Source organism: Spirilliplanes yamanashiensis (genome assembly GCF_016863475.1).
Taxonomy (GTDB): Bacteria; Actinomycetota; Actinomycetes; order Mycobacteriales; family Micromonosporaceae; genus Spirilliplanes; species Spirilliplanes yamanashiensis.
In genome coordinates, this window is record NZ_BOOY01000036.1 from 279,227 (window position 1) to 334,497 (window position 55,271).

Annotated in this window: 55 protein-coding genes, 1 tRNA gene and 3 pseudogenes (1 of these 59 cut by a window edge); 33 read left to right on the forward strand and 26 right to left on the reverse strand. The window is 74.7% G+C overall.

The window, feature by feature from the left end; translation table 11 throughout:
- Positions 1 to 206 precede the first annotated feature (206 nt).
- On the reverse strand, positions 207 to 2,675 hold the full coding sequence (locus tag Sya03_RS26245; protein ID WP_203941069.1) for a putative bifunctional diguanylate cyclase/phosphodiesterase: 2,469 nt from the start codon (positions 2,673 to 2,675) through the stop codon (positions 207 to 209).
- A 604-nt stretch (positions 2,676 to 3,279) separates the two neighbouring features.
- On the opposite strand from Sya03_RS26245, the gene Sya03_RS26250 reads away from it, so the two are divergent.
- Entirely contained in the window at positions 3,280 to 4,581 is a 1,302-nt protein-coding gene (locus Sya03_RS26250) for an aminotransferase class I/II-fold pyridoxal phosphate-dependent enzyme (RefSeq protein WP_203941070.1), read from the forward strand.
- A gap of 53 nt (positions 4,582 to 4,634) precedes the next feature.
- Complete coding sequence (locus Sya03_RS26255; RefSeq protein WP_203941071.1) at positions 4,635 to 6,890, forward strand: putative bifunctional diguanylate cyclase/phosphodiesterase; 2,256 nt, start codon at positions 4,635 to 4,637, stop codon at positions 6,888 to 6,890.
- A gap of 12 nt (positions 6,891 to 6,902) precedes the next feature.
- Here Sya03_RS26255 and Sya03_RS26260 read toward each other — a convergent pair whose 3' ends face one another.
- The 3 genes from Sya03_RS26260 to Sya03_RS26270 all read right to left on the reverse strand — a co-directional run bounded on the left by Sya03_RS26260 (position 6,903) and on the right by Sya03_RS26270 (position 8,510).
- Positions 6,903 to 7,151 carry a hypothetical protein gene (locus Sya03_RS26260; RefSeq protein WP_203941072.1) on the reverse strand — a complete coding sequence of 83 codons (249 nt, stop codon included), beginning with the start codon at positions 7,149 to 7,151 and terminating at the stop codon, positions 6,903 to 6,905.
- Between the two features lie 165 nt (positions 7,152 to 7,316).
- Positions 7,317 to 7,389 (reverse strand) — tRNA-Arg (locus Sya03_RS26265).
- 113 nt (positions 7,390 to 7,502) lie between these two features.
- Positions 7,503 to 8,510 (reverse strand): alpha/beta hydrolase, encoded by a 1,008-nt coding sequence (locus Sya03_RS26270; RefSeq protein ID WP_203941073.1) that lies wholly within the window; start codon positions 8,508 to 8,510, stop codon positions 7,503 to 7,505.
- Positions 8,511 to 8,636: 126 nt separating this feature from the next.
- Here Sya03_RS26270 and Sya03_RS26275 point away from each other — a divergent pair, with 126 nt between their 5' ends.
- The 6 genes from Sya03_RS26275 (at position 8,637) to Sya03_RS26300 (ending at position 15,836) form a co-directional block, all read left to right on the forward strand.
- Positions 8,637 to 9,344, forward strand: a complete 708-nt coding sequence (locus Sya03_RS26275) for a single-stranded DNA-binding protein (RefSeq protein ID WP_203941074.1) — start codon at positions 8,637 to 8,639, stop codon at positions 9,342 to 9,344.
- A gap of 116 nt (positions 9,345 to 9,460) precedes the next feature.
- Positions 9,461 to 10,456, forward strand: a complete 996-nt coding sequence (locus tag Sya03_RS26280; protein ID WP_370871977.1) for a cobalamin biosynthesis protein — start codon at positions 9,461 to 9,463, stop codon at positions 10,454 to 10,456.
- Positions 10,453 to 11,982 carry a cobyric acid synthase gene (locus Sya03_RS26285; RefSeq protein ID WP_203941076.1) on the forward strand — a complete coding sequence of 510 codons (1,530 nt, stop codon included), beginning with the start codon at positions 10,453 to 10,455 and terminating at the stop codon, positions 11,980 to 11,982. Before Sya03_RS26280 ends, Sya03_RS26285 begins: the two co-directional genes overlap by 4 nt.
- Complete coding sequence (locus Sya03_RS26290; protein ID WP_239107851.1) at positions 11,979 to 12,653, forward strand: uridine kinase family protein; 675 nt, start codon at positions 11,979 to 11,981, stop codon at positions 12,651 to 12,653. Before Sya03_RS26285 ends, Sya03_RS26290 begins: the two co-directional genes overlap by 4 nt.
- A 275-nt stretch (positions 12,654 to 12,928) precedes the next feature.
- Positions 12,929 to 14,269: a dipeptidase gene (locus Sya03_RS26295; protein WP_203941077.1), complete on the forward strand. Its 1,341-nt coding sequence runs from the start codon at positions 12,929 to 12,931 to the stop codon at positions 14,267 to 14,269.
- Positions 14,270 to 14,279: 10 nt separating this feature from the next.
- Positions 14,280 to 15,836 (forward strand): ATP-dependent DNA ligase, encoded by a 1,557-nt coding sequence (locus Sya03_RS26300; RefSeq protein WP_203941078.1) that lies wholly within the window; start codon positions 14,280 to 14,282, stop codon positions 15,834 to 15,836.
- Here the strand turns inward: Sya03_RS26300 and Sya03_RS26305 are convergent.
- Both Sya03_RS26305 and Sya03_RS26310 read right to left on the reverse strand, forming a co-directional pair.
- Positions 15,809 to 16,300 (reverse strand): hypothetical protein, encoded by a 492-nt coding sequence (locus Sya03_RS26305; protein WP_239107852.1) that lies wholly within the window; start codon positions 16,298 to 16,300, stop codon positions 15,809 to 15,811. The two genes, Sya03_RS26300 and Sya03_RS26305, sit on opposite strands and share 28 nt — an antisense overlap.
- Positions 16,301 to 16,310: 10 nt before the next feature.
- Positions 16,311 to 17,090 (reverse strand): SURF1 family cytochrome oxidase biogenesis protein, encoded by a 780-nt coding sequence (locus Sya03_RS26310; RefSeq protein WP_203941079.1) that lies wholly within the window; start codon positions 17,088 to 17,090, stop codon positions 16,311 to 16,313.
- 79 nt (positions 17,091 to 17,169) lie between these two features.
- Here Sya03_RS26310 and Sya03_RS26315 point away from each other — a divergent pair, with 79 nt between their 5' ends.
- A complete protein-coding gene (locus Sya03_RS26315; protein ID WP_203941080.1) occupies positions 17,170 to 18,546 on the forward strand; it encodes a cobyrinic acid a,c-diamide synthase CobB in 1,377 nt (458 codons plus the stop codon).
- Between the two features lie 24 nt (positions 18,547 to 18,570).
- On the opposite strand, the gene Sya03_RS26320 is transcribed toward Sya03_RS26315, so the two are convergent.
- Entirely contained in the window at positions 18,571 to 20,715 is a 2,145-nt protein-coding gene (locus Sya03_RS26320; protein ID WP_203941081.1) for a transglycosylase domain-containing protein, read from the reverse strand.
- A 99-nt stretch (positions 20,716 to 20,814) separates the two neighbouring features.
- Between Sya03_RS26320 and cobC the strand changes: the two genes are divergently transcribed.
- The 5 genes from cobC to Sya03_RS26345 are packed head-to-tail and all read left to right on the forward strand — an operon-like array spanning position 20,815 to position 25,826.
- A complete protein-coding gene (gene cobC / locus Sya03_RS26325) occupies positions 20,815 to 21,915 on the forward strand; it encodes an Rv2231c family histidinol phosphate aminotransferase CobC (protein WP_203941082.1) in 1,101 nt (366 codons plus the stop codon).
- The gene (gene cobT, locus Sya03_RS26330) at positions 21,912 to 22,976 is read left to right on the forward strand and encodes a nicotinate-nucleotide--dimethylbenzimidazole phosphoribosyltransferase (protein ID WP_203941083.1); all 1,065 of its coding nucleotides are present in this window, start codon (positions 21,912 to 21,914) and stop codon (positions 22,974 to 22,976) included. The genes cobC and cobT overlap by 4 nt, the downstream gene beginning before the upstream one ends.
- Positions 22,977 to 22,978: 2 nt before the next feature.
- Entirely contained in the window at positions 22,979 to 24,202 is a 1,224-nt protein-coding gene (gene cobA, locus Sya03_RS26335) for a uroporphyrinogen-III C-methyltransferase (RefSeq protein WP_203941084.1), read from the forward strand.
- A 47-nt stretch (positions 24,203 to 24,249) separates the two neighbouring features.
- Positions 24,250 to 24,633 (forward strand): YciI family protein, encoded by a 384-nt coding sequence (locus Sya03_RS26340; RefSeq protein WP_203941085.1) that lies wholly within the window; start codon positions 24,250 to 24,252, stop codon positions 24,631 to 24,633.
- Positions 24,630 to 25,826, forward strand: a complete 1,197-nt coding sequence (locus tag Sya03_RS26345; protein WP_203941086.1) for an RNA polymerase sigma factor — start codon at positions 24,630 to 24,632, stop codon at positions 25,824 to 25,826. Before Sya03_RS26340 ends, Sya03_RS26345 begins: the two co-directional genes overlap by 4 nt.
- Here Sya03_RS26345 and Sya03_RS26350 read toward each other — a convergent pair whose 3' ends face one another.
- From Sya03_RS26350 to Sya03_RS26360, 3 genes and pseudogenes are all read right to left on the reverse strand, one after another.
- Positions 25,827 to 26,528 carry a hypothetical protein gene (locus Sya03_RS26350; RefSeq protein WP_203941087.1) on the reverse strand — a complete coding sequence of 234 codons (702 nt, stop codon included), beginning with the start codon at positions 26,526 to 26,528 and terminating at the stop codon, positions 25,827 to 25,829.
- Positions 26,525 to 27,022 carry a SigE family RNA polymerase sigma factor gene (locus Sya03_RS26355; protein WP_203941088.1) on the reverse strand — a complete coding sequence of 166 codons (498 nt, stop codon included), beginning with the start codon at positions 27,020 to 27,022 and terminating at the stop codon, positions 26,525 to 26,527. Before Sya03_RS26355 ends, Sya03_RS26350 begins: the two co-directional genes overlap by 4 nt.
- A gap of 58 nt (positions 27,023 to 27,080) precedes the next feature.
- A pseudogene (locus tag Sya03_RS26360) lies at positions 27,081 to 28,478 on the reverse strand (alpha,alpha-trehalose-phosphate synthase (UDP-forming)).
- Between the two features lie 130 nt (positions 28,479 to 28,608).
- Between Sya03_RS26360 and Sya03_RS26365 the strand changes: the two are divergent.
- The 5 genes from Sya03_RS26365 (at position 28,609) to Sya03_RS26385 (ending at position 32,879) form a co-directional block, all read left to right on the forward strand.
- A complete protein-coding gene (locus Sya03_RS26365; RefSeq protein WP_203941089.1) occupies positions 28,609 to 29,256 on the forward strand; it encodes a hypothetical protein in 648 nt (215 codons plus the stop codon).
- A 138-nt stretch (positions 29,257 to 29,394) separates the two neighbouring features.
- Positions 29,395 to 31,071: an energy-dependent translational throttle protein EttA gene (gene ettA, locus Sya03_RS26370; RefSeq protein WP_203941090.1), complete on the forward strand. Its 1,677-nt coding sequence runs from the start codon at positions 29,395 to 29,397 to the stop codon at positions 31,069 to 31,071.
- Positions 31,064 to 31,486, forward strand: a complete 423-nt coding sequence (locus Sya03_RS26375; RefSeq protein ID WP_343948706.1) for an acyl-CoA thioesterase — start codon at positions 31,064 to 31,066, stop codon at positions 31,484 to 31,486. Before ettA ends, Sya03_RS26375 begins: the two co-directional genes overlap by 8 nt.
- A complete protein-coding gene (locus tag Sya03_RS26380; RefSeq protein ID WP_203941091.1) occupies positions 31,483 to 32,163 on the forward strand; it encodes a DUF8185 domain-containing protein in 681 nt (226 codons plus the stop codon). The genes Sya03_RS26375 and Sya03_RS26380 overlap by 4 nt, the downstream gene beginning before the upstream one ends.
- Positions 32,164 to 32,387: 224 nt before the next feature.
- Positions 32,388 to 32,879 (forward strand): type III secretion system chaperone family protein, encoded by a 492-nt coding sequence (locus Sya03_RS26385; protein WP_239107854.1) that lies wholly within the window; start codon positions 32,388 to 32,390, stop codon positions 32,877 to 32,879.
- Between the two features lie 38 nt (positions 32,880 to 32,917).
- Here Sya03_RS26385 and Sya03_RS26390 read toward each other — a convergent pair whose 3' ends face one another.
- The 3 genes from Sya03_RS26390 to Sya03_RS26400 form a co-directional block, all read right to left on the reverse strand.
- Complete coding sequence (locus tag Sya03_RS26390) at positions 32,918 to 34,177, reverse strand: PKD domain containing protein (protein WP_203941093.1); 1,260 nt, start codon at positions 34,175 to 34,177, stop codon at positions 32,918 to 32,920.
- Positions 34,178 to 34,246: 69 nt separating this feature from the next.
- Positions 34,247 to 34,702, reverse strand: coding sequence for a globin (locus Sya03_RS26395; RefSeq protein ID WP_203941094.1), 456 nt, complete (start codon positions 34,700 to 34,702; stop codon positions 34,247 to 34,249).
- Between the two features lie 31 nt (positions 34,703 to 34,733).
- On the reverse strand, positions 34,734 to 36,230 hold the full coding sequence (locus tag Sya03_RS26400; RefSeq protein ID WP_370871978.1) for an MFS transporter: 1,497 nt from the start codon (positions 36,228 to 36,230) through the stop codon (positions 34,734 to 34,736).
- A 236-nt stretch (positions 36,231 to 36,466) separates the two neighbouring features.
- On the opposite strand from Sya03_RS26400, the gene Sya03_RS26405 reads away from it, so the two are divergent.
- Positions 36,467 to 36,859, forward strand: a complete 393-nt coding sequence (locus Sya03_RS26405; RefSeq protein ID WP_203941095.1) for a thiol-disulfide oxidoreductase DCC family protein — start codon at positions 36,467 to 36,469, stop codon at positions 36,857 to 36,859.
- Here the strand turns inward: Sya03_RS26405 and Sya03_RS26410 are convergent.
- Genes Sya03_RS26410 through Sya03_RS26420 form a run of 3 tightly spaced genes read right to left on the reverse strand, consistent with a single transcriptional unit; the run spans position 36,852 to position 39,233 of the window.
- Positions 36,852 to 37,706: an MFS transporter permease gene (locus tag Sya03_RS26410; RefSeq protein ID WP_203941096.1), complete on the reverse strand. Its 855-nt coding sequence runs from the start codon at positions 37,704 to 37,706 to the stop codon at positions 36,852 to 36,854. The genes Sya03_RS26405 and Sya03_RS26410 overlap by 8 nt on opposite strands.
- Complete coding sequence (locus Sya03_RS26415) at positions 37,691 to 38,128, reverse strand: hypothetical protein (RefSeq protein WP_203941097.1); 438 nt, start codon at positions 38,126 to 38,128, stop codon at positions 37,691 to 37,693. The genes Sya03_RS26410 and Sya03_RS26415 overlap by 16 nt, the downstream gene beginning before the upstream one ends.
- A 46-nt stretch (positions 38,129 to 38,174) precedes the next feature.
- Positions 38,175 to 39,233, reverse strand: a complete 1,059-nt coding sequence (locus tag Sya03_RS26420) for a mechanosensitive ion channel family protein (protein WP_370871980.1) — start codon at positions 39,231 to 39,233, stop codon at positions 38,175 to 38,177.
- A 241-nt stretch (positions 39,234 to 39,474) separates the two neighbouring features.
- Between Sya03_RS26420 and Sya03_RS26425 the strand changes: the two genes are divergently transcribed.
- The 4 genes and pseudogenes from Sya03_RS26425 (at position 39,475) to Sya03_RS31315 (ending at position 41,168) form a co-directional block, all read left to right on the forward strand.
- On the forward strand, positions 39,475 to 40,017 hold the full coding sequence (locus Sya03_RS26425) for an HNH endonuclease (RefSeq protein ID WP_203941098.1): 543 nt from the start codon (positions 39,475 to 39,477) through the stop codon (positions 40,015 to 40,017).
- Positions 39,930 to 40,115: pseudogene (locus tag Sya03_RS31910) on the forward strand (NAD(P)-binding protein); the annotation flags it as partial. The gene Sya03_RS26425 and the pseudogene Sya03_RS31910, both read left to right, overlap by 88 nt.
- A gap of 169 nt (positions 40,116 to 40,284) precedes the next feature.
- Positions 40,285 to 40,839: an FAD-dependent oxidoreductase gene (locus Sya03_RS31310; RefSeq protein ID WP_239107855.1), complete on the forward strand. Its 555-nt coding sequence runs from the start codon at positions 40,285 to 40,287 to the stop codon at positions 40,837 to 40,839.
- Positions 40,840 to 40,865: 26 nt separating this feature from the next.
- Positions 40,866 to 41,168 carry a hypothetical protein gene (locus tag Sya03_RS31315; RefSeq protein ID WP_503167690.1) on the forward strand — a complete coding sequence of 101 codons (303 nt, stop codon included), beginning with the start codon at positions 40,866 to 40,868 and terminating at the stop codon, positions 41,166 to 41,168.
- On the opposite strand, the gene Sya03_RS26435 is transcribed toward Sya03_RS31315, so the two are convergent.
- Both Sya03_RS26435 and Sya03_RS26440 read right to left on the reverse strand, forming a co-directional pair.
- Entirely contained in the window at positions 41,114 to 41,974 is an 861-nt protein-coding gene (locus tag Sya03_RS26435; RefSeq protein ID WP_239107857.1) for a class F sortase, read from the reverse strand. The two genes, Sya03_RS31315 and Sya03_RS26435, sit on opposite strands and share 55 nt — an antisense overlap.
- A gap of 1 nt (position 41,975) precedes the next feature.
- The gene (locus tag Sya03_RS26440) at positions 41,976 to 42,479 is read right to left on the reverse strand and encodes a hypothetical protein (protein WP_203941100.1); all 504 of its coding nucleotides are present in this window, start codon (positions 42,477 to 42,479) and stop codon (positions 41,976 to 41,978) included.
- Between the two features lie 218 nt (positions 42,480 to 42,697).
- On the opposite strand from Sya03_RS26440, the gene ctaJ reads away from it, so the two are divergent.
- Together ctaJ and Sya03_RS26450 are read left to right on the forward strand one after the other, a co-directional pair.
- Positions 42,698 to 42,991: an aa3-type cytochrome oxidase subunit CtaJ gene (ctaJ, locus tag Sya03_RS26445; protein WP_442475964.1), complete on the forward strand. Its 294-nt coding sequence runs from the start codon at positions 42,698 to 42,700 to the stop codon at positions 42,989 to 42,991.
- Positions 42,992 to 43,109: 118 nt separating this feature from the next.
- Entirely contained in the window at positions 43,110 to 43,469 is a 360-nt protein-coding gene (locus tag Sya03_RS26450; protein WP_239107875.1) for a DUF5130 family protein, read from the forward strand.
- 27 nt (positions 43,470 to 43,496) lie between these two features.
- Here the strand turns inward: Sya03_RS26450 and Sya03_RS26455 are convergent, their stop codons facing one another.
- A complete protein-coding gene (locus Sya03_RS26455) occupies positions 43,497 to 44,060 on the reverse strand; it encodes a Uma2 family endonuclease (protein WP_203941102.1) in 564 nt (187 codons plus the stop codon).
- Between the two features lie 80 nt (positions 44,061 to 44,140).
- The gene (gene pepN / locus Sya03_RS26460) at positions 44,141 to 46,675 is read right to left on the reverse strand and encodes an aminopeptidase N (RefSeq protein WP_203941168.1); all 2,535 of its coding nucleotides are present in this window, start codon (positions 46,673 to 46,675) and stop codon (positions 44,141 to 44,143) included.
- A 178-nt stretch (positions 46,676 to 46,853) separates the two neighbouring features.
- Here pepN and Sya03_RS26465 point away from each other — a divergent pair, with 178 nt between their 5' ends.
- The 5 genes from Sya03_RS26465 (at position 46,854) to Sya03_RS26485 (ending at position 50,481) form a co-directional block, all read left to right on the forward strand.
- The gene (locus Sya03_RS26465) at positions 46,854 to 47,480 is read left to right on the forward strand and encodes a mycothiol-dependent nitroreductase Rv2466c family protein (protein ID WP_203941103.1); all 627 of its coding nucleotides are present in this window, start codon (positions 46,854 to 46,856) and stop codon (positions 47,478 to 47,480) included.
- A gap of 99 nt (positions 47,481 to 47,579) precedes the next feature.
- Positions 47,580 to 47,807: a hypothetical protein gene (locus Sya03_RS26470; RefSeq protein ID WP_203941104.1), complete on the forward strand. Its 228-nt coding sequence runs from the start codon at positions 47,580 to 47,582 to the stop codon at positions 47,805 to 47,807.
- Between the two features lie 50 nt (positions 47,808 to 47,857).
- Positions 47,858 to 49,057, forward strand: coding sequence for a DUF1015 family protein (locus tag Sya03_RS26475; RefSeq protein ID WP_203941105.1), 1,200 nt, complete (start codon positions 47,858 to 47,860; stop codon positions 49,055 to 49,057).
- Between the two features lie 2 nt (positions 49,058 to 49,059).
- Positions 49,060 to 49,974: an alpha/beta hydrolase gene (locus Sya03_RS26480; RefSeq protein ID WP_203941106.1), complete on the forward strand. Its 915-nt coding sequence runs from the start codon at positions 49,060 to 49,062 to the stop codon at positions 49,972 to 49,974.
- 24 nt (positions 49,975 to 49,998) lie between these two features.
- Complete coding sequence (locus tag Sya03_RS26485; RefSeq protein WP_203941107.1) at positions 49,999 to 50,481, forward strand: ribose-5-phosphate isomerase; 483 nt, start codon at positions 49,999 to 50,001, stop codon at positions 50,479 to 50,481.
- Here the strand turns inward: Sya03_RS26485 and Sya03_RS31915 are convergent.
- The 4 genes and pseudogenes from Sya03_RS31915 to Sya03_RS31335 all read right to left on the reverse strand — a co-directional run bounded on the left by Sya03_RS31915 (position 50,478) and on the right by Sya03_RS31335 (position 52,018).
- Positions 50,478 to 50,987, reverse strand: coding sequence for a hypothetical protein (locus Sya03_RS31915; protein ID WP_239107876.1), 510 nt, complete (start codon positions 50,985 to 50,987; stop codon positions 50,478 to 50,480). The two genes, Sya03_RS26485 and Sya03_RS31915, sit on opposite strands and share 4 nt — an antisense overlap.
- 24 nt (positions 50,988 to 51,011) lie before the next feature.
- Positions 51,012 to 51,194, reverse strand: a pseudogene (locus tag Sya03_RS31325) (sterol carrier protein domain-containing protein); the annotation flags it as partial.
- A gap of 39 nt (positions 51,195 to 51,233) precedes the next feature.
- A complete protein-coding gene (locus Sya03_RS31330; RefSeq protein ID WP_239107859.1) occupies positions 51,234 to 51,884 on the reverse strand; it encodes a GNAT family N-acetyltransferase in 651 nt (216 codons plus the stop codon).
- Positions 51,869 to 52,018: a hypothetical protein gene (locus Sya03_RS31335; protein WP_239107860.1), complete on the reverse strand. Its 150-nt coding sequence runs from the start codon at positions 52,016 to 52,018 to the stop codon at positions 51,869 to 51,871. Before Sya03_RS31335 ends, Sya03_RS31330 begins: the two co-directional genes overlap by 16 nt.
- A 107-nt stretch (positions 52,019 to 52,125) precedes the next feature.
- Here Sya03_RS31335 and Sya03_RS26500 point away from each other — a divergent pair, with 107 nt between their 5' ends.
- Entirely contained in the window at positions 52,126 to 52,716 is a 591-nt protein-coding gene (locus tag Sya03_RS26500; RefSeq protein ID WP_203941108.1) for a hypothetical protein, read from the forward strand.
- Here Sya03_RS26500 and Sya03_RS26505 read toward each other — a convergent pair.
- The gene (locus Sya03_RS26505) at positions 52,713 to 53,612 is read right to left on the reverse strand and encodes an SDR family oxidoreductase (RefSeq protein ID WP_203941109.1); all 900 of its coding nucleotides are present in this window, start codon (positions 53,610 to 53,612) and stop codon (positions 52,713 to 52,715) included. The two genes, Sya03_RS26500 and Sya03_RS26505, sit on opposite strands and share 4 nt — an antisense overlap.
- 83 nt (positions 53,613 to 53,695) lie before the next feature.
- Here Sya03_RS26505 and Sya03_RS26510 point away from each other — a divergent pair, with 83 nt between their 5' ends.
- Positions 53,696 to 54,592: a glycosyltransferase family 2 protein gene (locus Sya03_RS26510; protein WP_203941110.1), complete on the forward strand. Its 897-nt coding sequence runs from the start codon at positions 53,696 to 53,698 to the stop codon at positions 54,590 to 54,592.
- Positions 54,593 to 54,650: 58 nt separating this feature from the next.
- Here the strand turns inward: Sya03_RS26510 and Sya03_RS26515 are convergent, their stop codons facing one another.
- On the reverse strand, positions 54,651 to 55,271 hold the 3' portion of the coding sequence (locus tag Sya03_RS26515) for a CAP domain-containing protein (RefSeq protein ID WP_203941111.1). The gene runs 510 nt beyond the window's last position; the window shows 621 of its 1,131 coding nt (coding positions 511–1,131); its start codon lies off the right edge, out of view; the stop codon is at positions 54,651 to 54,653.

The following is a 55,271-nucleotide window of genomic DNA, read 5'->3' on the forward strand; positions in this document are numbered from 1 at the left end:
ATCCCCCGGTCACCGTCCGCCAGCGGGTCGCTGACCTAACGGTGATCGGAGCGAACGGCCCCGAGTTGAGCGGACCCGCGGAGCAGTCCTGCGGCACGGGGAGGGGACTCCGGTACGGCACTCGATGTCCGGATCGGCACGGCTGCGGTCCGGGTGCGAACCGGTAGCTGCGACCCCCGCTCACCGAGCCGCGGGCGGTGTGCGCGTCACGGCTCCGACGTGCCGGCGCCCACCGGGTGCTGGCCGGTCAGGCCGCGCACCGGCCCCGCGTCGTCCCGGCGCGCGAGGCTTTCGCCGAGCTGGCCCGCCGACAGTGGACGGGCGAAGTGGTAGCCCTGCGCGGCGTGGTAGCCGATGTCACGCAGCCGTTGCGCCTGCTGCGGCGTCTCGACGCCCTCCGCGACCACGTGCAGGCCGAGGACGCGGGCCAGCTGCAGGACCGCGGCCGCGATCGTGGGTTCGCCCGTCACCTGGGCCTGGGTGAAGGACTGATCGAGCTTCAGCTCGTCGACCGGGCAGTTCTGCAGCAGCGACAGGGTGGACTGCCCGGTGCCGAAGTCGTCCAGCGCGACCCGCACACCGAGCTCGCGGAGGCGGGTCAGGTTGGTGACCGAACCACCCAGCTGCAGCACCGCGGTCTCCGTCACCTCCAGCACGAGCCGGTGCGGCGACAGGCCCGTGTCGGCCAGCGCGGCCGCCACGTCGTCGGCGTAGCCCGGCTCCCGCAGCTCGCGGGCGGAGACGTTGAGGTTGAGCACCGCGGGCGCGGCGGCGCCGTGCTCCGCCGACCAGGCCGCGAACTGCCGGCAGGCCTCGCGGACCACCCAGCGACCCAGCGGCACGATGAGCCCGTTGCGCTCGGCCAGCGGGATGAACTCGACGGGCGGGATCACGCCGCGGCCGGGGTGGGTCCAGCGCACCAGCGCCTCGACGCCCATGAGCCGCCCGCCGGCGAGGTCGACGATGGGCTGGTACAGCAGGGTGAACTGCTCGTCGATGATGGCCTGCCGCAGCTCGGCCCCCAGCTGCACGTGGTTGGCGACGGTGCCCGCCATGCCCGGCTCGTACGTCAGGTAGCGGCTGCCGCCGAGGCCCTTGGCGGCGTACATGGCGATGTCGGCGTGCCGGAGCATGTCGCTCGGGTCGTCGCCCGGCCGGCCGTCGGCGATGCCGATGCTGGCCCGGATGAGCAGCTCGTGCCCCTCGGCGACGACCGGCGGCGCGAGGGCCGCGATGAGGCGGTCAGCGGCGGCGGCCGCCTCCGCCGGCGCGGCGGCGGCGAAGATGACGACGAACTCGTCGCCGCCCAGGCGGGCGACCGTGTCGGTGGCCCGCACGCAGTCGGTCAGCCGCTGCGCGACCGCGACGAGCAGGGCGTCGCCGGCCTCGTGCCCCAGGTTGTCGTTGACGTTCTTGAAGTCGTCGAGGTCGATGAGCGCCACGCTGAGCGGTCCGCCGCCCGGGTCGCCGAGCGCCCGCTGCAGCCGCTCGTGGAACAGCCGCCGGTTCGGCAGCTGCGTCAGGGCGTCGTGGGTGGCACCGTGGTCGAGGCGGTCCAGCAGCCGCCGGTTGTCCTGGAACGCGGTCAGCTGCCGCAGCACGACGAGCCCGGTGAGCAGCACCGCCGCGGAGCCGACCAGGATCGGGTCCCACACCACGACCAGCTTCTCGCTGGCCGACATCGTGCCCCAGCGGCCCGCCAGCGACCCGATGTCCAGGGTGCAGAGCACCCAGACGAGCAACGCGTCGACGGCGGCGACCGCCACGTACGGCAGGATGCTGAACGGCCGCCGGCGCCCGGCGTCCGCCGCGGCCCCGCGCGCCGACGTGCGCTGCCGCTCGCCCGCCCAGGCGGCGAAGAACATCACCAGCGGGATGCTGACCGTGGTGACCAGCAGATGGTTCTTGCCGGGCATCGCGTCGATGTACGGCTGCGGCAGCGACGACGCGCAGCCGACGAGGATGGCGCAGGCGAACAGCCGCAGCGCACCCTTGTCGATGAAGGCGTAGCTCGACAGCACCACCTTCGCCACGGCGAACACCGCGATGGACGCCAGCGTCGTCACCATCGCCGACGACACCAGCGTCATCGTGGTGTTGCCGCCGGGCACCGCCAGCAGCGGCATGGTGTGGAAATGCAGGAAGAAGACGGACGTGGCCAGCATGACCGTGCCGGCGTCCAGCCCCACCCGCAGCCGTTCCATGCGGGTCTGCTGCCCGAGCGGCAGCCGGTAGAGCGACCACATGATGACCGCGATCGCCGCGGTGTCGATCGCCAGCATCACCGGACCGGTCCGCTGCCCGGTGGCGGCCGGATGCGTCAGCACGTCCACGGCCTGCGCCGCCGACGCGCTACCGACCAGCGCCGCCGCGAGCGTCTGATGCCGCCAGAACCGCCGGGTCGGCCCCGGCAGCTCCGCCGTCCGCGACGTCCGCCAGAAGACCGCCGTCAGCACGGCGGCGCCGAGCGGGGACGGCAGCCACAGCACGAGCAGCAGCGGCTCGGTCAGATGGTTGCTGTCGTCGGGCGTGAACCACGAGGTGAACAGCAGGACGGCGAACAGCACCGCGGGAACGACCGTGAGCCCGGCAGCCGCCAGCAGCAGCCGGCTCACCCGGCGGCCACCGGGGGCGGCCGGGCGCGTGACTGCACGCAGCAGGTGTGAGGTGCCCATCTGACATCCCTTTCGCGGGTCGTACGCAGCGGTCATATCGACCGGCGGGCGACCACCGTGAGAAATGCCGCCGCCGCGTCCGGGGACGATCACCGCCGGCCGGGCGGGCGGGCAGCCACGACACCGCTTCGCCGGTCCCGGCCCTGGCGAACCACCGCGGAATTCGCCCGGGAGATGGAAAAGTTCACCCTGATGCCATGCTGGGCGAACAGAGCCGGTCGTGCCGCACCGCCGGATATGGCAGAATCAATGTCCTGCTCGCCGACTTCCGTTGTTGTTCCGGGCCGACGAATGTGGGCGGCCGCCTTCTCCCGATTGCGACGCTGATGGCGCCTCGGCCCGAGTTCCCGGTCGGCACCGAGGGCACAACTCCCAGCGCACGGCCCTGATCACGTTCAGCTCTATCGCTGTTCAAATGGGCGACCGCCGTTGCCCAGCCTCCGGTGGAAACCTATGATGACGCCCTTTTCGTGCCGGGCGGGAATGCGGTGTGTGCTTCTCGAGTGGCGCGCTGCCGCGGGCCGGGTTAGTGTCGAGAAACCTTGATCAACTCCAATTGCGGAGAGCTGTTTACTGGTCGCACCGAGTGAATGCAGGGGGGACCATGGGCCTGATCGAAGCCCGGTTGGACGCGCTTGACGACCTCGTGAAGGAAGGCGTGGGCCACGGTCTGGCGCACTGCGCCGCGCAGGACGACGAGCTGGACGGGCGCGTGATCACCGTCGACGGCAAGCGCCTGGTGAGCTTCGGCTCCTGCAGTTACCTCGGCCTGGAGACCCACCCCGAGTTGGTCGCCGCAGTCGTCGACGCGGTGACGAGGTACGGCAGCCAGTTCTCCTCGTCGCGGACGTACCTGTCGGCGCCGGGTTACGCCCCGGCAGAGGCCGCGCTGACCGAGATGTTCGGTCGCCCGGCCCTGATCAGCCCGAGCACCACGATGGGGCATCTCGCCGCGCTGCCGGTGGTGGTCGGGAGCGAGGACGTCGTGCTCCTCGACGCTCAGGTGCATTTCAGCGTGCAGGTCGCGGCGCGGCTGGTGCAGGCGCAGGGGATTCCGGTGGAGCTGCTGCCGCACAGCGACCTCCGGCGCCTCGAACGCCGGGTCACGGAGCTGGCAGGCACCCATCGGCGGGTCTGGTACATGACCGACGGGATCTACAGCATGTACGCCGACCCCGCACCCATCGCCGAGCTGAGCGACCTCGCCGACCGGCATCCCAACCTGTGGCTGTACATCGACGACGCCCACGCGATCTCGTGGACCGGACGGTTCGGCCGCGGATATGCGCTGGACCGGCTGAGCGCGGCCGCGACCGAGCGGGCGATCGTCACGGGGTCGCTGAACAAGTCGTTCGCCGCGGCCGGCGGTGTGCTGACCTTTCCCGACGCGGAGCTGCGCCGGCGGGTGTTCGCCCTGGGCGGGCCGTTGATCTTCTCGGGCCCGGTGCAGCCGCCGATGCTCGGGGCCATCCTCGCGTCCGCCCGCCTGCACCTGACCGACGCGGTCGCACCTCGGCGCGCCTACCTGAACCACCTGATCGACCTGTTCAACCGCCTGGCCGCCGAGCGTGACCTCCCGGTGGTGAGCCCGAGCGCGACGCCGATCCGCTGCGTCGGCGTCGGCAGGCCGCCCCTCACCTACCGGGTGGGGGAACTCCTGCGGGACGCCGGGTTCTTCGTCGACATCGCGACGTCCCCGGCGGTCCCGGCCAAGCGGTCGGGGATCCGGATCTCGCTCACCGCACACCACACCGACCAGGACGTCGTGACGTTGGTGGAGTCGCTGACCGCAGCGATCCCCCAGGCCCTCGCCGAAGGGGGAAGCTCGATGAGCGAGCTGCGGCGTGCCTTCGGCCGGCAGCTCACCGGCCGAGCCGTCCCGTCCCCCCGGGAGCCCGCCGCATGAACGGGGCCGCCGCATTGCGCTCAGCAGGCCGAATACCGCGCCGATAAGAGGGCGTGACCTGGCGACTGCGGCGCAGGGAGGTGGCGGAGCCGGACGGGGCCTTCCGACGGCTCACCGGGCATGCCATCGGCTGGCTCTACATCGCGTCGGCCGCCGTCATCATCGGGTACGCCCCGACCGTCGGGTCAGCTCGCCCGATCCTGGCGGTGCTGCTCGCCCTCGGCGTCGCGACACTGGTGTGCGGCGCAGTCATGCTCTGGCTGCCGTGGCAGCGGTGGCGACGCAGGTGGCAGATCCTCGCCGTCCCGCCGTCGCTGGCCATCAGCGGGTTCGGCAACTGGATGGACCCCAACCCGTACCTGGCCGGCATCTCCTTCTTCGTCCTCGCGGTGTGGGCGGGTACCGCGCTGCGACGGGGTACCGTCCTCGCGCTCAGCCCCCTGTTCCTGGCGGCATACTGGCTTCCGCTCGCGATCGTGGCGGACGACCCGCGGCTCGCGTCCTCGGCCGTGACCTGCACCGTCATCTGTGTCGTCACCGGCGAGTGCCTGGCGTGGCTGACCGCTCGCCTGCACGAACTGCAGGCACGGCTTCGCGAGCACGACGAACGCCGATTCCAGGCCCTGGTCGCCGCGTCGTCGGACACCACCATCCTGTTCGACCCCCAGGGCCGCACCACCTACGTCAGCCCCTCGGCGCAACGCATGCTCGGCCGGCCTGCCGAGGCCCTCCAGGGGCGCACCGTCCAGGCCGTGATCGCGGACCACGTGCACCCCGACGACGCGGCGGCCGTGCGCCGGGCGCTCCGGTTGCTGTCCGCCGGGCGCGGCTCGGCCAAGGTGATGCGGTTCCGCGTCCAGCACACCGACGGCACCGTGCGCCACATCGAGGGCGTGGGCCGCGACCTCCTCGCCGACGAGGCGGTCAACGGCGTCCTGATCAACCTCCGCGACGTCAGCGACCGTGTCGAGCTGGAACGGGCCGAGCGGCATCGCGCCACGCACGACGCCCTCACCGAGCTGCCCAACCGTGAGCTCCTCACCGCCACCATCACCACCTGGTGCAAGCAGGCCGGCGACGCCCAGCTCGACGTCTCGCTGGTGTTCCTCGACCTCGACCGATTCAAGGCCGTCAACGACCGCTGGGGCCACTCCATCGGTGACGAGCTGCTGTGCGCCGTCGCCTCCCGGCTCAGCGCGATCGTCCGCAGCGAAGACCTCGTGTGCCGTATCGGCGCGGACGAGTTCGTCATCGCCCTGGCCAGCCCCGACCACACCGCACTGGCCGAATCGCTGGCCCTCCGGCTCCTGGACGCGTTCGGGGAGCCCTTCGAGCTGTCCGTCGGCGACATCGAGATCACCCCCTCGATCGGGATCGCGGAGTCCTCCGGGCCCGCCGACGCACTGGACCTCATCCGGGACGCCGACACCGCGATGTACCGGGCGAAGGGCTCCGGCCGCAACAGCTACGCGGTGTTCACCGAGGCCATGCGCGACCAGGCCCGCCGCCGCGCCGACCTGGAGCAGGCGCTGCGCGCGGCCCTGAAGCAGGGCGAGCTGTCGGTGCAATACCAACCGATCATCGACCTGACCACCGGCGCGCTGTCCGGGTTCGAGGCGCTGATGCGCTGGAACCACCCCGAACTGGGCATGGTCTCCCCGCTGGAGTTCATCCCGATCGCCGAGGACACCGGCCTGATCGTGGCATCGGGCGCCTGGCTCCTCGAAGAGGCCGCGACCCAACTCGCGCAGTGGCGGTCCGAACGCCCCGCCGGGGCACCCCCGGTGCACATGTCGGTCAACGTCTCGGTCCGCCAGCTGCGCAACGCCGCACTCGTCGACGTCGTCCGCGACGTCCTGCAGCGCACCGGGCTACCCGCCGACGCACTCTGGCTCGAACTCACCGAGTCCGGAGTCTTCGAAGACCTCGACCTCTCCCTCGCCACCCTGCGCGAACTGCGCGAACTCGGCGTGGTGCTCTGCATCGACGACTTCGGCACCGGGTACTCGTCCCTGACGTACCTCAGGCAGTTCCCGGCCAGCATCGTCAAGATCGACCGGTCGTTCGTGTCCGGCATCGGCGTCAACCCCGACGACGAGGCCATCGTCCGCACCGTCATCGCCATGGCGCACGCCCTCGGCCAGCAGGTCGTCGCCGAGGGCATCGAGACCTCCGAGCACCGGGACTGGCTGCGCCGGCAGGGCTGCGACTTCGGGCAGGGCTACCTCTACAGCCCTCCGCGGCCGGCGCAGGCGCAACGGTCCTGGATCGTCGAACAGCAGTCGGCTCACGCTTCGGGCTTGACCTGAGCGATCACCTGCTCAGGCGGGGGCGCCGCTCTCGGGGTCCCACATCCGGATGACGTCGCCGAGAAACTCGTGGATGTAACCGCAGTTGTCGCAGATGACACCGAGTGACGTCCGGTTCGCCCACGCGAGGTCCAGGAACTCCATGGCCCCCGTGTTCAGCTTGATCGTGCGGGTGCCGAACAGCCCGCCCTGGCACACCAGGCAGCGGAAGACCTCGCCGTTGATGGTGGCCACCAAGGCGTTCTTCCCGAACAGGCTCATGGCGGCATGGTAGGCGCCGGCGGCAAGACGGGCGGGCCGGTGACGTCAGGCTCGTCGGCCCCGGCGTCGTGCCGACGTCCGGCCAGGTCGCAGCGCCTGCCCGACGTCGGGCGGCCATCCGGTCCGCCAGCTGGTCGCATGCAGGCTGAGCTGCGAGAACGTGAGCGCGCCCGGCAGGATTCGAACCTGCGACCTTCAGATTAGAAGTCTGTTGCTCTATCCGCTGAGCTACGGGCGCCTGAAGCCGGACGCAGGCTACCCCTTACACCGGGCCGATGGGGGGCAGGCCGCGCTGGCCTGCACATACTAGGGTCCAGGCCCGCCCACGGCGAGGACCTTCCCCCGCCCGGATCAACGAACGGTACGGCTGGTGCGTTCAGCGGTCGGCGTCGATGTCTCGTCGGCGGCAGGGCGGGGTGCCACGAACGCCTCGGCCCAGCGGCCCAGTTCGTCGAAGACGCGGGCGCGTACCTCGGCGCCCGAGAGGGTCAGGTCGTGCATGCCGCCGTCGAAGCGGGCCAGGGTGACGTGCGGGCCCAGGCGGGGGGCCCAGCGGACCATGTGGTCGACGTCCAGCACCGCGTCGGCGAGGCTGATGCCGTCCTCCCAGCGCCGGCCGCGGAAGGTGCGGGTCGAGCAGGCGAGCAGCACGGGTACGTCGATGCCCAGGCCGGAGCGGAGTTTGCGCTGGCCGCGGCGGATGGCCTCCAGCCAGCCGAGGCGCACGGGGAAGCCGTGCAGGGGCTTCCACGCCAGGTCGTAGTCCCATTCGCCGCGGTGCTGGGCGTGCAGGCTCTGGCCGTACAGGCCGCGGGTCTTGACCCTGAGCTGACGGTACGGGTGGCGCCGGCCGCCGCGGGCGATGACGTCGAGCAGGGGGCGGCGCGCGAGCCAGGGGGCGTTGAAGTCGAAGAACGGGCTGTTGAGGAACAGGCCGTCGAGCATGCCGAGGCCCTGGCGGACGTGCGCCCACAGCGACGTGATCAGGCCGCCCGTGGAGTGGGCGGCGACGAGGAGCTGGTCGTGGCCGTCCTGCTCGCGGATGATCCTGACCGATTCGTCCAGCTCGGGGAAGTAGTCGGTGAGGCTGCGGCAGAAGTTCGGGGTCTGGTGGGGGAGCAGGCTGCGGCCGTACTTGCGCAGGTCGAGCGCGTAGAAGTCCCAGCCGCGCTCGACGAAGAAGTCGGCCAGGTGGGTCTGGAAGAAGTAGTCGACGAAGCCGTGCACGTAGAGGACCGCGCGCCGGCTCGGGGTGTCGCCGCGGCGGCGGACCAGCGTCGCGACCACGGGCCCCTCGTCGTCGAGGCCCAGCTCGATCGTGTGCCGCTCGTAGGGGGCGCCCAGGACATCCGTCTCCACGCCGGTCACGGTACCGCGATAGCACATCGGCGGGCGGGGCTCCGCGCTGTCCACACCGCGCGGCCGTCCACAGGATCGGGGGTCGTTTCCGGTGGTGGGGGCGGCCGGCGCGGCAGGCTTCGCCGCATGTTCGACACCAACATCACCATCGTCGGCAACGTGCTGACCGCGCCCGAGTGGCGCCGCACCGCCAACACCGGCACGCTCGTCGCCCACTTCCGGGTCGCGTCCACCGCCCGCCGCCTCGACCGCGAGACCGGCCAGTGGATCGACGGCAACAGCCTGCGCGTCCGCGTCAACTGCTGGCGCCGCCTGGCGGAGGGCGTGACCGCGTCCATCGCCGTCGGCGACCCGGTCGTCGTCACGGGCCGCCTCTACACCCGCGACTGGACCGATCCGGACGGCAACCCCCGGCTCACGTACGAGCTGGAGGCGGCCGCCGTCGGCCACGACCTGACCCGGGGGCGCAGCCGCTTCGCCCGCACCAAGCCCACGCCCACCAGCGCCGTCGACGACCCGATCGCCGACGATCATGTCCGCGGCGAGCCCACCGAGCCCGTCGCCCACGCCGACGCCCCGGTCGCCTTCGGCGACGGGCTGCTGCCGGCCGACGACCTCGGTTTCACCGAGCTGCCGCCGCTGCCGCCGGCCGTCCCCGACCCGCTCGCGGAGGTGCGCGGTTCGTCGTTCGACGACGACCTCCCGGGTACGCCCGAGCGCGGCGACCGGCCGGCCGACCAGCCCGCCGACCAGCCCGCCGACCAGCCCGTCGACGCGGCCGTCGCGGAGTCGCGGCCGCGGCGGTCGCGGGGGCGCACCCCCGTCCCGGCCTAGCACCGGCCGGGGCTCCCGATGCCGGTGCCGGGCGCCGCGTTTCCCCCGCGCGCGCCCGGCACCGGCCCTCAGCCGGCGGCCGGCGATGACTACAGTCCTGCTCGGAGGTGGTGCAGGTGGGTGGGAAAGCGGCGGACGCCGTCGGCCTGCTGGCCGGGGTGGCGCTGGACGCGGCGTTCGGCGACCCGCGGCGTTTCCACCCGGTCGCCGGGTTCGGCACGGCCGCCGGGGCGCTCGAACGGCGCCTCTACGCCCCGCACCGCGCCGCCGGCGCCGCCTTCGCCGCCGTGGCGGTGGGCGTGCCCGTCCTCGCGGGCGTGGCCGCGCACGTGGCCACCCGCCACCGGCCGGTGACCCGGGCGGTGCTGGTCGCCGCCGCCACCTGGACGGTGCTCGGCGGGCGCACCCTGCGGCACGAGGCCACCACCATGGCGAAGCATTTGAAGCAGGCCGACCTGGAGGCGGCGCGCGGGCGGCTCAACCACCTGTGCGGGCGCGACCCGTCCACCCTGGACGAGCCGGAGCTGGCCCGGGCCACCGTCGAGTCGGTCGCGGAGAACACGTCCGACGCCGTCGTCGCGCCCCTGTTCTGGGGCGCCGTCGCCGGGCTGCCGGGGCTGCTCGGCTACCGGGCGGCCAACACCCTCGACGCGATGGTCGGCCACCGCTCGCCCCGGTACGCGCGGTTCGGCACGGCGGCGGCGCGCCTCGACGACGCCCTGAACCTGGTGCCGTCGCGGCTGACGGCGGCGCTGACGATCCTCGCCGCCCCGACCGTCAACGGCTCCCGCGCCGAGGCCGCGCGGGTGTGGCGCCGCGACCGGGCCGACCACCCCAGCCCCAACGCCGGCCAGTGCGAGTCGTCCATGGCGGGGGCGCTGGGCGTGCGGCTCGGCGGCCGCAACGTCTACTTCGGCCGGTCCGAGGTGCGGCCTTTCCTGGGCGACGGGCCGCGGCCGTCGGCCGGGCACATCAAGCGCGCGGCGAAGCTGTCCGGCACCGTCGGCCTGCTGGCGGCGGGGCTGGCCGCGACGGTCGCCGCGACCCGGGCGGGCGTCGCCGCGGCGGCCGGCCACGCCGTGCGTCGCACGCGCCGGGGCGGTGGCCGGTGAGCGGGGGGCTGCTGGTCGCCGGCACCACGTCCGACGCCGGCAAGAGCGTCCTCACCGCCGGGATCTGCCGGTGGCTGCACCGCCGCGGGGTGAAGGTGGCCCCGTTCAAGGCGCAGAACATGTCCAACAACTCGGCCGTCGTGGTCGGGCCCGACGGCCGCGGCGGCGAGATCGGCCGCGCCCAGGCCATGCAGGCGACCGCCGCCGGGCTGGCCCCCGACATCCGGTTCAACCCGGTGCTGCTCAAGCCGGGCAGCGACCTGTCCAGCCAGGTGGTGCTGCTCGGCGAGGCCGTCGACACCGTCACCGCCGGCAGCTACCGGGCGCTGCGCCCGCGGCTCGCCGAGACCGTGCACGAGACCCTGGCCGAGCTGCGCCGCGAGTACGACGCCGTCATCTGCGAGGGCGCCGGCAGCCCCGCCGAGATCAACCTGCGGGCCGGCGACTTCGTCAACATGGGCCTGGCGCGGCACGCCGGGCTGCCCGCCGTGGTCGTCGGCGACATCGACCGCGGGGGCGTGTTCGCTGCGCTGTTCGGCACGGTGGCGCTGCTGTCGCCGGAGGACCAGGCGCTGGTCGCGGGCTTCGTGGTGAACAAGTTCCGGGGCGACCGCGCGCTGCTGCAACCCGGCCTCGACATGATCGAGCGGGTGGCGGGCCGCGGCGTGCTGGGCGTGCTGCCGTACGCGCACGACCTGTGGATCGACGGCGAGGACTCCCTGTCGTACGGCACCAGCCTCGGCCGCCCCGCCGCCCCGCACGGCACCCAGTGGCTGCGGGTGGCCGTGGTGCGGCTGCCCCGCATGTCCAACGCCACCGACGCCGAGGCCCTCGCCGCCGAGCCGGGCGTCCGGGTGCGCATCACCCGCGACCCCGCCGACGTCGCCGACGCCGACCTGGTCGTCCTGCCCGGCTCCAAGGCCACGGTCAGCGACCTGGGGTGGCTGCGCGACACCGGCCTCGCCGCGGCGGTCACCGCGCACGCCGCGCAGGGCCGCCCGGTGCTCGGCGTGTGCGGCGGCTTCCAGATGCTCGGCCGCGCCGTCCACGACGACGTGGAGAGCCGCCGCGGCACCGTCGACGGGCTGGGCCTGCTGCCGGTCGAGGTGACGTTCGGGCCGCGCAAAACCCTCGCCCAGTCCCGGGGCACCGCGTTCGGCGGCGTGCCGGTCGCCGGCTACGAGATCCACCACGGGTACGTCTCCGCGACCAGCGCCGACCCGTTCCTCTCGTACGTAGACGGCACCCCCGAGGGGGCGGTGGCGGGTTCGGTGGTCGGCACCCACTGGCACGGGGCGTTCGAGTCCGACGAGTTCCGGCGCGCGTTCCTCGCGTGGGCGGCCGCGCGGGCGGGCCGCACCGGATTCGTGGCGGCCCCGGACACCCGGTTCGCCGCTGTGCGCGACCGCGCCCTCGACACCCTCGGCGACCTCGTCGAGGAGCACCTGGACACGGCGGCGCTGTGGCGGCTGATCGAAGACGGCGCCCCGCCCGGCCTGCCGTTCCTCCCACCGGGCGCCCCATGACGACGGCCGCCGGCCGCGACGCCGCCGGGGGTGCCGGTGGTGCCGAGACCGCCACGGCGCCGGCCGCGCGGGTCAAGGGATTCGCCGAGCTGGCGGCCGACGTTCGGCGGCGGCCCGCGCGGCTCGGGGCCGTGCGGCTCGTCGCGGTCGACGGGCCCAGCGGGGCGGGCAAGACCGTGTTCGCCGGGCGGCTCGCCGCCCACCTCGGCTCCGCGCCCGTCGTGCACACCGACGACCTGCTCGACGGCTGGGACGACCAGTTCACCTTCTGGGAGCGCCTGGAGCGACTGGTGCTCGCACCGCTACGGGCGGGCCGGGACGTCACTTACCGGCCGTACCGGTGGGAGGAGGGCGCGTTCAGCGGCGCGCCCGTGCGGGTCCCCGGCGGCAGCCCGGTCGTGGTGGTCGAGGGGGTGAGCGCCGCCCGGGCGGTCGTCCGGCCGGAGCTGACGCTCGCCGTGTTCGTGACCGCCCCGCCGGAGCTGCGGCTGAGCCGGGGGCTGGAGCGGGACGGGCCGGGGGTGCGGGACCACCTGGAGCGGTGGCGGGCCGCCGAGGACCGGCACTTCGCCGCGGACCGCACCCGCGCGGCGGCCGACCTGGTCGTGGACGGCGCACCCGGCGCGCCCCACGACCCGGCTTGGGAGTACGTCGCCCTCGGCGGCACCTAGGCGGCGATGAGGGCGACCAGGCCGCAACCCGCTGGTGGGGTGGCGGGCGGCTGCGGCCTGCGCCAGCGGCGACCGCCGCCGGTCGCGCGCGATCGCGGACGCGGCCCGCGGCGGCTAGAGCGCCGCCCTGGCCGCCGCGCTGGCCCACGCCGCACTGGCCCACGCCGCCCCGGCCCGCGCCGGCCTGACCCGCGCCGGCCTGGCCCGCGCCGGCCAATGCGGCGGCGGTGAGGGGAACACGGACGGCGGGCCGTTGCCGGATTAGGGTCGGCGGCATGAGTCTCAGCGAAACCGACCTGCGCGCTGCGATCCAGCGCGAGCTCCCCGGCGTCCGCGCCGACCTCGAAAACCTCGTGCGCATCCCCGGCATCGCCTTCGACGGGTTCGACCACAGCGAGGTCGAGCGGTCGGCGGAGGCGGTGGCGGAGCTGTTGCGGGGGTGCGGGCTCGAGGTGCGGATCGTGCGGGCCGGTGGGCAGCCCGCGGTGATCGGGCACCGGCCGGCGCCGCCCGGGAAGCCGACGGTGCTGTTGTACGCGCACCACGACGTGCAGCCGGTGGGCGACCTGGCCCTGTGGGAGTCGGAGCCGTTCGAGCCGGTGGAGCGGGGCGGGCGGTTGTTCGGGCGGGGGGCCGCGGACGACAAGGCGGGCGTGATGGCGCACGTGGCGGCGTTGCGGGCGTTCGGGGACGAGCTGCCGGTCGGGGTGACGGTGTTCGTGGAGGGCGAGGAGGAATACGGGTCGGACTCGCTGGACGCGTTGATCGCCGAGCACCGGGAGTTGCTGCGTGCCGACGTCATCGTGATCGCGGACTCGGGGAACTGGGACGTCGGGGTGCCGGCGCTGACGACGTCGCTGCGCGGGCTGGTGAACTGTTTCGTGGACGTGCGGGTGCTGCGGCAGGCCGTGCACAGCGGGATGGTCGGCGGGGCGGTGCCGGACGCGTTGACGGCGTTGTCGCGGCTCGTCGCCACTCTGCACGACGACGCGGGCGACGTGGCGGTCGACGGGCTGGTGGGCCGGGACGCGGCCGAGGTGGATTATCCGGCGGAGCGGTTGCGGCACGAGGCGGGGCTGCTCGACGGGGTGCAGTTCATGGGCACCGGGCGGTTGACGGACCGGATCTGGAACCGGCCGGCGATCGCGGTGCTGGGCATCGACGCGCCGCGCACCGCCGAGGCGCCGAACGCGATCGTGCCGTCGGCGCGGGCGAAGCTGAGTGTGCGGCTGGCGCCCGGGCAGGATCCGCAGGCGGCCCTGGACGCGGTGACGGCGCACCTGCACAAGCATGCCCCGTGGGGCGCGCAGGTGTCGGTGGAGCTGGAGTCGCTGGGTGCGCCGTGTTCGATCGACGCGCGCGGGCCCCGGTACGACGCGGCGCGGGCGGCGTTCCGGGAGGCGTGGGACGGGGTGGAGCCGGTCGACATGGGGGTGGGCGGGTCGATCCCGTTCATCGCGACGTTCCAGGAGGTGTTCCCGGACGCCGCGATCCTGGTGACGGGCGTGGAGGACCCGGACTCGCGGGCGCACGGGCCGAACGAGAGCCTGCACCTGGGGGAGTTCGCCCGGGTGTGCCTGGCCGAGGCGCTGCTGCTGATGAAGGTCGCCGGGTGAAGATGATGTCGTGCTCTTCGTAGACGTGGCGGCCACCTCGGCCGCCGTCAGCGCCACGTCCGGCCGCAAGGCGAAGATCGAGCTGCTCGCGGGCGCGCTGCGCCGGTTGGCGCCGGCCGAGCTGGCGGCCGGGTCGGCGTTCCTGGCGGGGGAGCTGCGGCAGCGGCAGACCGGGGTGGGGTACGCGGCGCTGCGGGACCTGCCGCCGCCCGCCGAGTCGCCGAGCCTGACGGTGGCCGCGGTGGACGACGCGGCGGCGGCGCTGGCCGCCACCAGCGGGCCGGGGTCGCAGGCGCGGCGGCGGGAGCTGCTGGGCGGGCTGTTCGGGGCGGCCACCGCGGACGAGCAGCGGCTGTTGGTGGGGTTGTTCGGCGGGGAGTTGCGGCAGGGCGCCCAGGCCGGGCTGCTCGCCGACGCGATCGCCACGGCCGCGCAGGTGCCGCTCGCGACGGTGCGCCGGGCGCTGCTGCTGTCCGGGGACCTGAAGGAGGTCGCGGTGGCGGCGCTGGACGGCGGGGCCGCCGCCCTGGCGGAGTTCGCGCTGCGGGTGGGGCGGCCGCTGACGCCGATGCTGGCGCAGAGCGCCCCGGACGTGGCGGCGGCCGTGGCGGCGACGGGGCTGCCGGCGGCGGTGGACGCGAAGCTCGACGGGATCCGGGTGCAGGTGCACCGCTCCGGCGACGACGTCGGGGTGTTCACCCGCAGCCTGGACGACATCACCGCCCGGGTGCCGGAGCTGGTCGCGGCGGTCCGGTCGCTGCCCGCCCGGGAGCTGGTGCTGGACGGCGAGGCGATGATGCTGGACGCGGACGGCCGCCCGAGCCCCTTCCAGGAGACGGCCAGCCGAGCGGCCAGCCGAGCGGAGGAGAAAAGCGCGCAGCTCACCCCGTACTTCTTCGACCTGCTGCACCTGGACGGCACCGACTACCTGGACGAGCCGGGCCGGGTGCGGTGGGCGGCGCTGGCGCAGGCGGTGCCGGAGCCGATGCTGGTGGGACGCGGGTTCGTCGACACCCCGCAGGAGGCGGCGGCGCTGTTCGACGCCGCGATCGCCGCCGGGCAGGAGGGCGTCGTGGTGAAGGCGCTGGACGCGCCGTACGACGTGGGGCGGCGCGGGTCCGCGTGGGTCAAGGTCAAGCCGCGGCACACCCTCGACCTGGTGGTGCTGGCCGTCGAGTGGGGGCACGGCCGGCGCAAGGGCTGGCTGTCCAACCTGCACCTGGGCGCGCGCGACCCCCGTACCGGCGGGTTCGTGATGCTCGGCAAGACCTTCAAGGGCCTCACCGACGAGCTGCTGCGCTGGCAGACCGAGCGGTTCCAGGAGCTGGCCGTCGACCGGGGCGACTGGGTGGTGACGGTGCGGCCGGTGCAGGTCGTGGAGATCGCGTTCGATGGGGTGCAGACCAGCCCGCGCTACCCGGGCGGGGTGGCGCTGCGGTTCGCCCGGGTGCTGCGCTACCGCGACGACAAGACCGCCGCCGAGGCCGACACGATCGACGCGGTGCGGGCGCTGCACGTCGGCCGGGTGGCCGACCCCGGTCAGATCGCGGCGAGCGACCGCACGTAGTTCACCTGCTGGTGCACGTGCGCCACCTGCTCCTGGGCGGTGACCGGGATGCGGGCCACGTACTGCCGGGTGCCGTTGGTGACGGTCACCTGCACGGTCCCGCGGTAGATCGTCTCCTTCACCAGCAGGAACAGCAGGCTGAACACGGTCAGCACGCAGAAGCCCGCGACGGCGCAGACGATCGCCCAGGTGGGGATCTTCTGCTCGTTGTGCCAGTAGTCGGTGACGTGCCAGGTGGAGCCCTTCAGCGGGATGTCGCCGGCCGGGGTGCGCACCACGGTGGACGTCACGCCCAGCTCGCCGATCTGCACGATCACCGCGCCCGGGTCGGCGGGCGGCGGCGGTTCCGCGGCCGGCAGCGGCATCGTCGGCGGGGCGCCGGAGACGGGGGGCAGCGGCGCGAAGCCGGGGTGACCCCAGGGGTCGCTGGGCTCGTTCGCCGGGGGAGGAGCCGGGTACGTCACGCAGCGCAGCCTAACGTGCGGCGGGCGTGGCGGCCGCGGGCCTGGGGTGCGCCTCGCGCCACGCCAGCCAGCCGTAGGCGGCCAGCGCCATCGCCGCGAACAGCCACCACTGGATGGCGTACCCGCCGTTCTGCAGGGCGTTCTCGTGCTCGACGGGGATGGGCACGAACGCCGGGTCGGCCGCCGGGGTCTGCTCGGTCATCAGCACGTACCCGCCGTAGACCGGGTACGGCAGCTCGCCGGCGAGCTGGTCGACGGCGACGCGGCGCACCTGGATGCGCCCGTCGCGGCGTTCGATGGCGCCGGGCCGGCTCTCCGACGGGTGCACCCGCCCGACGACGGTGACCTGGCCGGCAGGCACGGCGGGCACGGCCGGGACGGCGGTCGCCCCGCCGGGCGCGGGCGGGATCCAGCCGCGGTCGACCAGCACGGCGGTGCCGTCGGCGAGCACCAGCGGCGTCACCACCTCGTAGCCGACGGCGTCGTTGACGGTGCGGCTGCGCACCAGGATCTCGTTGGCCGCGTCGTACCGGCCGGTCATGGTCACCCGGGACCAGGCGGCGTCGTCGGCGGGGCGCGGCCCGGCGGTGCCCGGGGCGGCCGGGCGGCCCAGCACGGTGGTGATGTCGGCGGGTGTCGCGGTCGCACCCGCGTCGACCCGGGCGTTCAGCGCGTTGCGCTCGTCGTACCGGTGATGCTGCCAGTTGCCGAGCAGCAGCATGACGGCGGCGGCGGCGACGGCGAGCACGAACCCGCCGATCCAGCGCGGTGTCAGCAGGAACCGGTACACACGATCGAGGCTACGGCGGGAAGAGCCGTACGGAAGCACCGGGTAGGGTCGCGACCAGCACCCGGGGGAGGATCGAGAGATGACGGCCGTACCGCGGCTGGTGGTTAGCGCGCCCGCGTCGGGCCACGGCAAGACGGCGGTGGCCGTCGGGCTGCTCGCGGCGTACGCGGCCCGCGGCGTGCCCGCGGCCGGCTTCAAGGTCGGCCCCGACCACACCGACGCCGCCTACCTGGGGCTGGCCGCCGGGCGGCCCGGCCGCAACCTGGACCCGCGCCTGGTCGAGGGGTTCCGCATCCCGGGGCTGTTCGCGCACGGCGCCGCGGGGGCGCAGCTGGCGGTGGTCGAGGGCACGATGGGGCTGTTCGACAGCCTGACCGGCCAGCCCGAGCAGGACGGCACCGCGGCGGTCGCGGCGGCGCTGCAGGCCCCGGTGGTGCTGGTGGTGGACGTGGCGGCGATGGGCCACTCGATCGCCGCGCTGGTGCACGGCTTCCGCTCGTACGACGAGATGGTGCGGCTGGGCGGTGTCGTCCTCAACCGGGTGGTGTCGCCCCGGCACGAGCAGATGCTGCGCACCGCGCTGGACGACATCGGCATCCCGATCCTGGGCGCGCTGCGCCGCGGCGACCTGCCCGCGGTGCTGCCGGCGCGCGCGCACGGGCCGGTGCCGGCGGCGCACCGCACCGTCGAGGCGGTGCGCGCGGTGCGCCGGCTCGGCGAGGCCATCGCCTCGGCCGTCGACCTGGATCGGGTGCTCGGCCTGGCCGCCACCGCGCCCGCGCTGGGCGCCACCGCCTGGTCGCCGGCCGAGGCCGTCGGCGAGGTCGAGGCGGCCGCGCACCGCCCGGTCGTCGCGGTCGCGGGCGGCCCGGGCGCCGCGTTCGCGTACGCGGAGACCGCCGAGCTGCTCACCGCCGCGGGCGCCGACGTGGTGCCGGTCGACCCGCTGCGCGACGAGGCCCTGCCGCCCGGCACCCGCGCGCTGGTCGTGGGGGCGGGGCTGCCGGAGGCGTTCGCGGAGGAGCTGTCGGCCAACCGGCGGCTGTGCGCCGCGGTGGCGCAGCTGGCCCACGACGGCGCGCCGGTGCTGGCCGAGGGGGTGGGCCTGCTGTGGCTGGCCCGCGAGGTGGACGGCCGCCCGATGTGCGGGGTGCTGGACGCGGTGGCGGTGTCGCAGGAGCGCACGGTCGCCGGCTACCGGGAGGCGACGGCCCGCACGGCGTCGCCGCTGGCCCCGGTGGGCGCCCGGATCACCGGGTACAAGCAGCACCGCGCCGTGGTGACCCCGCGGGCCGGCGCCGAGCCGGCCTGGCTGTGGAACGGCGGCAACCCGGAGGGCTTCGTGTGGCGCCGGGTGCACGCCTCGCAGCTGGGCCTGCACTGGGCGGGCGCCCCGGACATCGCCCGCCGCCTGGTCACGACAGCAGTCAGCCCGCCGCTCGCGGCGACGGGCTGACGGTGCTGACGGTGCTGTGACGGGTCAGTCCACGATCCAGTCCGGCGGCGGCGTGAACTTCACCTTCGGCGCGTCCTTGAGCGCGTCGCGCAGCGTCTCGGCCACCAGCGTCTTCTGCTTGGTGGCGTTGCCGCTGCCGACGGCGTGCCGCGGGTTGTCCGGGTCGGCGATGAACGCCGCCGCGGCCAGCTGCGGGGTGTAGCCGGCGAACCAGGCGGCCTGGTTGCTGTCGGTGGTGCCGGACTTGCCGGCGACCGGCCGCTTCATGATCGCGTGGACCATCGGCGAGGTCTCCCAGCCGCCGCAGGCGCCGGCGGCGGCGCCGTAGCCGGTGACGCAGCGCGCGGCGTCGGTGGCGGCCCGCGCCACGGCGGGCAGCAGCGCCTGCCGGCAGCGCACGCCGGCGACGGGGACGCCGTTGAACATGGCGTCCTCGCCGGTCGGCGTCTTGATGAACTGCACCGGGTTGGGCGTGCAGTACTTGCCGTCGGCGGCCAGGGTGGCGAACACGTTGGCCATCTCCAGCGGCGTGGCGTCGCTGACGCCCAGGGTGAACGCGCCCCAGCCGCTGGCGTTGGCCGGCGACGCCATCCGCTGGTCGACCTCGGTGCGCCACTGCAGGCCGAGCCGCTCGGCCATCTTCACGGCCCGCTGCGCGCCGACCTTCTGCTCCAGCTGCACGAAGTACGTGTTGACGCTCTTGCCGAAGCCGGACCACATGGTCTGCCGGCCGGTCATCGACGCGCTGGCGTTCTTCGGGCACCAGTAGGTGCCGCACGCGGCCGGGCCGGGCGAGGTGATGTACTTCGACTTGAACCGGGGCGGGGAGTTGAACGCCGTCGACAGCGGCATGCCCTGGTCGAGCGCGGCCAGCATGGTGAAGATCTTGAACGTGGAGCCGGCCTGGTAGCCGGGCATGTCGCCGCCGCCGAGCAGCGGGTTCACGGTGTTCGGGTAGTTGCCCTTGAACTTCTTGCGCTTCGCCGGGTCGCTGTGCTTGCCGTTGCCGGACTGGTCCAGCGAGTACGTCCGGTTGACCGCCATCGCCTTGACCCGGCCGGTGCCGGGCTGGATGACGACCTGGCCGAGGGCGTACCGGCTGTTCTTCTTCTCCTTCTCCAGCACGTGCTTCTGGGCGGCGGCCTGGACGCGCGGGTCGAGCGAGGTGGTGATGCGGTAGCCGCCGCGGCGCAGGTTGTCGAGCCGCTCGCGGCTGTTGGCGCCGAACGCGGGCTGCTGCAGCCACCACGACTTGAAGAAGTCGCAGAAGAACGCCCAGTGGTTGCGCGACTCGGGCACGGACACGCAGTCGTTGCGCGGGGTGGTGAGCTTGAGCCGGATCGGCTGCTCCTTGGCCTCGGCGGCCTCCGCGGCGGTGATCGAGCCCAGCGTGCGCATCCGGTCGATGACGTAGTTGCGCCGGTCGGTGGCGGCGGTGCGGTCCTTGCTGGCCGGGTCGTACGCCGACGGGGCCTTGACCAGGCCGGCGAGGGTGGCGGCCTCGACGAGGGTGAGCTGCTTGGGCGCCTTGGAGAAGAACACCTGCGAGGCGGCGAAGATGCCGTACGCGCGGTGGCCGAAGTACGCCGAGTTGAGGTAGCGCTCCAGGATCTCGTCCTTGGAGATCTGCTTCTCCAGCTCGATGGCGAGCCGCATCTCGCGCAGCTTGCGCGCGGTGGTCTGCTCGGTGGCGCGCAGCGCGTCGGTGGGGGTCTGGGCGCCGTCGCGCAGCGCCATCCGCACGTACTGCATGGTCAGCGTCGAGGCGCCCTGGGAGACGCCGCCGGCCTGCTGGTTGGCGACGAACGCGCGGGCGACGCCCTTGACGTCGACGCCGTTGTGGTCGTAGAACCGCGAGTCCTCGCTGGCGACGATGGCCTGCTTGACGTAGGGCGACATGTCGGCGAGCGCGGTCGGCTTGCGGTGCTCCTCGTAGAACGTGGTGAGCAGCGTCTTGCCGTCGTTGGCGTACACGTAGGTCGTCTGGGCGTTCGGGGCGACCTGCAGCTCCTCGGGCAGTTCCTGGAGGAGCCCGGCGCCGGACTTCGCGCCGAGGCCGGCGACGGCGGCGAGCGGGTACGCCAGCCCCGCCACCACCACCCCGGCGATGAGCCCCGCCCGAAGCAGGGGTGAGATCCGTCCCACGGCTGTCAGGCTGCGCTTGATCACCCCCCCAAGGTAGGACAAAAAGGTTCATGTCCGGATGGAAGTTCGGAACTGTGAATCACATCGTGGCGACCCCGCGCCGCGCGCCCGCGGCGGTCGCGCATGCTGGTCGGCGAAACCACCCGCGGGCGTGACACCCGGCCGGGATCTTGCGCGGGAGGAGCCACGGTGACGGAGCCGGACCTGGACCACCACGGCGACGCCGAGGTCGGCGCCGGGCTCGTCGACCTGGCCGTCAACGTGCGGTCCGCGCCGCTGCCCGACTGGCTCGCGAAGCCGGTCGCCGCGTCGCTCGCCGACCTCGCCGCCTACCCCGACTCCCGCGCCGCCACCGAGGCCGTCGCCGCCCGGCACGGCCGCCCGGCCGCCGAGGTGCTGCTCACCGCCGGGGCCGCGCAGGGGTTCGTGCTGCTCGCCCAGGCGCTGCGCGGCGTGCGCCGCCCCGTCGTCGTGCACCCGCAGTTCACCGAGCCGGAGGCCGCCCTGCGGCACGCCGGGCACACCGTCGAGCGGGTGCTGCTGCCGCCGCCGTTCACCCTCGACCCCGCCCTCGTGCCCGCCGACGCCGACCTGGTGTTCGTCGGCAACCCCACCAACCCCACGTCGGTGCTGCACCCGGCCGGCACGCTCGCCGCGCTGGCCCGGCCCGGCCGGGTGCTGGTCGTCGACGAGGCGTTCGCCGACACCGTCCCCGGCGAGCCCGAGTCCCTCGCCGCACGCCGCGACCTGCCCGGCGTCGTCGTGCTGCGCAGCCTCACCAAGACCTGGGCGCTGGCCGGCCTGCGCATCGGCTACCTGCTCGGCCCGCGCGACCTGGTGCGCACGCTGGCCGCCGTCCAGCCGCTGTGGCCCGTCTCCACCCCGGCGCTGGCCGCCGCCACCGCCTGCGCCGCGCCCGCCGCGGTCGCCGAGGAGCACGCCATCGCCACCCGGCTCGCCGCCGACCGCGCCCACCTCGTCGCCGCGCTGCGGGCCGTGCCGGGCGTCACGGTGCCCGGCGAGCCGGCCTCATCGTTCGTCGCGCTGCGCGTCGCCGGCGCGGCGGCCGTGCGCCTCGCCCTGCGGGAGCGGGGGTACGCGGTGCGCCGCGGCGACACGTTCCCGGGTCTGGGCCCCGACTGGCTGCGCGTCGCGGTGCGGGACACTGCCACCACGGACGCGTTCATCGCCGTCCTGACCGACGTGCTGAAGGAGAATCAGTGACGACGACAACGCTCGACGCCACGCTGGCCGCCATCCGGCCGCCCGACGCCGACGCGATGGCCGCCGCCCGCGAGCTGCAGGCCCGGCTGACCAAGCCGGCGGGCTCGCTGGGCGCCCTCGAGGAGCTGTCGGTACGCCTCGCCGGGCTGGCCGGCACGTGCCCGCCGCCGCTGCCCGAGCCAGCCGCCGTCGCCGTGTTCGCCGGCGACCACGGGGTGCACGCCCAGGGCGTCAGCCCGTGGCCGCAGGAGGTCACCGCGCAGATGGTCGGCAACTTCCTGGCCGGCGGCGCGGTCATCAACGCGTTCGCCCGGCAGGCCGGCGCGTCGGTCACCGTGGTGGACGTCGGCGTCGCCGCGCCGGTCGGCGGCCCCGCGCCCGCGTTCGTCGACGCGAAGGTGCGCGCCGGCACCCGCGACCTGGCGGTCGAGCCCGCGCTCACCCGCGCCGAGGCCGTCGCCGCCGTCGAGACCGGTATCCGGGTCGCGGGCGAGCTCGTCGACGGCGGGGCGCGGATCCTGCTCACCGGCGACATGGGCATCGCCAACACCACCCCCGCCGCCGCCCTGATCGCCGCGTTCACCGGCGCGGCCGCCGCCGACGTGACCGGCCGCGGCACCGGCATCGACGACGCCACCCACGCCCACAAGACGGCCGTGGTCGCCGGGGCGCTGGCCCGCCACGCGCCCGACCCGGCCGACCCGGTCGGGGTGCTGGCCGCCGTGGGCGGGCTGGAGCACGCCGCCCTCGCCGGGTTCCTGCTCGGCGCCGCCGCCCGCCGGGTGCCCGTCGTCGTCGACGGCGTCATCGCCGCCAGCGCCGCGCTGGCCGCCGCCGCCCTCGCCCCGGACGCGGTCGCCGCCATGGTCGCCGGGCACCGCTCCGCCGAGCCCGGCGCCACCGTCGCGCTCGCGCACCTCGGCCTCGACCCGCTGCTCGACCTGGGGATGCGCCTCGGCGAGGGCACCGGCGCCGCGCTGGCCCTGCCCGTCGTGGCGGCGGCCGTGCGGGTGCTGCACGAGGTCGCCACGTTCGACGCCGCGGGGGTCAGCGAGAAGTGAGCATGTACCCGCTGGGCCTGCGCCTCGACGGCCGCCGCGTGCTCGTCGTCGGCGGCGGCGCGGTCGCCAGCCGCCGGGTGCCCGCCCTGCTCGCCGCGGGCGCCGACGTGCTGCTGGTCTCGCCCGAGCTCACCCCCGCCCTGCAGTCGCACGCCGACGCCGGCCGCATCCGCTGGGAGCCGCGCCGCTTCCGGCCGGCGGACGTGGACGGCTGCTGGCTGGTGCAGACCGCCGTCGACGACCCGGCCGCCGCCGCCGAGGTGACCGCCGCCGCGGAGGAGCGCCGGGTGTTCTGCGTGCGCGCCGACGACCGGGACGCGGCCACCGCCTGGACGCCGGCCGTCACCCGGCACGGCGCCGTCACCGCGGCCGTGCTCGGCGGCGGCGACCCCCGGCTCGCGGCGGCCGTGCGCGACGCCGTCGCCGACGGCCTCGCCTCCGGCGCCCTGCTGCCCGAGACGGTCCCCGGGCACGCCCTGCGCGGGCGGGTCGCCCTCGTCGGCGGCGGCCCCGGCGACCCCGAGCTGATCACCGTCAAGGGGCGGCGGCTGCTCGGCCTCGCCGACGTGGTCGTCGCCGACCGGCTGGTGCCCGGCCTGCTGCTCGACGAGCTGCGGCCCGAGGTGGAGCTGGTCGACGCCGCGAAGATCCCGTACGGGCCGGCCCGCGCCCAGGAGGAGATCAACCGCATCATCGTCGACCGTGCCCTGGCCGGCGCGTTCGTGGTGCGGCTCAAGGGCGGCGACCCGTACGTCTTCGGCCGCGGCGGCGAGGAGCTGATCGCGTGCGCCGCCGCCGGCGTGCCGGTCGACGTGGTGCCCGGCGTGACCAGCTCGATCGCCGCGCCCGCCCTGGCCGGCATCCCGGTCACCCACCGCGGCGTCGCGCACGAGTTCACCGTCGTGTCCGGGCACATCCCGCCGGACGACCCGGCGTCGCTGGTCGACTGGCCGGCGCTGGCCCGGATGCGCGGCACCCTGGTGATCCTCATGGGCCTGAAGAACCTTCCCGCGATCGCGGCGACGCTGCTCGACCACGGCCGCGGGCCCGCCACCCCGGCCGCGATCGTGCAGGAGGCCAGCACCGGCGCCCAGCGGGTGCTGCGCAGCACGCTCGGCGCCGTCACGGAGGCCGCGCTGGCGTTCCGGCCGCCGGCCGTCGTGGTCATCGGCGAGGTCGTCGGGGTGCTGGAGAAAAAACCCGGGGAGGATGTCGAGGAGCCCTGACCCGGCTCCGATGTACCCGCGAGACCACGACGGAGAAGGAGCGGGACATGAAGTACATGATCATGATGAACACGTACGCCGGCGGCGACCCCATCGAGAGCTGGGCGCCGGAGGACCTCCGGGCGCACATCGGGTTCATGAACGACTTCAACGCCAAGCTGACGGCCAACGGCGAGTTCGTCGACGGCCAGGGCCTGACCATGCCGCCGCAGGCCAAGCTGGTGCGGGCCAACCCCGACGGCACGCCGAACACCGACGGCCCGTTCGCCGAGACCAAGGAGTTCCTGGTCGGCTTCTGGATCGTCGACGTGGAGAGCGAGCGGCGGGCGCTCGAACTCGCCGCCGAGGTGTCCGCCGCGCCCGGCCCGCGCGGCGAGCCGCTGAACATGCCGATCGAGGTGCGCCCGATCGGGGAAGCGCCCGAGCTGTGACGACGCCCGTCGAGGACCTGCTGCGGGATCTGTCGCCGCAGGTCCTCGGCGCCGTCGCCCGGCACTGGGGCGACTTCGCCGCCGCCGAGGACGCCACCCAGGAGGCGCTGCTCGCCGCCGCCGTGCAGTGGCCGCGGACCGGGGTGCCCGAGCAGCCCCGCGGCTGGCTCATCCGGGTCGCGTCCCGGCGGATGGCCGACCACCACCGCGCCGAGGTCGCGCGCCGGCGCCGCGAGGAGGCCGCCGCCGTGCCCGACGTGGCGCCGGAGCCGGTCGCCGACGACGCCCTCGTGCTGCTGTTCCTCTGCTGCCACCCGGCGCTGACGCCGCCCACCGCGATCGCGCTGACCCTGCGCGCCGTCGGCGGCCTGAGCACCGCGGAGATCGCCCGGGCGTTCCTGCTGCCCGAGGCCACCATGGCGCAGCGGATCAGCCGGGCGAAGCAGAGCATCCGGGCCGCGGGGGCCCGGTTCACGATGCCCGGCCGGGACGCCTGGCCCGAGCGGCTGCGCTCCGTCCTGCACGTGCTCTACCTGATCTTCAACGAGGGGTACGCCAGCAGCGGCGGCCCCGAGCACCAGCGCGCCGAGCTGGCCGGCGAGGCGATCCGGCTGACCCGCGCGCTGCACGGCCGGCTGCCCGCCGAGAGCGAGGTCGCCGGCCTGCTCGCCCTGATGCTGCTCACCGACGCCCGCCGCCCGGCCCGCACCGCGCCGGACGGGCGCATCGTGCCCCTCGACGAGCAGGACCGCGGCCGGTGGGACCGGGCATCCATCGAGGAGGGCACGGCGCTGGTCGAGCGGGCGCTGCGGCGCGGACCGGTCGGCCCGTACACGCTGCAGGCCGCCGTGGCCGCCCTGCACGACGAGGCCCCCACCGCCGCCGACACCGACTGGCCGCAGATCCTCGCCCTGTACGGGGTGCTGACCCGGATGACCGACAACCCGATGGTCGAGCTGAACCGGGCCGTCGCCGCCGCCATGGTGCACGGCCCGGCCGCCGGCCTGGCGCTGCTCGACGCCCTGGACGCCCGCCTGCCCGGCAACCACCGCCTGGCGGCCGCCCGCGCCCACCTGCACGAGATGGCGGGTGACCGGGCGGCGGCGCGGGAGCACTACCGCGCCGCCGCGGCCGCCACGGCCAGCCTGCCCGAGCGCGGCTACCTGCTGACCCGCGCCGCCCGCCTGGACTGATCAGCCGCCCAGCACGATGCCCGGCTGCGGGGGGAGCCGGTAGCGGCGGCCGTCCGGCAGGACGACGTGCACCTGCACCTCCCACGGGTCGGCGGCCTCGACGGGCACCACCACCCCGTGCGGCGCGGGGCCCGCGGGCCGGCCGTCCACCGCGACGGTGCGCCCGGCCGGCGCCTGCGCCAGCACGAACACCCGCCCGTCGCGCTTGCGGACCAGGTACATCCCGAGACCGGTGGGCGCGACCTCCGCGCACACGGCGTCGCCGGTCAGGCAGCCGCCGTCGTAGACGAGGTGGTCGCGCAGCAGCTCGTAGGGCCGCCCTCCGCGGGACACCCAGACCTCGGCCACCTTGCCGGACCGCCCCTCGCCCGGCGGCCGGTCCAGGGCGACGATCGACTCGTCGCCCGCCCGGCCCGCCGCGACGATGCGCTCCGCCGGCACCGGCGATCCCACCCCGGCCTCCAGCAGCTCCTGGTCGGCGGGGGCGAGCACGGAGGCCGGCCCCGGTGCCGGTGCGCCCCCGGGCCGCAGCGCCGCCGTCACGCCGCCGGCCACGGCCAGGACCGCGGCCACCGCGGCGACGGCCACCCGGCGCCGCCGCCGGGCGCGCGCCGCCGTCACCACCGTCCCGGCGAGGTCCGGCGGCAGGTCGCCCGGGCCGGCGGCCCGGTCCAGCAGCGCCCGCACGTCGTCGTCCCTCATCGGCCCGCCTCCTGCGCCGTCGCGGTGCCCACCGTCGCGCGCAGCCGGGCCAGCCCGCGCGACGCCTGACTCTTCACCGACCCGACCGAGCAGCCCAGCTCGGCCGCCGCCTCCTGCTCGGTGCAGCCCAGCCAGTAGCGCAGCACGACGACGGCGCGCATCCGGTCGGGCAGCGATCGCAGCGCCGCCAGCAGCACCTGCCGGTCGTCGGCCCGGCCCAGCTCGTCGCCCGGGACCGGCCGCTCGGGCACCCCGTCGACGCGGCGCCGGTGCCACGGCGAGCGCCACCGGCTGACCGCCCGGTTCGTCAGCGCCCGCCGCACGTACGCCTCGGGCTGCTGCTCGCGCAGCCGGTGCCAGCGCGGGTAGACCCGGATCAGCGTCTCCTGCAGCAGGTCCTCGGCCTCGCCGCGGTCGCCGCAGAGCAGCACGGCGTAGCGCAGCAGCCGCGGGCCGCTGTGCGCCACGAACGCGGTGAAGTCGTCCCCGCTCATCTGCACCCCATGCCCCTGGAACGCCGCGGGCGGGCCGGAGGTTGAGCGGGGACGGCCGTCACTTCGTGTCGGGGACGCCCAGTTCGTTGAGGAACGAGCGGGCCCAGTTCGCCACGTCGTGGGTGCGCAGGTGGCGCTGCATGACCCGCATCCGGCGCTTCAGCTCGGCCGGTTCGGCGCTGACCGCGCGCAGCAGCGCGTCCTTCACGCCGTCCGGGTCGTGCGGGTTGCACAGGAACGCCTGGCGCAGCTCGGTCGCGGCGCCCGCGAACTCGCTGAGCACCAGGGCGCCGCCGCTGTCGGCGCGCGAGGCCACGTACTCCTTCGCGACCAGGTTCATGCCGTCGCGCAGCGGGGTCACCATCATCACGTCGGCGGCGCTGTACAGGGCGGACAGCTCGCTGCGCGAGTACGACTGGTGCAGGTAGTGCACGGCCGGCACGCCGACCTTGCCGTACTCGCCGTTGATGCGGCCGACCTCGCGCTCGACCTTGACCCGCAGCGCCTGGTAGTGCTCGACGCGCTCGCGGCTCGGGGTGGCGACCTGGACCATGACGGCGTCGCCGACCTTGAGCTTGCCGTCGCTGAGCAGCTCGCGGAACGCCTTCAGCCGCAGCTCGATGCCCTTGGTGTAGTCGAGGCGGTCGACGCCCAGGATGATCGTCTTCGGGTCGCCCAGCTCGGCGCGGATCTGCTTGGCGCGCGCCTGCACGGCGGCGTCCGCGGCCTGCTTCTCCATCTCGGCGGTGTCGATGGAGATGGGGAACGCGCCGGCCTTCACCTTGCGCCCGTCGACCTGGATGCTCTGGCCCTCGTAGCGCAGGCCGAGCAGGTGCCGGGCGAGCCGGACGAAGTTCTGCGCGGCGAGCCGCTGCTGGAAGCCGACGAGGTCGGCGCCGAGCAGGCCGCGCAGGATCTCGGCGCGGAACGGCATCTACATGAACAGCTCGATGGGCGGGAACGGGATGTGCAGGAAGAACCCGATGCGCAGGTCGGGGCGCAGCTCGCGGAGCATCGCCGGGACCAGCTGCAGCTGGTAGTCCTGCACCCAGACGGTGGCGCCGTCGGCGGCGACGTCGGCCGCGGCCTGCGCGAACCGCTGGTTGACCAGCCGGTACGTCTCCCGCCAGCGCCGCTTGTACACGGGCGTCTCGACGGCGTCGTGGTAGAGCGGCCAGATCGTGGCGTTGGACTGGCCCTCGTAGTAGCGCTCCAGCTCGTCGGCGCTCAGCGGCACCGGGTGGATGTTGATGCCCTCCAGCTCGAACGGTTCCGGGGCGTCGCCGGTGCCGCCGGACCAGCCGATCCAGGTGCCGCGGTGCTCGGTGAGCACCGGGTGCAGGGCGGTCACGAGGCCGCCCGGGCTGGGCCGCCACTGCTTCTGGCCGTCGTCCGTGGTGACCTCGTCCACGGGCAGACGGTTGGCGACGACGACGAAGGAACTACGTTCGGTCACGCTGGTGCACCTCCGGGTAGTCCGGTCCCCCCGCGCCTGAGCCTATCGGTGCGGGCCGACGGACCGGGCTCGCAGGTCGTACCCCGGGGAGGCCGGTAACGAACGTGCGCCGCGGTGAGATCCTTTTCCTGTGAGCCTGCCCGATGAGAGCGCCCCGCGGAGGCCGGTCCTGGTACCGGTGATCATCGCCGCCGTCTTCCTGACGATCATCGGCGCCTCGATCGGCCTGGCGCTCGGCGCCCGCAACCAGAACCGCGCGCAGGTCGCGCCCACCCCGGCCCCGGTGACGTCGGCGCCGGTGGTGCCGCCGGTGGTCGAGTCGGAGCCGCCGCCCGAGCCGTCCGGCCCGTCGGAGGACGACCTGCCGTCCGGCCCGGTCGTGGAGCCGGCCCCCGGCCGCCCGCCGTCGGCGCCGGGACAGCCGTGCCGGGCGGAGACCCAGGCCGCCGTCCAGGCGCTCGGCGGCGACCTCGGCGAGGTCGTGCTCAAGCTGAAGATCAGGACGGTCCGGGGCACGGTCGCGTACATCTGCGGCAACGACCAGGGGGAGCTGTACTACCACGGCTCGCGCGACGGCGACGGCGACGCCGACGCCGTCCGCTGGGACGACGGCCGGAACTCGCTGTTCCTGACCGGGGTGCGCGAGGCGGGCGGCGGCTACGTGGCCGAGGCGGCCGAGGGCGACGGCAGCACCACCACCATCACGGTGACGGCGCGCGAGTGGCGCATGGAGAACCCCGGGAAGAAGACCGTGGTGGAGGCCGCCCGTGCCGGGTGACCGGCGCCGCCGGAATGGGCGTACCGTCGGCGGGGTTGTTGTGAGGGGCCCCCGGCCGACCTGAGAGGATGGCCGCTGTCCGCCCCCACGCGGCTCGACGCCGCGACAAGACCCACGATCTCGGAGGTAGGGCACACCGTGGCCCAGTACATCTACGTTCTGGAGAAGGCGCGCAAGGCGCACGGCGACAAGGTCGTCCTCGACAATGTCACGCTGAGCTTCCTGCCCGGCGTCAAGATCGGTGTGGTCGGGCCCAACGGCGCCGGCAAGTCCAGTTTGCTGAAGATCATGGCCGGGCTGGACCAGGTCAGCAACGGCGAGGCGCGGCTGATGCCGGGCTTCACCGTCGGCATGCTCGCCCAGGAGCCGCCGCTCAACGACGCCAAGACCGTCCTCGGCAACATCGAGGAGGCGGTGGCGGAGACCAAGTCGAAGCTGGAGCGGTTCAACAAGATCGCCGAGCAGATGGCCACCGACTACTCCGACGAGCTGATGGAGGAGATGGGCAAGCTCCAGGAGGAGCTGGACCACGCCGACGCGTGGGACGTCGACTCCAAGCTGGAGCTGGCGATGGACGCGCTGCGCTGCCCGCCGCCGGACGCCGACGTCACCCTGCTCTCCGGTGGTGAGCGCCGCCGCGTCGCGCTGTGCAAGCTGCTGCTCGAGGCGCCCGACCTGCTGCTGCTCGACGAGCCCACCAACCACCTGGACGCCGAGAGCGTGCAGTGGCTGGAGCAGCACCTGGCCAAGTACGCCGGCACCGTCATCGCCATCACGCACGACCGGTACTTCCTCGACAACGTGGCCACCTGGATCCTCGAGCTCGACCGGGGCCGGGCGTTCCCGTACGAGGGCAACTACTCGACGTACCTGGACAAGAAGGCCGCCCGCCTCGCCGTGCAGGGCCGCAAGGACCAGAAGCTGCAGAAGCGCCTCACCGAGGAGCTCGAGTGGGTGCGGTCCAACGCGAAGGCCCGGCAGACGAAGTCGAAGGCCCGCCTGGAGCGCTACGAGGAGATGGCCAGCGAGGCGGAGAAGACCCGCAAGCTGGACTTCGAGGAGATCCAGATCCCGCCGGGCCCGCGCCTGGGCAACACGGTGATCGAGGTCAAGGACCTGGTCAAGGGCTTCGACGACCGGGTGCTCATCGACCACCTGTCGTTCTCGCTGCCGCGCAACGGCATCGTCGGCATCATCGGCCCGAACGGCGTCGGCAAGACCACCCTGTTCAAGACGATCGTCGGGCTGGAGAAGCCGGACGACGGCTCGGTGCGCATCGGCGAGACGGTCAAGCTGTCCTACGTCGACCAGAACCGCGCGGGCCTGGACGGCTCGAAGACGGTCTGGGAGGTCGTCTCCGACGGCCTCGACCACCTGATGGTCGGCAAGGTCGAGATGCCGTCGCGGGCGTACGTGGCCGCGTTCGGCTTCAAGGGCCCGGACCAGCAGAAGCCCGTCAAGGTGCTGTCCGGCGGCGAGCGCAACCGGCTCAACCTCGCGATGACGCTGAAGATCGGCGGCAACGTGGTGCTGCTCGACGAGCCGACCAACGACCTCGACGTCGAGACGCTGTCGTCGCTGGAGAACGCGCTGCTGGAGTTCCCGGGCTGCGCCGTGGTCATCTCCCACGACCGCATGTTCCTCGACCGCGTCGCCACCCACATGCTCGCGTGGGAGGGTACCGACGAGGACCCCGACAAGTGGTTCTGGTTCGAGGGCAACTACGACGCGTACGAGAAGAACAAGATCGACCGCCTCGGCGCCGACGCCGCCCGCCCGCACCGGGTCACCTACCGCAAGCTGACGCGTGACTGACAAGCACCGCTTCGTCTACGACGCGGCCCTGCGCTGGTCCGACATGGACGCGTACGGCCACGTCAACAACGCGCGCTTCCTCACGCTGTACGAGGAGGCGCGCGTTGCGCTCTTCTTCGTCGCCGCCCGCGAGGCGCGGGTGTCGTTCGAGCGGGGCATCGTCATCGCCCGGCACGAGATCGACTACCTGCGCCCGGTGGACTACGGCGACGCGGTCCGGATCGAGATGTGGGTGGCCGAGATCCGGGCCTCCAGCTTCACCGTGGCGTACGAGCTGATCGACGACGGCGTGGTGGCGAGCCGGGCGCGCAGCGTCTGCGTGCCGTTCGACCTCGCCGGGCAGCGCCCGCGCCGGTTGTCGGCGGACGAGCGGGCGTTCCTGGAGCCGTTCCGGCCGCCCGGGGACGGGTCATGACAGCGGGCCCGGCCGGCCACGGGCTGGCCGGGGTCGCGGACGCCGGCGCCTTCCTGGCCCGGCTGGTCCGGCTGGAGCGGGCGGCGCCGGTGCGGCTGCGCCCGGCGGGCGAGCACACCGCCCTGTGGGGCAAGCTGCCGTGGAACGTCCTGGTGACCCGCCGGGTGGCCGGTCCGGGCCCGGCGGCGGGTGACGTGACGGTGGCGGCGGCGGACCTGCTGGCGGCGCTGGCGGCGGGTTCGGACGCGCTGCCCGCGCGCCGGGACGAGGCGTGGCGCTGGCCGCTGCCGCCGGCGGGCGCCGGGGCGGTCGAGTCGGTGTCGGCGGCGGAACTGGCCGGTCTGGCGGAGGCCGCGGCGGGCACGCTGCGGGAGGCGGCGTCCGCCGGGGTCGGCGGCCGGTCGGTGGGGCAGCGGGCGATCCGCGACGCCCTGCTCGACCACGTCGCCCTGACGGTGGCGCGGGACTCGGGCGCGCCGGTCGAGGTGCCGCAGCGGCTGGTGCAGGGGGTGGCCCGGATGGGCTTTCTCGGCACGGAGAGTGACGACGCGCGGCCACCGGCGCAGGTGCTCGTCGCCGGGACATGGATCGGCATCTCTGCACCCTACGGAGTCGCGTGGCTACAGAAAGCCACGACATTGACGCTCATGCCCGCCAAAGCTCATCCGTTCGGATGATCTGCTATGGGCCGACTGGTCCCGCCCGCCGGTTGGGGGGATGACCTCCGGAACCGGTCCGGGTACCGTCGGGCCTCGGATCCACCGCTACGTCCGGCGAGTGGATCCGCCTGGGGAGTGAGGTGCACGAAACGATGCCGTGGTGGTCATGGCGTCCCGGCTCCACCGGCGGTGGTGAGCCGGATGCCGGAGGTGAAGTAGCCGTACAGTCCGTCCGCGCCGGGGTGCCGGCGCAGCGCGAACCCGCCCATGCCGGCACGCCCGCCCAGCCGGGCGGACCGTCCATGCAGGACGCGCAGGTCGCCCCGGTCGCCCTGCCGCGGCTCGGCAAGGCGCTCGACGCGCTCGACGTCCGCTACCTCGCGGACGGCGGCGGCAGCCTGCTGGCGATGTGGGAGCGGCACGCCGTGCTGTTCACCCTCGAGGGCCCCGACGACGAGATCCTCGTCATGCGCGCCCGCCCGCACGCCACGGTCCCGCCCGATTGGGCCGACCGCGCCTACCGCGTCGTCAACGAGTGGAACCACACCCGCCGCTTCTGCAAGGCGTACGTGGGCGACCCGACCGAGCGCGGCCAGCTGCCCATCTACGCCGAGCTCCAGGTGCCGCTCAGCTCCGGCGCGCACGACGCCCTGCTGGTCGAGATCCTCGACTGCGGCGCGGCCGTGGCCACCTCGTTCGTCGACTGGCTGCACGACGAAGGCGCCCTCCTCTAGGTCGAGGAGAGCGCCTCCGGGTCGTCCGGTCAGGCTCCCTACAGCGGGAACATCCCCAGCCGGCCGTGGTACTCGCGGCCGAGCTGGTCGGTGTCCGAGCCGACGATCAGGCCGTACGGCGTGGACAGGAACACCCGGACCCCGATGCCGCGCGCGCGGGTCGGGTTCCACGGCATCGCCTTGCCGGTGACCGGGTGGATCGCCCCGATGCCCACTCGGCTCACCGCGCCCGGGCCGGGGCCCTTGGCGTCGGTGCCGTACGGGTTGTCCAGGTAGCGCTGGTGGCCGCCGACGTACACGGCGCTGCCGGTCACCGCGACGGCGTACAGCGAGTCGCCGCCGGTGTGGTTCACCCAGGTCGGGTTGTGCCGGCCGACGCCGGCCACCTCGAAGCGGGCCGCCGAGTCGCACAGCTTGCGCGGGTCGGAGAGCCGCCCGGTCGCGGCCACCACGAAGTAGCGGCCGTCCGGCGAGAACTTCACCTGGCGCAGGTACGTGTCGAAGCCCTTCATGCAGGCCGGCTTGTAGGCGTCGGTGTACCAGTTCATCAGCGCCGCGCGCGGGCCGGACACGTCGAGCAGGGCGAGCTGGGTGCGGTCGACGCCGCCCACCTTGAGGATCGCGCCGACGGCGACGAGCTTCTTGCCGTCGGGGGACAGGTCGAAGTGCTCGACGCGGGTGCGGTCCAGGCCGGGCGCCGACAGCCGGGCGTCGAAGCCGGGGTCGACGTTGCCGGTGACGCCGCTCATCCGGGCCAGGCCGACGCGCGCGGTGCCGTTGATCGCGCTGAACGTGCCGCCCGCGTAGAGCCGGCCGTTGAAGAAGCCGAGGGCGCGCACGTCGCCCCAGTTGATCCGCCCGGTGAACTGCGGCATGCGCTGGCCGTTGAGCACCGAGAACTGGGCGAGGCCGCGCTGGGCCACGCCGGCCACGGTCTTGAACGCGCCGCCGGCGTACACCGTGTTGTTGTTGCCGCGGGCGAGCGCGTACACCGGGCCGTCGACGGCGGGGGCGAACGGCCGGATGCGGCCGTCGCGCAGGCCGTAGGCGAACAGGTTCTTGCGGGGGTACACGGCCCGGCCGGTGCTGTCGGCGACCCGGGTGAAGCTGCCGCCGACGACGACGGTGTCGCCCACGACGGCGGCGGTCCAGACGGTCCCGTCGAGCACGTGCGGGGTGAAGTCGACGGGGTTGGCCGAGACCACCGCCGGCTGCTGCGGGTCGGCGAGCGCAGGGACGATGCCGGCGACGAGGCCGGTCAGTCCGAGCGCGGCGGTGACGAGGTAGCGGCGGCGCATCGAGGGCAACTCCTGGGATGATCGGGGTGTTATCACCCGATCAACGACGTTACCGCTCTTAAGTGGCGATCAGTCCGTATTGACCATGAAGTGCGCGGCCCGCTCCAGGTAGTCCCACAGCGCCGAGTGGTGCGGCTCCGGCAGGCCCAGCGCGTCCACCGCGTGCCGCATGTGCTTGATCCACGCGTCGCGGGCCGCCGCGTCCACCGTGAAGGGGGCGTGCCGCATCCGCAGCCGCGGGTGCCCGCGCGCGTCCGAGTACGTGCTCGGCCCGCCCCAGTACTGCATCAGGAACAGGGTCAGCCGCTCCGCCGCCGGCCCCAGGTCCTCCTCCGGGTACATCGGGCGCAGCAGCGGGTCGGTGGCCACCCCCGCGTAGAACGTGTCCACCAGCCGCCGGAACGTCGGCTCGCCGCCCACGGCCAGGAAGAACGAGGTCTCCTCGGCGTCGCTGACCCGCGACCGGCCGGAGCCGGCGGGCCGGCTCGACGTCACGGGCAGGTCGGCGCGCTGCTGGTCACTCACCCCACCATCTTGCCAGGGCGGCCCGCGCCCCTCAGAAGCCGGCCGAGCCGCGCACCCGGCCGCGCACCCGGCCGCGCGGGCGGGCGCCCGCGCCGTCGCCGGCGTCCGCGTCGTCGTCCTCCGCGGTGTGCGGCGCGGTGCCCGCCGGGGTGCCCGGCGGGGTGTCCCGCGCCGGGTCCAGCGCGGCGTCCAGCACCGGTCCCGCCGCGCCGGCCGCCGCGGGCTCCGCCGCCGCCAGCGAGGCGGCCTCCGCGGCCAGCGCCGGGGCCGACCGCCGCTCGGCCGCCGCGATCGCCGCCTCGAACCGGTCCGGGCGCGGCCAGCGCATCCCGATGCCCGCCATCAGCAGCACGCCGGCGGCGCTCCACCAGCCCACCACCAGCGGCAGGTCGAACCGCTCCGCCAGCGCGCCGGTGACCAGCACCGCGCCGCCCTGCGCGAGCTGCATGCCGCCCTGCATCACGCCGAACGCCCGCGCCCGGTAACCGTGGGGGAGCGCCAGCACGAAGATGCCGTTCAGCGACGGCATGATGCCCGCCGCCGCAAACCCCGACACCAGCGCCATCGCCGCCACCACCGGCGCCGGCGGCGCCAGCAGCGACGGCACCAGCGCCAGCGGCGCCAGCACCGCGAACGGCCGGATCAGCCGGTGCCGCCGGTCCTCCCGGACGAACCGGTTGATCGTCAGCCCGCCCAGGACGAAGCCCACCGGCCCGGCCGCCATGATGAGCCCCTGCGCCACCCCGGGGGACACCCCGCCCGCCTCGCGCGCCCACGCGGCCGCCAGGCCCTCCGGCACGATCGCGAACAGCACCAGGCAGAAGACCAGCGTCGCGATCGAGCGCAGCACCGGCGCCCCGAACACCAGCTGGAAGCCGTCCGCCGTCTCCCGCAGCAGGTTGCGCCGCGCGTCCGCGGTCACCACCGCCGGGCGCCGCCGCAGGCCCGCCGTGATCAGCAGCGCCGACGCCGCGAACGTGCCGGCGTTGACCACCAGCGCCACCCGCGGGTCGAGCAGGGCCGCCAGCGCCGCGCCGGCCGGATAGCCCACCACCTGGGCCACCTGCACCGTCGCCGTGTTCACCGCCAGGCCCGTGACCAGCTGGTCGCGCCGCAGGACCAGCGGCAGCAGCGCCGACCGGGCCGCCTGGGTGGGCGGCGTCGCCAGCATCGCCACGAAGATCAGCGCGAGCATGCCGGCCACCGGCATGCCGGGCAGCGCCACCGCGCCGATGAGCACCATGCGCAGCAGGTCGCAGGCCACCATCACCCGCCGGTACGGGTACCGCTCGGCCATCGTCGCCAGCAGCGGGCCGCCCAGGATCCACGGCAGGTAGCTGATCGCGAAGGAGGCCGCCGACAGCGCCACCGAGTCCGTCTCCTGGTACACCAGCAGCGTGATCGCCGCGCGGGCCAGGTAGTCGCCGACGAGGCTGAGTGCCGTCGCCGCGTACAGGAAACGGAACTCCCGGACGGCGAACAGGCTCCGGAAGGTGGTGGGAGGTCTGACGATCTCGTCGTCGGACACCGGGCCTCCATCGGATGCGACCGCGCCTCGCCCCCGATGACCGGCGGGCCGGGCTCCTTGTGGGCGCCCGTGCAGCGGAACGTGCAGCTTCCAGTGCGAAGCTCTGGTCCGGATTCTGCCCGATCGCCCGAGCCGTGGCTAGGGCGTCCGGACGAGCGGTGATCATTCGGTCGTGCATCCGACTGCGCGTAACGCCCGATGTGCAGGTCACGATCGTCCTGCGGCACGATGGGGGCATGACCAGCGCCCGAGCGACCTTCGTCTTCGACGGTGACTGCGCGTTCTGCAGCGCCTGCGCCCGGTTCGTCGAGCGGCGCGTGCCCACCGCCGCGCACGTGGTGCCCTACCAGTTCGCCGACCTGGCGGCCCTCGGGCTCACCGTCGAACAGTGCGAGCAGGCCGTGCAGTGGGTGGGCCCCGACGGCACGATCGCGGCCGGCCCGGACGCCATCGCGAAGCTGCTCGGCTCCAGCAACGCCGCCTGGCGGGTCGCCGGCGCGCTGCTGCGCCCGCCGCCCGTGCGCGCCGTCGCGTGGCCCGCCTACCGCTGGGTGGCGCGCAACCGCGACCGGATGCCCGGCGGCACCGCCGCGTGCGCCGTCCCGCAGGACCGCCGCCCGGCTACGTAGGCGCCGGCTCCCGGCGCCGCCGCAGCCGGCCCGTCAGCCAGGCGACCGGCCGCACCCGCTCCAGCGGCAGGAACGCGGCCATCGCCACCAGGTGCGGCGCGAACGAGATCGTGATCGTCGCGAACGTCGCCAGGTGGAACGCGTAGAAGAACGCCACGCAGGCGTACCGCCACCGGCCGCGGAGCGCGAACACCAGCGGGCTCAGCAGCTCGAACGCCAGGATGCCCAGCTGCGACACCACCAGCAGGTACGGCACCTGCGCGATCACGTCCGCCAGGTCGGTGCCGCGGCGCAGGATCGCCCGGGCCAGCACCGAACTGGTCGCCCAGTCCAGCCCGCCGAACCGCAGCTTCGCCCAGGCCGCCAGGAAGTACGTGCAGATCACGGCCACCTGGGTCAGCCGCAGCGCCCAGCCGCCCTTCTCCGTGGGCGTGGGGTCGCCGTGCCGGGCCCGGCCCACCGTCGGCAGCAGCGCCAGTGCCACCAGCAGGCCGAACCGGTCGTGGTCGACCTTGCCGTAGCTCATCGCCACGACCATCCACTCGAAGTACAGCGCGAACACCGTCCAGCCGAGCAGCCGCGGCGCCCGGCCCGTCGCCGCCGCCACGCTCAGCGCCAGCAGCGCCCAGAACACGGCGTGCACCAGCAGCGGCGTCGGCGTCGGCAGCGGCAGCAGGCGGCCGATGAGCAGCGGGTGGTACAGCTCGGCCGGGGTGTTCGCGTGCGCGCGCACCCACGGCGTGAACACCACCAGGTCCAGGGCGACGAACGCGTACACCAGCGTCCGGAACGCGGCGACCCGGCCGCGCGGCACCGGCGCGAACAGCCACCTCACGACGGCGCCCACCGGACCACCACCTCGTCCCGGCTGGTGCCCGTCGGGCGGGAGTCCTCCACGCCCTGCCAGCGGATCACGATGCGCACCTCGGTCAGCGCCGGGGCGCCCGGGTTGTGCTCCGCGTACGCCGCCGCCACCTGGCGCAGGCGCGCCGGGTCCGCCACGTACGCGCGCTGCTGGCCCTCGATCTCCGCCCGCCGGATGCCGCTGTTCGTCTCCGTCAGCACGATCGTGCGGCCCGTCGCGTCGACCCCCTCCACCCGGGTGTCGGGGGCGTCGTCGTCCGGGCCCGGCGCCGTCGAGTACATCCGGAACGGGCCGAACGGGAAGTGGTCGTCCTGACCGAACAGGGTGCCCGCGAGCAGCAGCACACCGGCGACGGCGGTGGCCGCCAGCCGCCCCCGCCGTCCGGCCGTGGTCAGGTCGCTCATCGGCTGGCAAGCTACCGCATCGCGGCCCGCCCCCGGCGCCCCCGGCCTAGGTGGCGCCGCCCGGCGTGCCGCCGTTCGGCGGGGCGGCCGGGCGCGGGAACATCCGCGACGCCGCGATCCGCTCGGCGATGCCCGACGACTCCAGCGCCTCCGTCAGCGCCCGCCGCAGCTCCCGCTGCACCGGGAACTGGCCGTCCGCCGTCGTCTTCGCGATCGTGCGGATCACCGCGCCGTCCACCGTCATCTGCTCGACGCCCAGCACGTCCGGCGGCTCCAGGAACTGCGTCGCGAACTCCGCGTCCTCCGCCACCTTCAGGGCCGCCTGCTGCAGCACCGACGTCGCCTGCTCCACGCTGACGAAGCCGACCGGCAGGTCGATGACGACCATCGCCCAGCCCTGGCTCTTGTTGCCGACCCGGACGATCTCGCCGTTGCGGATGTACCACAGCACGCCCCGGCCGTCGCGCACCGTCGTGATCCGCAGGCCGACCGCCTCGACCACGCCCGTCGCCTCGCCCAGGTCGACCGTGTCGCCCACGCCGTACTGGTCCTCGATCAGCATGAACAGGCCGGTGATGAGGTCCTTGACCAGCGTCTGCGCGCCGAAGCCGATCGCGACGCCGACGATGCCGGCGCTGGCGAGCAGCGGGCCGAGGTTGAAGCCCAGCTCGCTGAGCACGAACAGCGTCGCGGTGGTCATGATGACGGCGGTCACGAAGCTGCGCAGCACGGAGCCGATCGCCTCGGCCCGCTGCTTGCGCCGCTCCGGCACCACCGCGGAACTCTCCACGCCCGCCGTGGGGATGCGCTCGCGCAGCGGCTTGAGGATGCCGGGCACGCCCATCTGCGACGACGATGAGGTCAGCCGCCGGATCGCCCGGTGGATCAGCCATCTCACCAGCAGCGCGATCACGATGATCAGGAGGATGCGCAGCGGCTTCAGGATCAGCACGTAGCTGCTGTTCGCCAGCCACTGCATGCCGGTCCAGTTCAGGACCGTGGTGCAGACGAAGTCCGCCTCGCAGCTCTTGGTCACGTCGACGTCCGGGATGGTGATGGTGGGACCGGAGGTCTTCGGCGCGGGGATCGGGGAGAAGAGCGTCACGGGTCTCCTTGCTACCGCATTCCGCCGGGCGCGGGCCGCCCGGGGTGCGCCGGAGTGAGGCGCGCGGAACCGGACATCCTGTCACGCGACACGGAAGCTTCACGTGCCGGGCCCCGATTAGTGCTCGCAATTCCGTCATTCATCAGGGACTATTGGCGCACGGGCTCGGGTGATCGCCGGAGCCGGACCTCGATCCAACGCGTCTGGGAGCGGCAGATACACCACTGAAAGGGTGAGCGCGATGCCTGACATACGACCCACGGTTGGCTCCTCCGCGCTTGTCCTCAACGCGACGTACGAGCCCCTGTGTGTCGTGTCAGTGCGCCGGGCGACGATCCTCGTCCTCACCGGCAAGGCGGTCGGTGTCTCCGACGGTGACGGCATCCTGCACAGCGCCCGCCACGAGCTGCCCATCCCGTCGGTCATCCGCCTCTCGCGGTACGTGAAGGTGCCGTACCGCACCCACGTCGGGCTGTCCCGCCGGGCCATCTTCGCCCGCGACGGCTGGCGGTGCGCGTACTGCCGCGGCCCCGCCGAGACGATCGACCACGTGTTCCCCCGCAGCCGCGGCGGCCTGCACGCGTGGGACAACGTGGTGGCGGCGTGCGCCAAGTGCAACCACAGCAAGAGCGACCGCACCCCGGCCGAGCTGGGCTGGCGCCTGCCCACCCCGCCGGCGGCCCCGAAGGGGCTGGCGTGGCGCGTCCTGGGCCACCGCACGCCGGACCCACGCTGGGCCGACTGGCTGGACCTGCCCACCGCCGCCGCCGCCGAGGCGGCGTAGTTCTGCGGGTCGGCATCGTCGGTGGCGGCATCGGCGGCCTGACGCTGGCGCACGCCCTGCGCGGGCGCGGCGCGGACGTGATCGTCTTCGAGCGCGACCCGGCCGCCGGCGCCACCGGCGGCTACCGCCTGCACCTGGATGCGGCGGCGATGGGGGCGCTGCGCCGCGCCCCGCCGCCGGCCGTCCTGGCGGAGCTGGTGACGACCGGCGCGGGCGCCGAGTCGCTCACCCGGTTTCGCGGTCCTCGACCACCGCGGGCGGTGCCGGTTGCGGCTGCCGCTGCCGCCGGACGACGACGTGCTGCTGATCGGCCGCCGCCCGCTGCGCGCCGTGCTGGCCCGCGGGGTGGCGGACGCGGTGCGCTGGGAGACCACCGTGTGTGGCTTCACCGAGCACCCGGACGGCGTCGACGTGCACCTCGCGGGCGCCCGCGACGTGCGGGTGGACGTGCTGGTCGGCGCCGACGGCGTGCGCTCGCGGATCACCCCGGCGCTGACCGGGCGGCCCGCCGCCCGCCCGGCGGGGGTGACGGCGATCGCCGCCCGGGTGCCGCTGGGCGTGCCGGGCGCGCCGCCGGTGCCGGGCGACCTGCGGCACGGCCTGGCGTTCGGCTACGGGCCGCGCGGTGTCGGGGTGTTCCTGGCGCTGCACCGGCCGGGCCCGCGACCGGCGCCCGAGGCGGAGCCGCCGTACCTGGTGTGGTCGGTGGCGGCGGCGCCGGAGCGGTTCTCCGGCGACCCGGCGACGACGAACCCGGCGGGCCTGGTGGACGAGGCGCGGCGGCTGCTGCGCGGCTGGGGCCGTGGGAGTCGGCGCGGGTGACGCTGCTCGGCGACGCGATCCACCCGATGCCGCCGACGGCCGGCGCGGGGGCGGGCACGGCGGTGGTGGACGCCGTGCACCTGGCCGGCGACCTGGCGGCGCTGCCCCCGGCGGCGGCGCTGCGTCGCTACCAGCGCCGGATACTCGGATACGCCCCGCGCGCGGTGGCGGCGGCCGTGCCCGCGCTCACCTGGCAGCGCCGGCTCGGCTACCCGGTGGTGCGGGCGCTGGCGGGCGCCGTGGCGCTGCCACTGGCGGGCGTGGTCGTGCGCGCTCAGGCGTCGCGGCTGTCCACCAGGGACGCGAAGACGACGGTGTTGTCGGAGTAGCCGATGCCCTCGCCCTCCCACCGGCCCGAGCAGGTCACCAGGCGCAGCGACGGGCGGCTGTAGTCGCCGTACACCCGGTCGGCGGGCAGCCGGTCCTTGTCGAAGTGCTCGATGGAGTTGACCTCGAACACCGCGACGGTGCGGTCGGAGCGGGTGACCTCGACCCGCGCGCCCGGCTTGAGCAGCGTCAGGTTGTGGAAGATCGACGGCCCGTCGCGGGTGTCGGCGTGCCCGACGATCATCGCCGGGCCGAACTGGCCGGGCGTGGGGCCGCGCTCGAACCAGCCGGCCTGGTTGTGCCGTTCCAGCGGCGGCACCGCCACGGAGCCGTCGGCGGCCAGACCCACCTTGCGGACGGGGGCCTTCACCCCGATCGACGGGATGGCGATGGCCAGCGGGCGGCTGGGGTCCAGCACGGGGAACTCGCGCGGCGGCGGCTTGTCCTCGCCGTCGAAGGCGGACGACAGGTCGATGCCGGTGGCGTGGCCGACGCCGAGGCCGACGCAGAACAGCCCGACGAGCACCAGCGCGATGGCGAGCGGCCCGATGGGCAGCCGCCAGCGGCCGCGCTGGTGCGGCGGGGCGGGCATGCGGACCCGGCCGCCGCCGATGGCCAGGCGCGGGGGAGCGGCGGGCAGCGCGACCGGGCGGGCGGCCGGCGCGCGCTGCGGCTGGACCGGCGGGCGGCGCAGCACCGAGCGCGGCGTCGACGACGGCGTGCGGCCGGCGGGGATCTGCGGGCCGGGGCGGGGTGCGCCGCCGCCGCCGCCGCGCGGCGCCCGGGGGCTGAAGCGGGGCCCCGTCATGTCAGAACGCGCGCCGCCGGCGGCGCAGGCTCACCGCGCCGAGGACGCCGCCGCCGGCCATCGCCGCGAGGCCGCCGGCGACGAGGACGCCGGGCAGGGCGCCCGGGCCGGCGGAGCCGCCGAAGCCGGTGGCCGGGCCGCGGGCGGGGCGGTCGCGGGCGACGACGTGCAGGGTGGCCGTGGCCTGCTCGCCGTCGGCGCAGCGCAGCCGCACCCGGTAGTCGTCGGCGCGGGTGCCCGCCGGGACGGTCACCGTGGCGGTGAGGAAGCCGTACCGGGGCCGGACGGTGACCGGCCCGTCGAACGCCGCCGACGTGACGGTGGCGGCGGCCAGGTTGTCCTCGCAGCTGGCGCGCAGGCCGACCTGGTCGCCGGCGGGCACGGTGCTCGGGTTGAGCTCCACGAAGACGGCCGCGGCGTGCGCGGGGGCGGCGCCGAGCGCCACCCAGCCGCCGGTCAGCGTCAGCGCCGCGCAGGCGGCGGCGGTCGCGGTCAATCGGCGCATACGGCCCCCTTCGACACCGGGCGGTGGCGGACGGGACGACCGGACCACCGTGGGACGATGGCCGCATTCTCTCACCGTCGGCGGCCGTCCGGGCTAGCCCGCGCCCGGGTGATCACCCGGGTCCCGCGCGGCGGGTTCGCCCGGTGTGCCACCCGACGCGGCGAGGGGCCCCGGTCTCCGCTACCGTGATTCATGTCCGAGTCGACCGCCTGGGGGCGTTGAGCTTGTCCGTTACGAGCACCGTTCTGGTCTTCGTGGTCCTTCCGGCCGCCGTCGCGCTGATCATCGGCGCGCTCGTCGTCGGCGGCTCCGGTACGGGGCCCAAGGCGAAGCGTTACCGGCCGGGCCGGCCGTACGACTTCACCCCGATCTGGTTCCTCTCGTCGCCGTCGCAGGTGACGGACGGGAAGGCCCCCGCGACCCAGCACGGGATGGCCATCGAGTCCGGCGCCGTGACCACGGGCGGCCGGGCTCCGCAGGGCGTTACAGGAGGCGCAAGTGACCGCTGGTGACATCGGCCGGACCGCGGAGAAGCAGGACCCGGACCTCTCGCACGGTCAGCTGACCCACCTCGACTCCCCGGGCGGCGACACCGACGCCGCCCGCCAGGACGACGCGCACGCGGCCGCGCTGGACGGCCCGTTCACGACCCGGCAGCTGCTGCGCCTCGACGAGGCGCTGCGCATCGCCGACCAGGCCACCGGCTTGGTGTTCTCGGTCTACCTGGGCGAGCTCGACGAGCCGGTCCGCGCCCACGCGGAGAAGCTGCACGGCCAGCTGGCCGACCCGGCCCGCGCGGTGCTCATCGCCGTGTCGCCGAACCAGCGCCTGCTGGAGATCGTCACCGGGTCGCAGGCGCGCAAGCGCATCACGGACCGCCAGGCGAAGGTCGCGGCCATGTCGATGGCGGCGTCGTTCGGTGGGGGCGACCTGGCCGGCGGCGTGATCAGCGGCCTCGACCAGCTCGCCACCCAGGCCGGCAAGCACTAGCCCGCGGGGCGCCGTCTTTCCGGGCCGTCAGGCCCAGGCGGTCGGCGCCACCGCCACCCGGTACGGCTCCTCGACGCTGAACCGCTGCCCGGGCTCGACGATCTCGTCGAGCCCGTAGGAGCCGTCCTCCAGCGAGTACAGGTGCGCGATCGCCCGCCCCGAGTCCTGCTCGACGCGCCAGTAGGCGGGGATGCCCGCGTCGGCGTACAGGTCGGGCTTGAGCAGCCGGTCGTAACGCTGGCTGGCCGTGGTCTCCACCTCGACGACGAGCGCGATGTCGGCGGGCCGGTTCCACGTGGCGCCCGACGAGCCGGGCCGGAGCACGGCGACGTCGGGCACCACGTGGCTCTCGCCGATCTGCACGCCGAGCCGCGTGCACGCCCACCAGCCGGCGGGCGCCGCGGAGCGCAGCGCGGTGATGAGCCCGTACACGATGCGCTCGTGCAGGGCGTCCAGCGGCGGCGTCACGTGCAGGGCGCCGTCGATGATCTCGTAGCGGTGGCCGTCCTGGGGGAACAGGTGCAGGTCGGGCTCGCGCCAGGGACCGTCGGGCGCGGTCCAGCGCAGCAGCGTGTCCTGCCCAGTCACCATCGCGGTACCTCCAACGCCGGGGAGTAACAGCGTACTGACCCTGCGTTGTTTCCGGCGCGTTTCCCGGACAACGGAACCGATCAGTTCGACGCGGCGTCCCGCTGCCGCGCCCGCAGCGCCCGCACCACGCCGTCGCGGCCCTCGGCGACCAGCCGGCGCAGCGGGGCGGGGTGCCCGTCCTGCGCCAGCCACGCGTCGGTGGCCGCCACCGTCTCGTCGGTCACCTGGTACGCCGGGTAGGCCAGCATCACGAACTCCTGCGCCGGCTCGCTGTCGCGCCGCGCCCACACGCCGGCCACGTCGGCGAAGAACCGCGCCGCGTACGGCGCCGTCAGCTCGACCTGCGCCGGGTGCTGGAAGCCCTGCAGCAGCGCCCGGTGCAGCCAGTTCGGCAGCGCGTCCGGGCCGGTCAGCCGCTCCCACACCGACGCCTTGTTGTCGGCCGTCGGCACCAGCGCGCGGGCCAGCGCCGCCTCGCGCTCCCCGCTGGCCGTGCGGTCGCCCGCCAGCTCCGCCTCGATCTCGTCCGGCCCCGCCGCGCCCTTCGCGGTCAGCGACTGGACCAGCCCCCAGCGCAGCTCGGTGTCGATCGTCAGGCCCGCCGGGACGCCCTCGCCGGCCAGCCAGCCGCGCAGTTCCGCCAGGTGCTCGTCGCTGCGGGCCGCCGACGCGTACGCCCGCGCCCAGGCCAGCTGGAAGCCGCTGCCCGGCTCGGCGGCCAGCAGCGCGGCGCGCGTCGTGCGGGCCAGCTCGGCCCAGCCGGTCGGCGCCCACGCCGGGTCCGCGTACGAGGTGAGCGTCGCCCCGGCCTGCCGCAGCGTCTGCGTGACCAGGTTGATGTCGCGCTCGGCGGGCAGCCCGGCCAGCACCAGCGCCACGTAGTCGCGGGCGGCCAGCTCGGCGTCGCGCACCATGTCCCAGGCGGCGGCCCAGCACAGCGCCCGCGGCAGCGACGACTCGAACCCGGCGATGTGCTGCACGACGGTGGCCATGGAGCGCTCGTCGAGGCGCAGCTTCGCGTAGGTCAGGTCGTCGTCGTTGAGCAGCAGCACGTCGGGGGCCCGCACGCCCGCCAGCTGGGTGATCTCGGTGCGCTCGCCGGCCACGTCGATCTCCAGCCGGTCCCGGCGCACGAGCCGGCCGTCGTGCAGGTCGTACAGGCCGACGCCGATGCGGTGGGTGCGCAGGGTCGGGTAGTCCGGCGCGGCCTCCTGGCGCACCACCACCGAGGAGTACGTGCCGTCGGCGGCCACCGACACCTCGGGGCGCAGCGTGTTGACCTGCGCGGTCTCCAGCCACTGCGCGGCGAACTTGCGCAGCTCGCGGCCCGACGCGACCTCCAGCTCGGTGAGCAGGTCGTCGAACGTGGCGTTGGCGAACTGGTGCTTGGTGAAGTACGAGCGCAGGCCCGCCACGAACGGCTCCAGCCCGACGTACGCGACGAGCTGCTTGAGCACGCTGGCGCCCTTGGCGTACGTGATGCCGTCGAAGTTGACCTCGACCGCCTCCAGGTCGGGCATCTCCGTGTAGACCGGGTGGGTCGAGGAGAGCTGGTCCTGGCGGTAGCCCCAGTTCTTGCGCACGGACAGGAACGTCGTCCACGCGTCGGAGAAGCGGGTGGCGTGCGTGTTGCACCAGTGGCTGGCCCACTCGGCGAACGACTCGTTCAGCCACAGGTCGTTCCACCAGCGCATGGTGACCAGGTCGCCGAACCACATGTGCGCCATCTCGTGCAGGATCGTGTTGGCGCGCTGCTCGTACTCGAAGTCGGTGACCTGCGAGCGGAAGATGTAGTGCGCCTCGGCGTGCACGACGCAGCCGAAGTTCTCCATCGCGCCCGCGTTGAAGTCGGGCACCCAGAGCTGGTCGTACTTCGGCAGCGGGTAGCGCACGCCGAACTGCTCGTGGAAGAAGTCGAAGCCCTGCTTGGTGATGAGCAGCAGGTCGTCGGCGTCGAGGTGCTGCTTCATCGACTCGCGGCAGTACAGGCCCAGCTCGATGCCGTCGTGGCTGTCGCGCACCTCGTGGTACGGCCCGGCGCACAGCGCGGTGATGTAGGTGCTCATCCGGGCGCTGGTGGCGAAGTGCACGCCGGTGTCGTCGCGGCGCTCCACCGGCATGTTGCTGATGACCTTCCAGTGCGCCGGCACCTGGGCGTGCCACGTGTAGACGCTTTTGAGGTCGGGCTGGTCGAAGCACGCGTACACCCGCTGGGCGTCGGCGGTCTCGAACTGGCTGTAGAGGTAGACCTCCCCGTCGACCGGGTCGACGCTGCGGTGCAGGCCCTGGCCGCTGGCCGAGTAGGCGAAGTCGGCGTCGACGACGAGCGTGTTGCGCTCGGCCAGGCCGGTCAGCGTGAGGCCCGCCTCGGCGGACCAGCCGCCCAGGTCGACGGGCTCGCCGTTGAGGGTGGCGGAGCGCACGGACGCGGCCGCCAGCTCGATGAACGTCGAGGCGCCCGGCTCCGCGCAGGCGAACTCGATGCGGGTGACGGACCGGAAGGTGCCCTCGCCCGCGCCTCCTGAGCCGTCCGTCAGGTCCAGGGCGATGTCGTAACTCGCCACGTCGAGCAGGCGGGCCCGCTCGGCCGCCTCGACCTGGGTCAGGTTGCGCACTCCGGCCACGTTCACACTCCCCATCCACGCGCCGCGCACGACCTCGGTGACGTGCGCGCCTGCTCCGCAGTTTTCCATGCCGACCGCGGGAGTGCGGTACGTGGTCCAGGTCACCTGCCGCCGTGACGATTGCGGGGCAGGATCGAGGGCACATACAGCCTTCGTGGAAGGACGAGACGTGACCGAACGCGGCACCGTCGACATGTGGTTCGACCCCATCTGCCCCTGGGCGTGGATGACCTCGCGCTGGCTGCTGGAGGTCGAGCAGGTCCGCCCGCTCGACGTCCGGTTCAACGTGATGAGCCTGTCCGTGCTCAACGAGGGCCGTGAGCTGCCCGAGGAGTACCGCGACCTGATGGCGAAGGGCTGGGGCCCGGTGCGCGTGTGCATCGCCGCCGCCGAGGCGGTTGGGCCGCAGGTGCTGCGCGACCTCTACACCGCGCTCGGCACCCGCATCCACCTGGGCAGGTACGAGCTGGGCCCGCAGCTGTACCGCGAGGCGCTGACCGAGGTGGGCGCCGACCCGGCGCTTGCCGACGCGGCCACCAGCGACGCCTGGGACGCCGCCCTGCGCGCCAGCCACGACGCCGGCATGAAGCCCGTCGGCACCGACGTGGGCACCCCGGTCATCCACGCGCCCGGCCCCGACGGCGCGGGCACGGTCGCCTTCTTCGGCCCGGTGGTCACGCCTGCCCCCAAGGGCGAGTCGGCGGGCCGGCTGTGGGACGGCGTCCTGCTGGTCGCGGCCACCCCCGGGTTCTACGAGCTGAAGCGCAGCCGCGAGCTGGGCCCGATCTTCGACTGACCGGGCGTCGCACCTCCCGTGCGGGACGCCGGGCCGCGGGCGTGACCCAGGCCACACCGGGCTCGTTGGCCCGGTGTCACCCGCACGGGAGGAACGCCGATGCACGCCTACGCCGACACGTTCGCCTTCGCCGTCGACACCACCGCGCCGGACCTGCCGGCGGAGGTGGCCGCGATGGTCGCCCCGCCGGTCACCGTGACGGCCGGCCCGGCCGCCCCGCCGCGGGTCCGGCCGCCGCGCGTCGAGCTGCTGCTGTACCGCACCGCCGTCCCCGAGTCGGCGCCCGAGACGGCGTCGGCCGGCCGGCACCGCCGCCGGGCGAGCTGATCGGCCGGGGTGTGCGCCGTCACAGGCACCCGCGCCGGTAGCTTGACCGCATGACGGTCGTGCACCCGATCAACCGGGCCTGGATCACCACTGGCGGCACCGGCGCGCAGAACTACGACGAGTTCGCCGACGACGCGGAGATCACCGCGATCATCGCGGCGAACCCGCGCAGCGCGCTGGCGGTCGAGATGCCCCACAAGGCCCCGGAGAGCCTGGGCCACACGTTCCTCGACAGCCTGCCCGCCGCGGCCGCCCGCCTCGCCGAGGCCCGCACCGCCGGCAGCTACGCGCCCGCCGAGAGCGTCGTGGTGCTGTACCGGATCACCGCGCCGGGCGAGCCCGCCGCGTACGGGCTGTGGTGCATGGTCGACACCGACCAGATCTCCACCAGCGCCGACGAGCCGGGCCTGGTCATCCGCAACGAGGACGTGTTCATCGCCAAGGTGCGCGAGCGCGTCGCCCTGGCCGAGGCCGTCGGGTCGCTGCTGTCGCCGGTGCTGCTGCTGCAGACCGGCCGCGGCGACGAGCTGCACGCCGCCCTGGCCGCCGCCACCGAGGCCGCCGGGGCGCCCGCCGCCACCGACGTCGACCAGACCGGCCGCACGCACGCCCTCTGGGTGGTGCCCGCCGGCCCGCTGCAGGACGAGCTGACCGCGCTCGCCGGCGGCGGCGAGCTGGTCGTGGCCGACGGCAACCACCGCAGCCTGGCCGCCCAGACGGGCGACCTGCCGCGCTTCCTCGCCGTGGTCACCACGCCCGCGTCGGTGTCCATCCAGCCCTACAACCGCCTGGTCAGCGAGCTGACCGTGCCGCTGGACGAGCTGCTGCAGCGGCTCACCGACGCCGGCGCGATCATCCAGGAGCGCGCCGACCCGGCCGAGGTGCCGGCCCGCGGCGGCACCGTCCAGCTGTACGCCGAGCACCACTCCTACGAGGTCACCCTGCCGGCGGCCGACGGCGTCCCCGCCGTGGAGAACCTCGACCACGCCCTCGTCGAGCGGGTGCTGCTGCGCGACGCCCTGGGCCTCGACCCGGGCGACAAGCGCATCTCCTACATCGGCGGCGACTACCCGGCCGGGTGGCTGCGCGGCGAGGTCGACGCCGGCCGCGCCGAGCTGGCCGTGCTCATCGCCCCGGTCACGGTCGACGACTTCGTCACCGTCAACCTCGAGCGGCACAAGCTGCCCCGCAAGAGCACCTGGTTCACCCCGAAGGCGCGCGGCGGGCTGGTCCTGGCCGAGCTGGGCTGACCGTGCTGCACCCGCAGGTCGCCGCCGCGCTCGCCGTGCGGCGGCGGCCCACCGCCGACCAGCTCGCCGCCGACCCGGCGGTGCAGCTGGCGGCGCTGCGCGCGGCGATGGAGGCGGCGGTCGACGCCGAGTGCGGGCCGGAGCTGCCGCTGCCGGTGGTCGTCGACGTGGACGCCGACGGGGTGCCGTGCCGGCTGTACGCCACCCGCGCCGACGCCCCGGTGTTCGTGTACGTGCACGGCGGCGGCTGGACGTTCGGCAGCATCGCCACCCACGACCGGCTCTGCCGCCGGGTCGCCGACCGGTCCGGCTGCGCCGTGCTGTCCGTGGGCTACCGGCTCGCCCCCGAGCACCCGTTCCCGGCCGCCCTGGACGACGTGGCGGCCGCGCTGGCGTACCTGCGGCGCGAGGGCCGCGACCTCGGCGTCGACCCGTCGCGCCTGGCGATCGGCGGGGACAGCGCGGGCGGCCACCTCGCCACGGTCACCGCCCGCCGCCAGCGCGACCAGGCGACCCCGCTCGACCACCAGGTGCTCATCTACCCGACGATCGACCCGCTGACGTCGTCGGAGTCGCACGAGACCCTCGGCGAGTACGGCATCGACCGGGAGTCGACCTCGCTGGCGTGGCAGACGTTCGCGCCGCACGCCGCCGACCGGTTCACCCCCGACGTGGCGCCGCTGGCGGCCGACCTGGCCGGGATGCCGCCCACGCTGATGATCAGCGCCGAGTACGACGTGCTGCGCGACGAGAACGAGGAGTACGCCGACGCGCTGCTCGCCGCCGGTGTCCCGGTGGTGCACGTCCGCTACCAGGGCGTCAACCACGGCTTCGCCCGCAAGCTGGCTCTCTACGACGCGGCCCGCGCCGCCGCCGACCAGGTCGCCATGACGTTGCGGGCCGCGCTGCTGTTCTGACGGGCGACCTGCGAGACTGCCGGTATGCGCGTCTACCTGGGATCCGACCACGCCGGATACGAGCTCAAGGTGCACCTGGTCAACCACCTGGCCAAGCAGGGGTACGACGTGGTCGACGTCGGCCCGCACGCCTTCGACCCGGAGGACGACTACCCGCCGTTCTGCCTGCGCACCGGGCAGCAGGTCGTCGACGACCCGGGCAGCCTCGGCATCGTCATCGGCGGCTCGGGCAACGGCGAGCAGATCGCCGCCAACAAGATCGCCGGGGTGCGCTCCGCGCTGGCCTGGAAGGTCGAGATCGCCCAGCTGGCCCGGGAGCACAACGACTCCAACGTGCTCAGCATCGGCGCCCGCCAGCACACCCTCGACGAGGCCACCGCGATGGCGGAGGCGTTCCTGAGCACGCCGTTCAGCGGCAACCCGCGGCACGCCCGGCGCATCGCCCAGCTCGCCGACTACGAGCGCACCCGCGAGCTGCCCGAGCTGCCCGAGCTGCCGCAGGCCTAGCGGCGGGGCAGGTCCTCGCGCGGCACCCAGTTCCGCCGGACGATCACGAGGTGCGCCTCGGCCTCGGCCAGGTGCTCGTCGGTCGGCCGGGCGGCGTCGCGCGCCCGCAGCGCCGCCCCCACGCTGACCTGCGACGATCCGGAACCCACGAGGCCGCGCAGCCCGCGCTCGCCGTGCGGCTCGTCGCCGGCGGCGCGGACGGCGGGGGAGGTGGGCCGCACCGCGGCGGGCGACAGCGGCCGGGCCGGGCCCGCCGGCGAGGCGGGCGAGGTCGGCGCGATCGGCGGCATGGCGGTCGCGGGCGTCGGCGCGGGCCGCGGCGGCGCGGGCACCGGCGCGACCTCGGCCGCCGGGGTGGCATCCGGCGCCGGCGCCGCGTCCGGCTCCTGCCCCGGCTCGTGTCCCGGCTCGTGTCCCGGCTCGTGTCCCGGCTCGTCGAGGCGGTCGACGGCGGGGGTGTCGGGCGCCGGGCGGACCCGCCGGCGCCGCCGTTCGTAGGCGGCCATCCGCCGACGGTACCCGCGCGGCGCTCAGAACACCTCCGTGGCGGCGGGCAGCCGGTGCCAGCCGAACGCCGTGGCCGCCGCGCCGAGCGCCCCGGGCGTCAGCTCACGCACCCGGCCCGCCCGGGCCAGCGCGCCCAGCGACACCCCGCCCAGGTACGCCGACCCCAGGTCGACCACGGGGCACGCCACGTCGGCCGGGGCGTCCGTGGCCGTGCAGGTGGCGCCGTCCGGGCCGCCGGTGAGCCGTCAGCGGCCCGTGTTGACGGCCGGCAGCGGGTCGGTCACGTCGAGCACCACGTCGACCGGGTGCGGTAGCGGCGGGCGGCCAGCGCCGCCGGCACGTCGACAAGCCGCACCCACAGGCTCGGCGGTCAGCTCGCGGGTCAGGTCGATGTCGAACAGCAGCCGCCACAGCGCCGCGTACGCCCCCGGGTCCGCCGCCACGACCTCGCGCACCAGCACCCGGCCCTCGGGCCCGGCCGGCGTCCACACGCCCTTTGTGCGCCACAGCGCGTACCCGGCCGGGCCGTCCGGGCCGTCCACGACGGCGGCGCGCCACTCGGTCGCCCCGTCGCGCCGCTGCGGCGGGTCGGCCAGCACGAAGGCCCACCAGCGTTCGTCGCGGCTCGACCAGCCGGTGCGGTGCGGGCGCTCCCGGTCGTACACCTCGGCGAAGGTCCGCCAGGAGGCGGCGGGGTCGACCAGCCGGACGGCGCCCGACGGCGGCGCCGTGACGCGGACCTCGCGGGTGCGCAGGTCGAGGACGAGCTGCTGGGCGGCCGGCCCGTAGCCGAACCGCGGGTAGATCGGGCTCTCGCTGGCCCACAGCACCGCGACCGGCTCGCGGCCGGCGTCGCGCACCTCGCGCAGCTGCCGCTCCATCATCGCCCGCAGCACGGCTCGACGACGCCGCCCTCGATGCGCGTCAGCTCGTCGTCGGCGGCGTGGTGGAACGCGCCGAACAGCAGCCGGTGCGCCGCCGGCCAGTCGTCGCGGGTGCCGGCCCGCAGGGCCGGGGCCTCGTCGGTCATCACGCCTGTCTATCCGACGGCGCGCGCGGCGGCGACCGGTTTGCGCGCTCGCTACTCTCGACGGGGGAGACGGTGACTGCCGCGCCGTCGCAGGGGAGGGGATCGCCATGCCGGACCGAGCGCAGCCGTGGGACCGGACGGTCGACCTTCCGCCGCAGGACCCGTGGGCGCACCCGCCCGCCCCGTCCGCGGCCCCCACCTCCGGGGCGCCCGCCCCCGGGCCGCAGCAGCCGTTCTCGCGCGGCGTCGCCCACGTCAAGCCGGCCATGCCGAAGACGGAGTCGTTCACCGCCGAGCACCAGCCCGTCGGCACCGGGTGGCCCGACGCGGAGCCGCCGCAGGTGCGGCGCCCGGTGGGCTGGCACCTGCGGCAGCTGCGCAAGGGCGGCGAGTGGAGCTTCGCCGCCGCCGTCTTCGCCTTCGTCGGCTGGGGCATCTGGGCCATCTCCGGCGGCGGCAACCTGCTGTCCCCGCTGGTTGTCTTCGTCCTCATCCTCGCCGTGGCGGCCGGCATCTTCGCCCTCGCCCGGCTGCTCGGCCGGCTGCTCATCGAGCGCCGCCTCGGCCGCCCCCGGCGCACCGCCCGCGGCGCCCACCTGGTCGCCGCGGTGTTCCTCGTCGGCGTCGGCCTGGCCTACCTGCGCCAGACCGGCTGGGTGATGGACGCCTACGGCTGGGTCAAGGACCTGTTCGTCTAGCTGACCGGCTTGCCGCCGGTGACGCCCAGCACCTCACCGGTGACGTAGCTGGACTCCTGCGACGCGAAGTACACGTACGCGGGCGCCAGCTCGGCCGGCTGCCCGGCGCGGCCCAGCGGCACGTCGCCGCCGAACGAGTCCACCTTCTTCTCCGGCATGGTCGCCGGGATGAGCGGCGTCCAGATCGGGCCCGGCGCCACGGAGTTGACCCGGATGCCCTTGTCCGCCAGCTCCTGCGACAGCGCCTTGGTGAACGCCACGATGCCGCCCTTGGTGGTGGCGTAGTCGAGCAGCGGCGCCGACGACTGGTACGCCTGCACCGACGACGTGTTGATGATCGTCGAGCCGTCGGCCATGTGCGGCACCGCGGCCTTGCACAGCCAGAACATGGCGTACAGGTTGGTCTTCATCACCCGGTCGAACTGCTCGGTGGTGATGTCGGCGATGCCGCCCGGCTGGGCCATCTGGTACGCGGCGTTGTTGACGAGGACGTCGATGCCGCCCAGCTCCGCCACGCACCGCTCGATGATCGCCGCGCAGTGCTGCTCGTCGCGGATGTCGCCGGGCACGGTGACGGCCCGGCGGCCGGCCTTCTCGATGAGCTGGACGGTCTCCTGGGCGTCCTCCTCCTCGTCCGGCAGGTAGCTGATCAGCACGTCGGCGCCCTCGCGGGCGAACGCGATCGCCACCGCCCGGCCGATGCCGGAGTCGCCGCCGGTGATGACGGCCCGCTTGCCGGTGAGCTTGCCGCTGCCGCGGTAGGTCTCCTCGCCGTGGTCGGGCTTCGTCTGCATGTCGCCGGTGAGGCCCGGGTGGGCGATCTGCTCGGCGCCGTGGGAGTCGGTTCCGGGGTACTGCTCCTGCGGGTCCTGCTGCGAGGTCTGATCCTGAGTCATACCGGCAGCGTTCCCGCAGGTGCGCTGCGTAATCCTTCGTTCGTGACGTCATGATCGGGGCGCGGGCGGGTAGCCGGGGCCCCGTGACCGATCACCGGACCGGCGTCGTCGTCATCACCCACAACCGGCGGGCCGAGGCGCTCGCCTGCGTCGGGCGGCTGCTCGCCCTGCCCGAACGCCCGCACGTCGTGCTCGTCGACAACGGCTCCGCCGACGGCACCGCGGCCGCCGTCGCCGCCCGGTACCCGGGCGTCGAGGTGGTGGCGCTGCCGCGCAACCTCGGCGCCGTGGGCCGCAACGTCGGCGTGGAACGCCTGCACACCCCGTACGTGGCGTTCTGCGACGACGACACCGCGTGGGACCCCGGCTCGCTGTCCCGCGCGGCGGACGCCCTCGACGCGTGCCCGCGCCTGGCCGTCGTGACCGCCCGGATCGTCGTGGAGCCGTCCGGGGTGGACGATCCGATCGTCGCCGAGCTGCGCGACTCGCCGGTGCCGGGCCCGGCGTGGCTGCCGGGCCCGGCGCTGGGCAGCTTCCTGGCCGGCGCGTCCGTGCTGCGCCGCGACGCGTTCAAGGAGGCCGGCGGCTTCAGCCCGCGGCTGTGGCTGGGCGGCGAGGAGGAACTGCTCGCCACCGACCTGCTGGTCGCCGGGTGGGAGCTGTGCTATTTGACGGACCTGACCGTGCGGCACCGGCCGTCGCCGCTGCGCGACCCGCACCTGCGCCGCCGGCACGGCATCCGCAACACCCTGTGGTTCACCTGGCTGCGCCGGCCGTGGCCCGCCGCCGTGCGCCGCACCGCGTTCCTGGCCCGCACGGTGCCGCGCGACCGGGTCACGCTGCTGGGGGCGTGCGACGCGGTGCGCGGGCTGCCGTGGGTGCTGGCCGAGCGCCGCCCTCGGCCGGCCGCGGTCGAGGCCCGGCTGCGGCCCCTGGACGAGGCGCAGCGCCGGTCCCGGGCCCGCCGCTACGTGAGCTGACGGGCGGCGGGACCGGCGCCGCGGGTGCGCGCGACGGGGACAGCGCCGCGCGCGGAGGTTAGAACTGCGTGCCGAAGTCCTGCGTCCACACCAGGCGGCCGTCGGCGTCGCGGGCCACGCCCACGCCGATCTCCTCGAGGTCCTCGTTGAGGATGTTGGCCCGGTGCCCGGGGCTGTTCATCCAGCTGGTCATCACCTCGGCCGGGCTCTCCTGTCCCTTGGCGATGTTCTCGGCGGCGGCGCGCCAGCGGTAGCCGTTGCGGGTGATCCGCTCGCCGAAGGTGGTGCCGTTGCGGCTGGTGTGGCTGAAGTAGTCCCGCCGGGCCATGTCCTGCGAGTGCTGCCGGGCGGCGGTGGTCAGCCGCCGCTCCGCGGTGACCGGGTCGAGGCCGGCCCGCTCGCGCTCCTCGTTGACCAGGCGGGTGACCTCGGCCTCCTCAGACGCGAACGGCCCCGACTCGGCCGGCGGCACGGCCGCGGCGGGCTGGCCGGGCGGCGCCGCGTCCGGTGGGGCGGTCGCCGGGAGGGTGGCGGTGGGCGAGGTGGCCGGCGCGGGCGCGCTCGCCGGCGCCGAGGCCGGTGTCGTCGACGGCGCGGGCGTCGCCGTGGTGGGCGGCGCGGTCACCGGGGCGGTGGCCGTGGGCGCGGCCGCCGCCGGCGGGGCGGCCGTGGTGACCGG

Excerpts from the sequence above, each read along its gene's own strand:
- Sya03_RS26245 (WP_203941069.1), bottom strand. The coding sequence starts at position 2,675 with ATGGGCACCTCACACCTGCTGCGTGCAGTCACGCGCCCGGCCGCCCCC.
- Sya03_RS26250 (WP_203941070.1), top strand. The coding sequence starts at position 3,280 with ATGGGCCTGATCGAAGCCCGGTTGGACGCGCTTGACGACCTCGTGAAG.
- Sya03_RS26260 (WP_203941072.1), bottom strand. The coding sequence starts at position 7,151 with ATGAGCCTGTTCGGGAAGAACGCCTTGGTGGCCACCATCAACGGCGAG.
- Sya03_RS26275 (WP_203941074.1), top strand. The coding sequence starts at position 8,637 with ATGTTCGACACCAACATCACCATCGTCGGCAACGTGCTGACCGCGCCC.
- Sya03_RS26290 (WP_239107851.1), top strand. The coding sequence starts at position 11,979 with ATGACGACGGCCGCCGGCCGCGACGCCGCCGGGGGTGCCGGTGGTGCC.
- Sya03_RS26295 (WP_203941077.1), top strand. The coding sequence starts at position 12,929 with ATGAGTCTCAGCGAAACCGACCTGCGCGCTGCGATCCAGCGCGAGCTC.
- Sya03_RS26315 (WP_203941080.1), top strand. The coding sequence starts at position 17,170 with ATGACGGCCGTACCGCGGCTGGTGGTTAGCGCGCCCGCGTCGGGCCAC.
- cobC (WP_203941082.1), top strand. The coding sequence starts at position 20,815 with ATGCTGGTCGGCGAAACCACCCGCGGGCGTGACACCCGGCCGGGATCT.
- cobA (WP_203941084.1), top strand. The coding sequence starts at position 22,979 with ATGTACCCGCTGGGCCTGCGCCTCGACGGCCGCCGCGTGCTCGTCGTC.
- Sya03_RS26340 (WP_203941085.1), top strand. The coding sequence starts at position 24,250 with ATGAAGTACATGATCATGATGAACACGTACGCCGGCGGCGACCCCATC.
- Sya03_RS26350 (WP_203941087.1), bottom strand. The coding sequence starts at position 26,528 with ATGAGGGACGACGACGTGCGGGCGCTGCTGGACCGGGCCGCCGGCCCG.
- Sya03_RS26355 (WP_203941088.1), bottom strand. The coding sequence starts at position 27,022 with ATGAGCGGGGACGACTTCACCGCGTTCGTGGCGCACAGCGGCCCGCGG.
- Sya03_RS26380 (WP_203941091.1), top strand. The coding sequence starts at position 31,483 with ATGACAGCGGGCCCGGCCGGCCACGGGCTGGCCGGGGTCGCGGACGCC.
- Sya03_RS26390 (WP_203941093.1), bottom strand. The coding sequence starts at position 34,177 with ATGCGCCGCCGCTACCTCGTCACCGCCGCGCTCGGACTGACCGGCCTC.
- Sya03_RS26405 (WP_203941095.1), top strand. The coding sequence starts at position 36,467 with ATGACCAGCGCCCGAGCGACCTTCGTCTTCGACGGTGACTGCGCGTTC.
- Sya03_RS26415 (WP_203941097.1), bottom strand. The coding sequence starts at position 38,128 with ATGAGCGACCTGACCACGGCCGGACGGCGGGGGCGGCTGGCGGCCACC.
- Sya03_RS26425 (WP_203941098.1), top strand. The coding sequence starts at position 39,475 with ATGCCTGACATACGACCCACGGTTGGCTCCTCCGCGCTTGTCCTCAAC.
- Sya03_RS31315 (WP_503167690.1), top strand. The coding sequence starts at position 40,866 with ATGCCGCCGACGGCCGGCGCGGGGGCGGGCACGGCGGTGGTGGACGCC.
- Sya03_RS26435 (WP_239107857.1), bottom strand. The coding sequence starts at position 41,974 with ATGACGGGGCCCCGCTTCAGCCCCCGGGCGCCGCGCGGCGGCGGCGGC.
- Sya03_RS26440 (WP_203941100.1), bottom strand. The coding sequence starts at position 42,479 with ATGCGCCGATTGACCGCGACCGCCGCCGCCTGCGCGGCGCTGACGCTG.
- Sya03_RS26455 (WP_203941102.1), bottom strand. The coding sequence starts at position 44,060 with ATGGTGACTGGGCAGGACACGCTGCTGCGCTGGACCGCGCCCGACGGT.
- Sya03_RS26470 (WP_203941104.1), top strand. The coding sequence starts at position 47,580 with ATGCACGCCTACGCCGACACGTTCGCCTTCGCCGTCGACACCACCGCG.
- Sya03_RS26475 (WP_203941105.1), top strand. The coding sequence starts at position 47,858 with ATGACGGTCGTGCACCCGATCAACCGGGCCTGGATCACCACTGGCGGC.
- Sya03_RS26485 (WP_203941107.1), top strand. The coding sequence starts at position 49,999 with ATGCGCGTCTACCTGGGATCCGACCACGCCGGATACGAGCTCAAGGTG.
- Sya03_RS31915 (WP_239107876.1), bottom strand. The coding sequence starts at position 50,987 with ATGGCCGCCTACGAACGGCGGCGCCGGCGGGTCCGCCCGGCGCCCGAC.
- Sya03_RS31335 (WP_239107860.1), bottom strand. The coding sequence starts at position 52,018 with ATGACCGACGAGGCCCCGGCCCTGCGGGCCGGCACCCGCGACGACTGG.
- Sya03_RS26500 (WP_203941108.1), top strand. The coding sequence starts at position 52,126 with ATGCCGGACCGAGCGCAGCCGTGGGACCGGACGGTCGACCTTCCGCCG.
- Sya03_RS26505 (WP_203941109.1), bottom strand. The coding sequence starts at position 53,612 with ATGACTCAGGATCAGACCTCGCAGCAGGACCCGCAGGAGCAGTACCCC.